Annotated in this window: 26 protein-coding genes and 15 pseudogenes; 24 read left to right on the top strand and 17 right to left on the bottom strand. The window is 69.7% G+C overall.

Annotated elements, in window-relative coordinates:
- Window positions 1–4,591: 4,591 nt before the first annotated feature.
- Window positions 4,592–4,759 carry a hypothetical protein gene (locus RBJ77_RS05990; protein ID WP_372344019.1) on the top strand — a complete coding sequence of 56 codons (168 nt, stop codon included), beginning with the start codon at window positions 4,592–4,594 and terminating at the stop codon, window positions 4,757–4,759.
- A 585-nt stretch (window positions 4,760–5,344) separates the two neighbouring features.
- Here the strand turns inward: RBJ77_RS05990 and RBJ77_RS05995 are convergent.
- A complete protein-coding gene (locus tag RBJ77_RS05995; RefSeq protein WP_372344020.1) occupies window positions 5,345–6,454 on the bottom strand; it encodes an MFS transporter in 1,110 nt (369 codons plus the stop codon).
- A gap of 188 nt (window positions 6,455–6,642) precedes the next feature.
- Here RBJ77_RS05995 and RBJ77_RS06000 point away from each other — a divergent pair.
- The 3 genes and pseudogenes from RBJ77_RS06000 to RBJ77_RS06010 all read left to right on the top strand — a co-directional run bounded on the left by RBJ77_RS06000 (window position 6,643) and on the right by RBJ77_RS06010 (window position 8,708).
- A pseudogene (locus tag RBJ77_RS06000) lies at window positions 6,643–7,136 on the top strand (CGNR zinc finger domain-containing protein).
- 339 nt (window positions 7,137–7,475) lie between these two features.
- A pseudogene (locus RBJ77_RS06005) lies at window positions 7,476–8,190 on the top strand (GAF and ANTAR domain-containing protein).
- Window positions 8,191–8,501: 311 nt separating this feature from the next.
- The gene (locus tag RBJ77_RS06010; RefSeq protein WP_372344021.1) at window positions 8,502–8,708 is read left to right on the top strand and encodes a hypothetical protein; all 207 of its coding nucleotides are present in this window, start codon (window positions 8,502–8,504) and stop codon (window positions 8,706–8,708) included.
- Here the strand turns inward: RBJ77_RS06010 and RBJ77_RS06015 are convergent.
- Both RBJ77_RS06015 and RBJ77_RS06020 read right to left on the bottom strand, forming a co-directional pair.
- Entirely contained in the window at window positions 8,659–9,003 is a 345-nt protein-coding gene (locus tag RBJ77_RS06015; RefSeq protein ID WP_372344039.1) for a hypothetical protein, read from the bottom strand. The genes RBJ77_RS06010 and RBJ77_RS06015 overlap by 50 nt on opposite strands.
- 41 nt (window positions 9,004–9,044) lie before the next feature.
- Window positions 9,045–9,170, bottom strand: coding sequence for a hypothetical protein (locus tag RBJ77_RS06020; RefSeq protein ID WP_372344022.1), 126 nt, complete (start codon window positions 9,168–9,170; stop codon window positions 9,045–9,047).
- A 1,246-nt stretch (window positions 9,171–10,416) separates the two neighbouring features.
- Here RBJ77_RS06020 and RBJ77_RS06025 point away from each other — a divergent pair.
- On the top strand, window positions 10,417–10,746 hold the full coding sequence (locus tag RBJ77_RS06025) for a response regulator (RefSeq protein WP_372344023.1): 330 nt from the start codon (window positions 10,417–10,419) through the stop codon (window positions 10,744–10,746).
- Between the two features lie 3,974 nt (window positions 10,747–14,720).
- Window positions 14,721–15,176 (top strand): dihydrofolate reductase family protein, encoded by a 456-nt coding sequence (locus RBJ77_RS06030; protein ID WP_372344024.1) that lies wholly within the window; start codon window positions 14,721–14,723, stop codon window positions 15,174–15,176.
- Between the two features lie 895 nt (window positions 15,177–16,071).
- On the opposite strand, the gene RBJ77_RS06035 is transcribed toward RBJ77_RS06030, so the two are convergent.
- Window positions 16,072–16,389: a TetR/AcrR family transcriptional regulator gene (locus RBJ77_RS06035; RefSeq protein WP_372344040.1), complete on the bottom strand. Its 318-nt coding sequence runs from the start codon at window positions 16,387–16,389 to the stop codon at window positions 16,072–16,074.
- 354 nt (window positions 16,390–16,743) lie between these two features.
- Between RBJ77_RS06035 and RBJ77_RS06040 the strand changes: the two are divergent.
- A pseudogene (locus tag RBJ77_RS06040) lies at window positions 16,744–18,243 on the top strand (MFS transporter).
- Between the two features lie 121 nt (window positions 18,244–18,364).
- A pseudogene (locus RBJ77_RS06045) lies at window positions 18,365–19,029 on the top strand (SDR family oxidoreductase).
- A 45-nt stretch (window positions 19,030–19,074) separates the two neighbouring features.
- On the opposite strand, the gene RBJ77_RS06050 reads toward RBJ77_RS06045, so the two are convergent.
- From RBJ77_RS06050 to RBJ77_RS06080, 7 genes and pseudogenes are all read right to left on the bottom strand, one after another.
- The gene (locus RBJ77_RS06050; protein ID WP_372344025.1) at window positions 19,075–19,293 is read right to left on the bottom strand and encodes a hypothetical protein; all 219 of its coding nucleotides are present in this window, start codon (window positions 19,291–19,293) and stop codon (window positions 19,075–19,077) included.
- Between the two features lie 5 nt (window positions 19,294–19,298).
- Window positions 19,299–20,382, bottom strand: a pseudogene (locus RBJ77_RS06055) (cation:proton antiporter).
- Window positions 20,383–20,774: 392 nt separating this feature from the next.
- Entirely contained in the window at window positions 20,775–21,440 is a 666-nt protein-coding gene (locus tag RBJ77_RS06060; RefSeq protein ID WP_372344026.1) for a nuclear transport factor 2 family protein, read from the bottom strand.
- A pseudogene (locus RBJ77_RS06065) lies at window positions 21,401–21,649 on the bottom strand (NAD(P)H-binding protein); the annotation flags it as partial. The gene RBJ77_RS06060 and the pseudogene RBJ77_RS06065, both read right to left, overlap by 40 nt.
- Window positions 21,650–22,273: 624 nt before the next feature.
- Window positions 22,274–23,159 (bottom strand): annotated as a pseudogene (locus tag RBJ77_RS06070) (aldo/keto reductase).
- 171 nt (window positions 23,160–23,330) lie between these two features.
- A complete protein-coding gene (locus RBJ77_RS06075) occupies window positions 23,331–24,035 on the bottom strand; it encodes a hypothetical protein (RefSeq protein WP_372344027.1) in 705 nt (234 codons plus the stop codon).
- A 114-nt stretch (window positions 24,036–24,149) separates the two neighbouring features.
- A complete protein-coding gene (locus tag RBJ77_RS06080) occupies window positions 24,150–24,434 on the bottom strand; it encodes an MFS transporter (protein WP_372344028.1) in 285 nt (94 codons plus the stop codon).
- 758 nt (window positions 24,435–25,192) lie between these two features.
- On the opposite strand from RBJ77_RS06080, the gene RBJ77_RS06085 reads away from it, so the two are divergent.
- The 3 genes and pseudogenes from RBJ77_RS06085 (at window position 25,193) to RBJ77_RS06095 (ending at window position 26,756) form a co-directional block, all read left to right on the top strand.
- Entirely contained in the window at window positions 25,193–25,447 is a 255-nt protein-coding gene (locus tag RBJ77_RS06085) for a hypothetical protein (protein WP_372344041.1), read from the top strand.
- Window positions 25,402–25,821, top strand: a pseudogene (locus tag RBJ77_RS06090) (hypothetical protein); the annotation flags it as partial. The gene RBJ77_RS06085 and the pseudogene RBJ77_RS06090, both read left to right, overlap by 46 nt.
- Window positions 25,758–26,756 (top strand): annotated as a pseudogene (locus tag RBJ77_RS06095) (aldo/keto reductase). The pseudogenes RBJ77_RS06090 and RBJ77_RS06095, both read left to right, overlap by 64 nt.
- Window positions 26,757–26,854: 98 nt before the next feature.
- On the opposite strand, the gene RBJ77_RS06100 reads toward RBJ77_RS06095, so the two are convergent.
- The 5 genes and pseudogenes from RBJ77_RS06100 to RBJ77_RS06120 form a co-directional block, all read right to left on the bottom strand.
- Entirely contained in the window at window positions 26,855–27,310 is a 456-nt protein-coding gene (locus RBJ77_RS06100; RefSeq protein ID WP_372344042.1) for an FAD-binding protein, read from the bottom strand.
- Entirely contained in the window at window positions 27,307–27,636 is a 330-nt protein-coding gene (locus RBJ77_RS06105) for an FAD-binding protein (RefSeq protein WP_372344029.1), read from the bottom strand. Before RBJ77_RS06105 ends, RBJ77_RS06100 begins: the two co-directional genes overlap by 4 nt.
- A 55-nt stretch (window positions 27,637–27,691) precedes the next feature.
- Window positions 27,692–28,156: pseudogene (locus tag RBJ77_RS06110) on the bottom strand (FAD-binding protein); the annotation flags it as partial.
- Window positions 28,157–28,189: 33 nt separating this feature from the next.
- A pseudogene (locus tag RBJ77_RS06115) lies at window positions 28,190–28,638 on the bottom strand (FAD-dependent oxidoreductase).
- A 65-nt stretch (window positions 28,639–28,703) separates the two neighbouring features.
- Window positions 28,704–29,276: pseudogene (locus tag RBJ77_RS06120) on the bottom strand (Gfo/Idh/MocA family oxidoreductase); the annotation flags it as partial.
- Between the two features lie 1,016 nt (window positions 29,277–30,292).
- Between RBJ77_RS06120 and RBJ77_RS06125 the strand changes: the two are divergent.
- The 13 genes and pseudogenes from RBJ77_RS06125 to RBJ77_RS06185 all read left to right on the top strand — a co-directional run bounded on the left by RBJ77_RS06125 (window position 30,293) and on the right by RBJ77_RS06185 (window position 38,770).
- Window positions 30,293–30,892, top strand: a complete 600-nt coding sequence (locus RBJ77_RS06125; protein WP_372344043.1) for a TIM barrel protein — start codon at window positions 30,293–30,295, stop codon at window positions 30,890–30,892.
- Window positions 30,893–30,994: 102 nt separating this feature from the next.
- Entirely contained in the window at window positions 30,995–31,261 is a 267-nt protein-coding gene (locus RBJ77_RS06130) for a hypothetical protein (protein WP_372344044.1), read from the top strand.
- A 284-nt stretch (window positions 31,262–31,545) separates the two neighbouring features.
- Window positions 31,546–31,911: pseudogene (locus tag RBJ77_RS06135) on the top strand (substrate-binding domain-containing protein); the annotation flags it as partial.
- A gap of 527 nt (window positions 31,912–32,438) precedes the next feature.
- Window positions 32,439–32,777, top strand: a complete 339-nt coding sequence (locus RBJ77_RS06140) for a LysR substrate-binding domain-containing protein (RefSeq protein WP_372344030.1) — start codon at window positions 32,439–32,441, stop codon at window positions 32,775–32,777.
- 452 nt (window positions 32,778–33,229) lie between these two features.
- Window positions 33,230–33,472, top strand: coding sequence for a YciI family protein (locus RBJ77_RS06145; RefSeq protein ID WP_372344031.1), 243 nt, complete (start codon window positions 33,230–33,232; stop codon window positions 33,470–33,472).
- A 24-nt stretch (window positions 33,473–33,496) separates the two neighbouring features.
- The gene (locus RBJ77_RS06150; protein ID WP_372344032.1) at window positions 33,497–33,805 is read left to right on the top strand and encodes an alcohol dehydrogenase catalytic domain-containing protein; all 309 of its coding nucleotides are present in this window, start codon (window positions 33,497–33,499) and stop codon (window positions 33,803–33,805) included.
- 81 nt (window positions 33,806–33,886) lie between these two features.
- Window positions 33,887–34,312, top strand: a complete 426-nt coding sequence (locus RBJ77_RS06155; RefSeq protein WP_372344033.1) for a hypothetical protein — start codon at window positions 33,887–33,889, stop codon at window positions 34,310–34,312.
- An 8-nt stretch (window positions 34,313–34,320) separates the two neighbouring features.
- Complete coding sequence (locus RBJ77_RS06160) at window positions 34,321–34,545, top strand: hypothetical protein (RefSeq protein ID WP_372344034.1); 225 nt, start codon at window positions 34,321–34,323, stop codon at window positions 34,543–34,545.
- A complete protein-coding gene (locus RBJ77_RS06165; RefSeq protein WP_372344035.1) occupies window positions 34,542–35,039 on the top strand; it encodes an FAD-binding protein in 498 nt (165 codons plus the stop codon). The genes RBJ77_RS06160 and RBJ77_RS06165 overlap by 4 nt, the downstream gene beginning before the upstream one ends.
- Window positions 35,040–35,103: 64 nt before the next feature.
- Window positions 35,104–36,145, top strand: a pseudogene (locus tag RBJ77_RS06170) (FAD-binding protein).
- Window positions 36,146–36,549: 404 nt separating this feature from the next.
- Window positions 36,550–37,161, top strand: coding sequence for an MFS transporter (locus RBJ77_RS06175; RefSeq protein WP_372344036.1), 612 nt, complete (start codon window positions 36,550–36,552; stop codon window positions 37,159–37,161).
- Window positions 37,158–37,400 carry an MFS transporter gene (locus RBJ77_RS06180; RefSeq protein WP_372344037.1) on the top strand — a complete coding sequence of 81 codons (243 nt, stop codon included), beginning with the start codon at window positions 37,158–37,160 and terminating at the stop codon, window positions 37,398–37,400. Before RBJ77_RS06175 ends, RBJ77_RS06180 begins: the two co-directional genes overlap by 4 nt.
- A gap of 218 nt (window positions 37,401–37,618) precedes the next feature.
- Entirely contained in the window at window positions 37,619–38,770 is a 1,152-nt protein-coding gene (locus RBJ77_RS06185; protein ID WP_372344038.1) for an FAD-binding protein, read from the top strand.
- 3,627 nt (window positions 38,771–42,397) lie between these two features.
- On the opposite strand, the pseudogene pqqA reads toward RBJ77_RS06185, so the two are convergent.
- Window positions 42,398–42,478, bottom strand: a pseudogene (pqqA, locus tag RBJ77_RS06190) (pyrroloquinoline quinone precursor peptide PqqA); the annotation flags it as partial.
- Between the last annotated feature and the right edge of the window lie 171 nt (window positions 42,479–42,649).

Raw genomic sequence — 42,649 nt, forward strand, 5'->3', positions numbered from 1 at the left:
TTCGGCGCGGGCCAATTCGGCGTCGTACTGACTCGCATCGAAGTGGAACTCTGGCAGGATAGGGAGCGGGTGTGTGCCGCCTGCAGGATCTCCCAGTGCGACCAGTGCACGATCTCTCGGACCGCTGCACGACCACGCTCAGGAAGCTGCAGCACCCGCCGGTGCAGTCGGGTTCTCAGCTTCAGGCGGCGGGCTACCTTGGTCGCCCGGAGAGGGCTGGGGCCGCCCCGCCGGCAGGACGCCGGCGGCATACGGCCCGCGCGGCCGCCCGCGTCGACCACGCTGCTTCGATGATGTCGCGTCGCCGTTGACCCAGAGCCGCACCTGAGCAGCGAATCGGCCCGGCGGCAGAACTCTGATCTCCAAGCGATCGAGCATCAGACCACACTACGGGTGATGTTGATCGGCACGCGGCCGGTTGAGCGGTTGTTTTCTTCGCGCCGTCACAGAACCGAAATCGCGCACGGTTTCCTCGGTCCGCGATGCACGAGTTGGGCAATGACAGGCACTCGCTCCCGCCGGCGAGGCCAGCAGCATCATTGCGCGCCGGTAGCCGGACGGGGTTGCGCTTCGCCGCACGGTCTGCCGCGTAGCCGCTGCCCCTCGCGATCGGTCAGCCTTCGCGCACGCGTACCGGCTCGGCCATCGCGTCTCCCGGGACAAGTTGCACCATCCGCGTCCGGTGCTGGACTGGCGGCTGACCTAGCATCTCGTGCCATGAACGACGCCGAGGACGTCCTGGACTGGCTGCAGTGGTACTCCGCACAGTGCAATGAGGACTGGGAGCAAGGAATGGGGCATCAAGATCGACACGCTTGACAGCTGCTGGTTGGTCGGTCCGCATCGACCCGGAGGACACCGATCTCGAAAGGAGCACGACTTCCTGCTGCAAGGGAAGTCAAAACGCAGCAAGGACGGTGGGCCGCGTGGCGTGGACTCCTCGGCCACGGCCTTTCACGCCGCATGCGGACCCTGCAACCTCAGCGAGGCACTCATGCTCTTCCGCGAGTGGGCGGTGGAGAACACGTCGCAGCCGGACGGCCTTGGCTCGATCCTCCAGCCGAAGATGCCGCCCCACCCGGTGAACCTATGCGGTCAGAGCGCTAGTTGGCGGCTGAGCGCGATAGGTGGCATGTAAGGGAGCGGCCGGGGCCCCAGGGGCAGGCTTTTTCCCTGTGTGCCAAAGTCCTGGCCCTGCTTCGTGCTGATTGGCTCTGCGGCAGACGCTGGGCCGATGCGCGTGGGTGGCATGACTGCGACAGGCTGGTCGTGGTCTGCCGGCACTGGGTCTTGCAGCCGGCGATGCCCGCAGGGCTCGCAGGCATCGTTCGTTCAGTTCTACGGGCGGAGGTGAGGACGCGAAGGGCGGTGGCGATCTGCCAGTTACGCGGGCAGCGTTCGCACGCGACAGCGACGTGTGGTCGTGCGCGGGCGGTCGAGCCGCAGGAGCGCGTCAGCCGGGCAGTCGATGCGGACCTGGGGGGCGAGGGTGCAAGAAGCATCAGGAGCAGGCCTCGTGGGCGATCCGGGCGCCTGAGCGCAGATCGACTCGCGGCCAGCGAGGGCTCGATGCGCCCCCACTCCCGAGGCGAAGGCGTCGTTGCCTGGTAGTCCTCCTAGAACGTTGAGTACGCCTGTCGAGCACGGGCAAGCTGGCGGTGGACGCCCTCCAGCCGTCTCGCCGCCCGGGATCGCCGTTCCGGTACCTCGTCGAGGGCGGCGGCGCGGGTGGCGCGGGGTCGTCGACGAGGTCCGATCCTGCAGTGGCGGTGTGGTGTCGACGAGCGTTCGGGCGAGTTCGGCGGCTAGCAGGAGCGGGCGGCGGCAGTGCCCGTACGGCCGCGAGCTGGTCCGCGAAGTCGGCGTTGTGATCACCGGCACTTTGGCTTTCGAAAGAGGGCGGGGATGTAGTCGGCCACGACGTAGTCGTGCTCGCGCATCCGCCTGCGCAGGGCGGACGGAGGAGGCGGCGGCACCGTCGGACAGGGCACGATGCAGGGCAGTGGTGGCCGCCGGTGAGACGTACCAGGAGTGGATGGCTTTCGAGCAGAGACGGAGGAAGGCGATGTCCTCCTCGGCCGTGTCGGCGAAGCGCAGGAGTGATCACGGTGCAGGATTTCACAATCAGTTGATCGGATCTCGCCGTGTCGAGCGAGGCTCGGGAGCAGACCGCGCGCCTACACCGGCCGCAGGTCGACTCCTTGTTCTTTCTGCTGAGCCGAAGGCCGCAGGTGGTTTTCTCATGAGTACGCCCGAGAAGCGCCATGGCGAGCCGTGCTGGACGTGCGGACGGCTGCCGGTACACCGTCCACAGCGAGCGCGCCGCCGCGCACAAAGGCGTCGCCGAGGCGCCAGGCCCCGCCCTTTCCTGGTCGCAGGCGGTCAAGACGCTCGCCTTCACAAACGGACGTGCCGTTGCTGCTCGTGGCGCTGCGGGCGGAGGACCGGGTGGGACTTCGCTCGCCTGGCTTGGCCGTGCTCGGTATCAGCCGCCCCCGGCTGCGCACGGCGGGACGCCGGCCTGCTCGCCGCGGAGTGGCCTGGTGCCCGTGTCCCGCCGGTCAGCCACACCGGCCCGGGCTCCGTGCCCTGGTCGACTACGGCGGTCGCGGAGCCGGATCTTCGGCCCGTCTACTGCGTATGCGCCGTGGAGAGCGGCCCATCGCACCCTTCAGATCGACTCCGCCGTCCTGGGCCCGGCGCAGGCCCTGGCTGGCTCTCCCGGTAACCGCCCCCGCCCGCATGCGCCGGGCCCCGCCCCTCGGTACCGCTCTCTGCACCGCGCGGCCCTACTCCGGCGGCGCAGCACAGATCAGGAAGTCCCGGCCCATGGTGAGTACCGAAAGCCTCCTCGCGTTCGCCGCGATGTCCCTCGTCGCGACCGCGATCCCCGACCGGAAGCGTCCTGTTGTCGTCGGCCGCGCCCCGCCCACGGACGCCGCACCGCACTCGCCACCGTGCTGGGCAACCTCCTGGGCTGCTGCATGCACTCGTCCTGGCCGTCGCCCTCGGCGTCGGGGCCCTGGTGCAGAGTTCGGCGACCGTGTTCACCGTCGTGAAGCCGGCCCGGCGGCCCCTCAATTCTGCCCACCTCGGCGTCCAGGGCGTACCGCCACCGCGGCCGGCATGAGCGCCGACCTGACGACCGGGGAAAGCGAACGGCGCGGTGATCTGCCGCACACCGTCCTGGACGGCCTGCTGAGGTGGGCGCCACCAACCCCAAGGAGCCTGGTCTTCTTCGCCGCGGTCCTGCCGCAGTTCGTGAGCGACGGCGCGAACGTCCCGCTGCAGATGATGGTCCTCAGGCCTTGTCCCGGCTGCGATCGGCCTGGTCTGCGACACGATGCGCCTGGGCGCCTCGGCCGCCCGAACCTGGTTCGCCGGCTCCGACCGGCGGCTGCCGATGATCGGCGGCGCGGGGCGGCATCGCGCTGATCGGCCTTTCGGCTCGCCGTCGCCGCCGCCGCCACTGGAAGTCGCTTTCGGAACCAGCGGCCGTCGGCCATGCAGGGGCTGGGCCGAGGCAGCGGGGGAACATGCCGCACCGCCGTGCCCGATGGCCTGCGCGCGCGCGGCGAAGAATGACACCCGACCTGACGCGCCTGCCGGGCATCAGGTCGGCCTGCCCGCCCAGGACATGGCGAGACCTGAAGTTGACGAACATCAGGATGCCGACCGGATCCGCCCGCCCGGTCCCAGGATCGCCGGCCTGCTGTGCGAGGCGTAGCGCGCTCGGTCTTGTCGAAGCACGGTGGCCCGGATAGGGAATCAGTCGGTGCGCGGTTCCTCCGCGCACGCCGTGGGCCATGCGAAGCGGCGAGACTCCGCCAAGCCCATGGCGGCCAGGGTACGACTGCCATCGCCTGCGCCGATGCAGCTGCGCTGCAGGACATCACTCGCGCATCGCGCGCAAGGGCTTCGGAGTCCTCCCAGATGCTGACATCATCGCTGGACGGTGGAGCGGACGGTTGCGCCCGCCTCGCTGGATGCCGACTCCCTGCACGGTGGGTACGAGCGCAGGCACGGGACCTCGCTCTTACCGCCGGCATGGCCGCCGCTCGAGTCTGTTATCGCAGCTTCCCAAGGTCATCGACTCGACGTGGTCCGTAAAGTACGGAGCTTTCTGATAGCGCGGTTCAACTTCCGTGGACCGCGCCGCGTACGCACCGTCGAGGAAACTCATGACTGACTACCTGGCTGCCGATGGTAGGTGCTCGGCCCCGGCCCAGAATCGCTATGCGAGGATCCGGGCCGCCTGGGACCGTCTCCATCTGCCGGGTCCCGGCATACAGCTTCCGCCCGACTACCGGGTCCCTTGTGGACGCGCACACGCCCCCATTCAGATCAATGGGCACCTTTACCTCTCCCACCCCGCGACCGAGGGGTGGAACCTGAGCGGTACATCCGCAGCACGATCAGGCGTGGTCCGAGGTGTCGTGGGACGATCTCGACGCGGACGAGGACCCCCTGCCTACTCTTCGACCTTGACGAGCTGAGTTTCGGCACCCGCAACGGGCTGTGGCCGATCGCGAGCACCGACCGCGGAGAGTTCATCTTCCTGATCGCCGCCCCTGATGCTCCGAGGTTCTTGGTGAGCTTTGACGAAACCTGGGCAGAGCACCGCATGAGCTTCGCGGAATGGCTCTACCGCTACCTCATCGGTGAAGACATGACCGGGCCCAACAGCGCAGCCTTTACCCCTGGCGTGCGGTTGCAGCACCTTCCAATGTCCGCCGGCGAACGCCCGGGAACGCCCTGATACGGCCCAGACCGCGGCATGTGAGAAGCCGCTCGTCCTCACGGCAGCAACCTGATGAGATCACCTCTTGGGAGGCCGTCCAGGGTCTCTGAGAGCTGCGGCGTTAGCCGGATCGAACCAGGTGGTGCGGGCCTCCGGGGAGAGAGGAAGATGCCGGCCGATGCATCGTCCCGATGGGCAGGCGCTCAGATGATGGACCCGTCGATCTCGCCCACTGCGATGATGCCCGATGCTCTGCACTGTGTTCTCCTCCATGGCGTGTGGTGGTCGTTGCCGGTGTTGGTGCGGGTCTGCGCGGTCGCGATGGCTGCCTCGGCCCCTCGTGTGCGGAGTCGGACAGGAGGCCGGGTCACGGCAGCGTGACAGTTTTCCACAGCAGTGCGAGCACGGCGAGGCCTGCCGGGCAGGGCGCCCCTCCCGGCTCAGCCCATCGCCAGCGGTAGGTCGGTATCGCCTGAGGTGTCCTGGGTAAGCGGCCTGGTCCGTCCGGTACTGGCGCCGATTACGAACATCACGGGCGCGGTGGGGAGTTGAGGTCGTCCGCGCCTTCCGGGCTATGCCTGAGGGGCAATGGCCCGAGGCGCGTCAGCGGGTGTGGAGTTCCGCCTTGACTGTGACCGCCAGGGCAACGACGGTCAACAAGGAAAGCAGCGCCCAGGCCGGGGTGAAGCTGCTGGTGAGGTCGACCAGCAGGCCGAGCGCGGGCGGCACGGTGACGATGGCGATCTGGTTGACGGACATGGCCAGGCCCAGGGCGAAGCCGGTCTTGCCTGGTGGAGCGCTTCGGTGACGTAGGCGACCCACGGGCCGTACCAGCCGAATCCGAAGAAGCCGAGCCAGACGAAGACTGCGGAAGCTACGACCGGTGCCCGCCCGGCCGGTGTCATCAGCACGACCAGTCCGGCGATCGCAGCGACCATGCAGACCAGCACGATGGCATAGCGCCCGGAGCCGCTCCGGTCGCTCAAGGCGGCCAGACATATCCGGCCCGCAACGCCCCGCACCCTGGGAGGCAACCAGGACCAGGGCGGCCTGTCCGGCGCCGACCGATGACGTCTGGTGGAGGTGGAGCACGGCTAGGACGGCCACGCCGTACTGCACCGAGATCAGACTGGTCCCCGACAACATGATCTTCACCGTGGACGGTTCACGGAGCATGCGCAGCCGGGCGCCCAGTTGCGCCGCGAGCGGGTCCGACGGCCCTTGTCCTGTCGAGCGGACGCGGCGGGCGGGCGGCGGTAGCAGCCCAGCGAAGAGGGCGGCTCCGAGGAGTGCGACGAAGCCGCCGGTCAACAAGGTCGCTCGCCAGCCGAACCCTTTCGGCGACGAGGGGCAGTACGGCCGATGCGAGCGCTGCTCCCAGGGGCAGACCTGCCTGCCGGATGCCCATCGCCAAGCCGCGCTGTGACCCGTCGAACCAGGAGGCCACCGACTTGCTTCCGCCTGGCTGGACGGTGCTGTATCCCGCACCGACCAGCAGGAGTCGCGACCAGCGGGACGCGTATCCCGGAGCCAGGCTCCCGCGCCCAGGGCCAGTGCGACGATGCTGGCACCGACCCCGACCACCCAGCGCTCGCTGTAGCGGTCGAGGAGCTCGCCGGCGACCAGCAGCCCGGCCAGCGGGACCAGTTGGGCCGCCGAAATGAGCAGTCCCAACTGTGCGGTGGTCAGGTCCAGGGCGCTCTGCAGGTGCACGCCGAGTGCCCGAGGCCGCCCACGAAGAAGCCGGACGCGGCCTGGGTGAAGGTGGCGATGCCCAGCACGATCCAGCGATAGCGCCACGGGTCGTGAGCCCTGATCCGGTGAGTCGGGCGGCTTGTTGTGTCATACGGACCACGCTGATGTAATAGTCTCATGCAACTCAACTTACGGCGAGGGGTGCGGTGAACCTGGCCGCGGACCTGGCCAACCACCGGCCAGAGAGCGCAGTTGAGCTGGCAGACCGCTGTCGCGCCGCCGGGCTCACGCTGGAACGCCGGGTGACAGCGGACGACCTCAGCCGTGGCCAGGCCGCGCTGAACGCCTGGGAGCAGATCGTCGACGCCACCGGAGAGCAGGAGCGCGCCGATCTGCTGAACCGGATGCTGGCCGAGCCGCCGCCTACCCGAGACTGACCTCCCACCCCGGGACCGGCTGGCACCTGCACTACCGGGACGCGGACCAGCCGCTCGGCTCCGTGCTGTTCACGCTGTTCGCGGTCGGCACCGCAATGCATCTCGCGGGCCGCGGCATGCACCGGCTACGGCGCTGCGAAGTAATCGAATGCGACAGGGCCTTCGCCGACACCTCACGAACCGGACGGCAGCGCTACTGCTCACATCGCTGCGCCAATCGCGACGCCGTGCGCAGGCACCGGGCACGAGTCGCGGTCGCCTGATCAGTCGCCGAGGTCGTTTCATGGGCGTCCGCCGCGCCCCCGCCCGCGACCGGGCTGGCCAGCGACCCGCGCTCATGCTGGTGCTCTGTTCAGCGCATGGGCGATGCCCATCCGGTGGAGCGTGCTCTCGCAGTGCCTTACAGGTCCACGGAAGGACCTGGTGGGGCAGCGCGTGAAGGGGGACGCCCTGTCTCACAAGTGGCCTTGCCGCAGGGGGGAGTTGGTTTGCGGCAAGGCCCCTTTGAGAACGGCACGGTCGTCATGCGCGTAGCGGTCTCGACGGATTCAGCACTGCACGGCATCTCCATAATCGGGAGATCGGGGGGTAGGGGGAGCTTCATGGACTGGCGTGAGTTTGCTGTGCACTTGGCGTCGATGGCGCGTGGGTTCCTGGCCCGGGATAGTGTGGATACGACCCTGGACAAGATCACGGATGCGGCCGTCGGCCTGGTCGACGACTGTGATGCGGCCGGCATCCTCACCCTGCGCCGGGGGCAGGTGACCACCCTGGCGTCGACCGATCCCCTGGTGGATGAGAGCGACCGGTTGCAGGAACAGCTGGGCGAGGGGCCCCTGTTTCGACGCCGCCCGCATCGAGCACCCCGTCTTCCGTCTGCGTGACCTGTCCACCGAGTCCGTGCGCTGGCGCGCCTACGCGCCCAAGGCCCACGCCCTCGGGATCGGCAGCGTGATGGGCTTCCTCCTGTACACCGAGGACAAGGACAACCTCGGCGCGCTCAACCTCTACTCGCACCGGCCCGGCGCGTTCACCGACGACAGCGAGACCGCCGGCTGGCTGCTGCCTCCCACGCCGCGGTCGCGATATCCGGGGCCCGTGAGCATGCCGGGCTGCAGCAGGGCGATCGACACCCGCCACACCATCGGCCAGGCCATGGGCATCCTGATGGCCCAGCACCACATCGACGAGGACGAAGCCTTCAGCGTGCTGCGCCGCTACTCGCAGGAGAACAACATCAAACTGCGTGAGGTGGCACGCCAGTTGTGCGAGCAGGGCATCGCTGTAGCCAGGGCGGCTCTCCCGGCTCCAGCCTGAACCGGAGAGCCTCGGCGCGGCAGACCCACGGGGATTCACTGCCGCGCACGCCGTCAGACCGAAGTAGCCCGCCGCGCGAGAACCACACCCTGCCGCTCGCCGACCGAGGAACGATCTCTCCTTGCCCGAACCCGCCACTCGGACTCAACGCCGTAACAGGACTGCTTGCCAACCGCGTCCGAGCGGCCTCTCCTGCCCGCCACGTGCACCGGCAAACGGCTGCCCGTCGTCGTCGAGCCGTCCGGGTAGCGGGCTGCACCTGCCTTTGACACGGCCGTAGCATTCGTCCGGCGTTCTGCGTTGAACCATTCATGCACCCTGACGAGACCACCATTGCCCCGCATGCCCAGCTCCTGGACGCTTACTGGCTCGACTCGCCCGCCCCGCATCCGGACACCTGCCTGTGCAGTCGCGACAGCAGCACGGCGCTCACTCAACTGCAGGCGCGGACGCGTCTGGTGCACGGGATCACGCTCGCCATGTTTGTTCTCGCAGGACTGACCTGCCTGGCCTGGTGACCCGGCGGCGCGCACACGGAACGCCTTCGCTTCGGCCGCTCCGTGGTGCGTACCGGGCGTCCGATGTCGCGACGGACGGGGCCACGACGGTCTCCGTACGTACCCCGCTGGGCGGGCGGATGGCCCTCGGCTGCGCCGGGCGGCGAGGGATCCCACTGGATCGGGCTTGGCCCTTCCGTATGCGGACCAGGCCCAGCGTCTGCAGCTGGCGCATCCGGTGGTGGACTGCGGACTGTGACCGCAGTCCGACTGCTCCGATCCGGGCGAGCGTCGGCGCCGCACGGTGCTCCCGTATCTACGACCGGATGAATGGGCGCCGCAGCTCCATACGGACGCCTAGCGGGAGTGTCCGGCCTGTCCAGCAGAGATGCGCAGCCAGCCGGACGGGGAGCAGCACCAGGAGCCGCCGCGGGACGGCGTGCGGACCGTCCCCTCGTGGGCGAGCGATTCGTACGCGTCCACTCCATCAGGGTGTGTACGAGATCATCCGGAATCGGTAGGTTGCGCATGCGCGTAGTGGGTCACGCGTTCGATTGCCCCGACGATGCGCGGGCCGTAGCAGCCGTGGCCTATTCCGGCTCGTTGGTCGGCGAAGGCCGTGGTGGATGATTTGGTGGGCGATGTCGCTCGTGGTCGTGCCCTCCGTGTAGGAGCGGGCTTTGATGAGGACCAGGGCGTCCGCGACGCTGCAGCCTTCTTTCCGCGGTGATGCCGGCGGCCTGGTGGACCTCGCTGTGGAGGTCGGTTTCCCCCGTACAGCCAAGGGTCCCCGCCCGGGCCGAGGAGGATGTCCTCGGTCAGGGCCGCACCGATGCGCTGGAGGTCTGCCGGCCGGGGCAGGCTTTCGTGGTCGTACACCGCCAGCACCCAACCGTCTCTCCCCGGCTGTAAGCGGCACGGCGGCAGCGAGCCCGCAGCCCGAGATCATGCATGCCACACCCGTAGACCGGCCAGCGCGCCATCAGACCGGAGCCCCTGGCAGCCACCACACCACCGCTACGCGCCGCCTCCCTGACCGGGCCTTCCCCCAGCACCCACTCCCAGATCCTGCGCCCGTTCGGCACGCTGATCGGACGTGGCGACCGCGAGGCGTCCTGATGCTCGGGCCGAGCAGTACCAGCGCCCCGCCCCCGACCCCGCACGCCGCAACCACGCTGCCCATGAACAGGGGACGGATTCCTGCTTCCTGAGCGACCAGGCGGCCATCCGGCGGGCGTACGCCTCCTGCATCTCGGCGGCCGCCGGATGGCTGGCAGCCATCGAACGATGCAGCGCCGCCAGCCCTCGGAGCACCTCAGGCCGCCCTTGCTCCTGCGCCAGGAGATCGTGCTGCTCGGCCGCCGCGACCGATACTGGCGGCACGGGCACGCGCTGCGGCGGCACGCTGCCGCGCCATCTCGACATCATCACCCCAGTGCCGGTTCTCGCCCACAGTCTGAAAGTTACTCGCTCACGGTCGTCCGTCCTCCCGCAATGCGGCGGAACCCTCGTGTGAACCATTCACACGGAGTAGGGACACAACTCTGGCTCTGTTGCTGCGCAAAGCCGCTGCAGGAAGGTGATCTGAGGGCTCAGACTCCTGGCAGGAGGACGCATCGGCGTCGAGGAGGGCGGCCATGGCGGGACAGGTTGCGGATCTTGCTGGTCGACGACCGCGAGGACACCTTGCTTTGCCCTGGAGGCCGCTCTGATACCGCTCGGCTATCCGGTGGAACGCGCTACCGGGGGCGCACAGGCGCTGAAAGCGGCTTTGAAGGGCGGCGTCGGGCTGATCGTCATGGATGTGCGCATGCCCCGGGTCAGCGGTCTGGAGGTGGCCCGCTATCTGGTTCGGCTGGATCAGACCTGCCGCATTCCCATCATCCTGGTCACAGGGGATGTGGCTGGACGATGCGCTGACCGGCGAGGCATTGGAGGCGGGTGTTGCCGACATCATCCACAAACCGATCGACGTCAATGCTCCCAGGTCAAGGCCGGCTATCTGATGCGCCAGAGCGAGGGAGTTCGCTGGCGCGCCGCGTCGGATCGTCGCCGGTAGGGCCGAGTGGCCGCAGGATGTCGGCCACGTGTCTCCTGCCTGCTCCGTGGACGGAGCAGCGGGAGAAGTGCCCGCTGCACGGTCCGCGAGGAAGGTCGGAGCCGCGCATTCGGTGAGCCGGTCCGGCGCTCTGCGCCTGACGACTGGCAGACGGTTTGCGTGCTACGGGCAAAGCGGCCGCTGGCAAGTGACAGAGGTGAAACACAAAGCTCAGCGTGTCAAGTACCCCCTTGAGATAGCGCGAGTTGGCGTTCTACTCTCTGGTGGAGGCGTTGGGACCAGCGCCACTGGCAATACCGGCTGCTGCCCGCGCCCTGCCTGCCTCCCCCTGCTGCAGAGGCGGCTCAATGTGGCGTGGCCTGCATGCCCGCTGGGACCGCAATCGCCGACTGAAGCGATCCCAGCTCCCGTCCCCTGCCACCGGTAGAGCATCTCCCGCCTCCCGGCCCCAGGGGACACCACGTGCGGGACAAGCAGGGGAGCACGAGTCCCGCACGCCAGGACGGCCGCTGCCGCACCACCGGCAGCGGCCGTCCCCTAACCACCTTGACATGCGCTCCCCCGCCCACGCCGGATGCGCTCCCGTTGCTTCGAACGGTACGCCGGGAGGCAGCTTCGCGGGCCACCTCGGTCGACTTGCGCGCTGTCCCCTGGCCCGCCGGCTCTTCGCGCACGCGGAGACGCAGAGCGAAGGTCGCACCGCGGGGACTGCTACGCGCGTGCACCGGATAGGAAGTCACATAGCGGCGCGGCCTCATGACCTTGGGTCGGGCCCGCTGCTGGGGCAGCGCGCATCCCCGGGTGCTTCCTCACCGGTCTGCTCGCGGGGTCTTGGAATGCGGGAACCTGCCCGAGGCTGGCGCTGCGAGCAGAAGGTCGGGAGCCGCACGGTCGGCGATGCGGCTCCGACCCCGCCGCCGGACCGGCACCGTGCGTCCAGGAGAAGGCCCGCATGCGGTACTACGGTCCTGCCTGCACGCTGAGAACACGGCGCAGCACGCCCGTAGTGATCTACCCTCCGCCGGACGAAAGCCGCGGCCGATGCGTGCGTATCGAGGGCACGATCCTCTAGCTGTGTAACTCTGCGTGATGTCGTTTCGACGTGTGTTCGGGGGCGCTGTTCGGTGGCCTACGTGATCACTGTCTGAATGGACTGGAGGCGGGCCGTGCTGCCCTGGACGTTGCGGGTTGATTCACGGAGGTGGACGTGGCGCCGGCGCGGCCGTGCTGCCGTCGACAAGATGGCCGCGCACGTGGACGGATTGTCGCCGCTGGGTAACGGACGTGCGGCGGCGGGTGAATGCGTGTGGGCGGGTTGGGACCCTCGTATCCATGGTGATGGGTGGGGAGCGACGGGAGCGCCGCATCTGGGCGGTGCTGTGTGTGGCTGGGGTGGTGGCGGCGCTGGCTGCCGCAGGCTGGGGCGTTCGGGAGCTGCGTCGGGGCGAGCGTCAGCGAACGTGGTCACGTTCGCCTTCGTGGTTCCTAGCTTTGTGGTGGCGATGGCCGGCCTGTTGCTGGCCAGGGCCGGGCTGGGAGCAGCGGGCGGATGCCGCCGCACTGGGGAGTCTGCCGCCCGAACCCTCGCCGACGCCGTCGCCCGGGCCGAGGGCAAGGAGCTCTTGGACCCTGCAGGGTGCCAACCTCGCCGACGGAGACCGCCACCTGATCAATCGTCCGTTTCACCCGGGAGACACCGGCCAGCGCGTCTGGGCCACTGGCTCGCGGGCAGCTGCGCGACGGCACCCCCAACATTCCGGCCATCGCCGCCTACTACAGCAGCACCGAAGCACGGCGGCTGGTCATCACCGGCGAACCCGGCGCCGGCAAGACGGTCCTGGCGCTGGAGCTCCTCACCGAGTTGATCAAACCCGGGGCGCCACCGACCCGGTGCCGGTGCGCCTGTCGCTGGCCCAGTGGGATCCTGCGCTACCGCTGGAGGACTTCCTCACCGCTCACCTCACCACGCGTCCTACGACCAGCCCCCTGCTGCGTGCCCACCAACTGGTGCACGGCTCACTGGATCCTGCCGGTCCTGGACGGGCTGGATGAGATGGATCCCGGCCTGACCGATGCGGACGGCGCTCCGGTCTGCGACCCCCAGGGGCGTCAGCTCCCCGACCCCGATGCCCCCGCGCCCGGGCGGCGCTGAAGGCACTCAATGCCTCACAGCCACGGGAAGGATCCCGCCCCACTGATCCCTGCTCTGCCGCACCGCCCACTACCAAGCGCTCGCGGCCACGGCACCGTCGCGGCCGCCGGGCCCGGCTCACCCCGGCCACTCGAATTGCCATCCAGCCTGTGACCCCGGCCCGGGCCCGCGCCTACCTCGCCGCCCGAACCCAGGGCAACTCCCGCTGGGCCAGCCTCCTGCAGGAGCTGCGCACGGGCTCGCTCCGGCCTGCTGGCCGGGCATCTCAGTACACCGTGGCGCCTGTCCCTGGCTGCCACCGTCTACCGCACTACCGACCCGGCACCGCTGCGCGCCCTGTCCACCCGCAGGAACTGGACGAGCACCTGCTCGCCTTGCTGATCCCGCCACCCTGCAACCTGTATCCGCCGCCCCGCGGCTACCAGGCCGACCAGATCCGGAGCTGGCTCACCTGCATCGCCAGACATCTCAACTCCGCACCGCTGGCCACGGGTCAGTCACCGGCGTCGGCGCGCGCACGGACATCCATCTGTACGAGCTGTGGCCGATCGCCGGCCACGCTCGCGTACGCGCCTGGGATGCCACACTTACGACACTGGCGATCTTGCTCGCCTGCCTGCCCGCGATCCTGCTGCTATGGCCCATCAGCACGTTCCTTACCGTGACGTTCGCCGTGTACCCCTGTGTCACCGCGTGATAGCGGGGAGTCAGACCACCAGCCTCCCGCGCAGATGGAGCGTGGCGGCCATCCGCACGAATTCGAGGAGCTCCCTGGCCGCGCTGACCGTCGGGCTTGCTGTTGGGACTGACGTTCGGGCTGATGGGTCGTCTGACGGTCGGGCTGACAGCCAAATTGCCGGCCGGGCTGGCGATCGGGCTCAGCGCTGGGCGTGCGTACGGCTGGCGAGTCGGCCTGGCGTACGGGCTGGCGGTGGTCGGCCTGGCGATTGGGGCAGGCTGACCCGAGACGCATCGCCGCCCCTGAGAGGTCGCCGGGAGACGCGAAGTTCGGCCTGGCGGTCGGTCTGGCGTTGGGGCTGGCGGGTGGCTTATGTCTGGCCCTGCCGTTGGGGCTTGCGTTCGGGCTGATGCCTGGGCTGATAGTCGGGCTTCGGTCGGCACGCCGCTACGTGGTCTTCTTTGTGGTGCGCCCGGAAGGTTCTGCCGTTCCACTTGACCACGACTCTTGCCTACGCCTACCGCGCCGGCCTGCTGCGACGTTCAGGAAACGCTTACCAGTTCCGCCACCGAGAACTACAGCAATGGCTTGCCGCCCAGCCCCAGCGGGCCAGATCCCGCAAGTACCCGCCAGACTGATCGAAGCTTGGGCTGCGCGCCGACATTCCGTCACCCCACGAGCGCATTTCGTCGGCGCCCCTCATGACGAGAAGATCGACAGTCACGCTGTGCGCGCGACCACTGAAGTGGACCAGAGCCCCCGACGCCTTCGTTCAGGTCTGCCGGTTTGACAGCCACATTCGCATCACGCCGACACCCCAGGGTGGATGAAACTATACGAAGGGCCTTCACCACGTCCCGCAGAACAGCGTAGGGAACCTTGAGCGCGTGCCATCAGCGTCACTGGTCGCGGGCAGTCGCACGGCGCCGGGGGAGGAGGCAGGGCCGGGCGATGAGTTTGCGGGGCCCGAAATGGTCTACCCCTGCAGACGGCTCACCGCGAAGGTAACGATAAGTCGCTACCAGGAGGACGGCACAGTGACCGAACATGTGGGCAAGGTGACCTGCGACCTCTCGATCTCCGTCGACGGGTACTCGGCCGACTCAACCAGACCGAGCAGCGCGTTCGGCGACGACGCCGGCGATGGCTGGGGAGCGACAGACTGCACGCCTGGATGTTCGAAACCCGGAGCGGCGGCAGGCTGAGCTCGACCGGCTGACGATGGTCGGCGCCTTCATCATGGGGCGCACATGTTCGGGCCCCGTACGCGGCGCATGGGATCGACAGTGGAAGGGATGGTGGGGCGACAATCCGCCGTATCACGCACCGGTCTTCGTGCTCACCCACCATCCGCGCGACCCACAACCGATGGACGGCGGCACCACGTTCCACTTCGTCACCGGCGGCATCAAATCCGCGCTGCTGCAGGCTCGCGAGGCGGCAGGGGGACCGCAACGTGTCGATCCACGGGGGCGCGACTCACCATCAACTCAGTACCTCGCCGCAGGCTTGGTCGACGAGCTGCGGCTGCACATCGTGCCGTGCTCACGCTCGGTGCCGGCACTGGCTGTTCGACGGCGTGCCGTCACTGAATCTTGAACAACTGGAGTCGCGAGCAACGGACTCGGTCACACACGTGACCTACCGCGTGCTGTCCTGAGCGAAGGGCGGTGCTACGAGCTCACGCCGCCGACCTCACCCTCGCGGCCTGACAGACCGCATGAGGAATCGGATGACACCGGACAATCCGCCCATCCAATCCAAGAAGGGAGCGAACTGAGCGAGCGAGAGCTGGCCCCTGCGGCGGCAGGGGGCCGGCCTCAAGCGACGTCCGGGGGCATCCCGTCGGACGGCCGCTGTCGGTGCCGGGTCGTGCCCGCATCGACCTCCGTGGCCAGTGGCACACACCCCGTAGGTGCTGTGCAAGGAGATCGTGCTGCTCGGCCGCCGTGGTCGCCGCCGCACGCGCTGTGGCGGCATCGCTGCCACGCTGTCTCTGGCAACATCACCGGTGGGTCCGTCCTCGCCCACACACCGAAAGCGATTCCCCACGGTCGTCCGTCCTTCGCGGAGCGACTCGGGAACTCCCCGTGTGAACCGCTCACACGCAGAGGTGGCAACTCCGGCCCTGTTTCTGGCTGTTGCTCAGAGCTGCTGCCGCCGGCACCAGGCTTGGCAGCCGGGCGCCCTCGACCGTCTGGAGGGCCTGCGGCGCCTCAGGGTGCCGAGCCGCTCACTGGCGCGTTCCAGAGTCCTGTGAGCGCGTCGATGAGCAGGTCGGCGGGTGTCCGCCCAGGCGGGAGGGCGCATGCCTGGCCGCCGGTGAGCGTGCGCTCGTTCCACGCACATCTGGACGATGAGGTGTCGGGCCATGGCCCCGCGGGCGGCCTGCACCGTGGGCGACAGCGCGGGCAGGCAGGTGTTGAGACCGTCGAGCAGCGCGCGGAGTGAGGTGCGGTGGCGGGTTCGGCCGCGATGGCTTCTGTAGAGTGGATCAGCGGTCACCTGGGCTGAAGCGCGCATACCAGGTGGGCTGCCCAGGGCGTCGAGGTGCTCGGTGACGGGGCGGACCATGCACGCTACCCAGTCCCGCAGCGCTGTGGAGCCCTGGGTTTCTGCGTGACGATGCGGTCGCGGATGAGTTCGATCTGTTCGTGTGGCGGCGGGAGATGGCCCGGACCAGGTCGGTTTTGTTGCCGAAGTGATAGTTGACTGCCGTGGTGTTGCCCTGGCCGGCGGCTTCGCTGATCTGGCGGTTGGAGACGTTGTAGACGCCGCGTTCGGCAAAGAGGCGTTCCGCGGCCGTGAGGATGGCCTCCCCGTCGCCTCGACCTTTTCCCCTCGCGCACGCTTCTACCGGCCACCGCCCTCACCACTCTGAGACATCGCGCTGGCGCTGATCGGCCAGTCCCGTTCGCCACCCACGGCCCCCGCATTCGTCGGTGGCGGGCGACGCTGCTGTCAGCCTAGCGAGCACCGGGGCTCAGGTCCTCGCCCGCCCGCAGCGTGGTCCGCGGCCTCGCGGGCGGGATGCGCCGCAACGGGGGTATTGCTTCCTCCTTGCCCGCTTGACCCGACTGAAGGCGAGGTCTAGTTTTAAATCAACGGCTTGAATTAAAAGTTTGTCGCTTCGCATCCCACTTTGTCCAGACGGAGGCCCCTTCCCATGTCCGACGCGCCCATCCAGCCCGCCCAAGAGGGGAAGGTCGCGGCCCCACGTGCCAGCGCCGTCGTGGCGGTGCTCGCCTTCGCGGGGATCGTGGTCTCGCTCATGCAGACCCTGGTCATCCCACTGGTGCCGCAGCTGCCCGACCTCCTCAACGCCTCGCCCTCCGACACCGCTCGGGCGGTCACCGCCACCCTGCTCGCCCCTGCGGTCGCCACCCGGTCATCGGCCGTCTGGGCGACATGTACGGCAAGCGCCGCATGCTGCTGATCAGCCTGGTGCTGCTGACCGCCGGATCGGTGGTGTGCGCCCCTGGCGGATTCCTCGTACCGATGATCATCGGACGTGCGCTGCAGGGCTGTCCGCGGGCGCGATCCCTGCTCGGCATCAGCATCATGCGAGACGAACTGCCGACCGAGAAACTGGCCTCCGCGACCGCGGTGATGAGCGCCTCGCTGGGTGTCGGCGGTGCCCTGGGCCCTGCCCGCCGCCGCGCTGATCGCCGACCACTTCGACTGGCACGTACTCTTCTGGGTCTCCACCGTCGCCGGCCTCCTGGCCACCGTGTGCTGGTCGTCTCCCCTGGTGCCGGAATCGCGGGTGCGCAGCGGAGGCCGCTTCGATCTCATGGGTGCACTCGGGCTCTCCGCCGCGCTCGTGTGCCTGCTGCTCTGCCATCTCCAAGGGCGCGGCCTGGGGCTGGACCAGCGGTACGACCCTGGGCCTGTTCGCGGCCGGCATCGTGATCCTGCTCATCTGGGGCGCCTATCAACTGCGCACCTCGTACGCCCTGGTGGACCTGCGGGTCGCCGCCCGCAAGCAGGTGCTGTTCACCAACCTGGCTTCGATGTCCTTCGGCTTCTCGATGTTCGCGATGTCCCTGGTGCTGCCCCAGTTGCTCCAGCTTCCTGAAGCCACCGGATATGGCCTCGGCCAGTCGCTGCTCGTCTCCGGTCTTGTGCTGACACCCGCAGGGGCTGGTCATGATGGCGATGGCTCCCTTCTCGGCCTCGTATCTCCCGAGCTCAGGGGCCGAAGACGACCCTGATGCTGGGCGCCGTCACGGTCGCGGCCGGCTACGTCCTGAACATCTTCCTGATGGCGCAGATCTGGCAGTTGGTGCTGGTTTCCTGCGTCATCGGCGCCGGTGTCGGCCTTGCTTATGGGGGCGATGCCTGCCTTGGTGATGGGTGCCGTCCCGGTTTCTGAGACCGCCGCCGCCAACAGTCTCAACACCCTCATGCGAGCCATCGGCACCTCCGTCTCCAGCGCCCTGGCCGGAGTGGTGCTGTCTCAGATGACCATCAGCTTCGGCCCGGCCGAAGTGGCCTCGCAGAACGGGTTTCGCACGGTGATGGGGATCGGGGCCGGAGCCGCATTGCTGGCCCTTGCGGTGGCCTCTCCTTCATCCCGCGTCAGCGGCCGACGGCAGCAGGTCACGGTGTAACCCACGCTGCCCACGAGCCCGTGTCCGCTGGCAGCGGCGACCAGCACGCGTGATCCCCGCGGCCGGGCGCATCACCGTCGGCGCCCGGCCTCCCCGCTGATTGAGCGCCCCCAGAAGGCCTGCAGAGGCAGCCGCACCGCAACTGCGCGGAGCCTGAGAGCAGACGGCCTGACCTTGCCCGCCCCCCATCGGGCCCCCAGTACCCACCCCGAGCCCAGACCTCAACGGGAGGTGGAGGCCGCCGGCGGCAGCGGAGCCATGGTCATCGGCGACCTCAGCGACCAGCGGGTGGTCGAGCGGCTCGTGGAGCGTGCCGTGGAACGATCCGGCACCGTGAACGTCCTGGTGAACAACGCGGGCATCATGGACCGCATGTCCGCGCTCGGCGAGACCGAATGGGATCGTGTGATGCGCGTCAACGTCACCGCCCCGTTCCGCCTGACTCGTGCCGTACTGCCTAGCATGATCAGCGCGGGAGGCGGTGCCATCGCCTTCACCGCCTCCGAGGCAGGACTGCGGGGCAGCGCCGCCAGGTGCCGCCTACACCGCTTCCAAGCACGCGGTAATCGGCCTGGTCAAGAACCTCGCCGTCATGTACCAGGGCGAGGGGATCAGGACTAATGCGGTGGCTCCCGGCCCCACGGAGACCAAGATTCACGTCGAACCCCGCCCCGACGCACACGGTCCCGCGGTCCTCGGCCCCCTCATCCGCGGCAACATCGGCCGTCGCGGTAGCGCTCGACGAGCAGGCGGACGCGATCGTCTACCTCGCCTCCGAGCACGCCACGTTCATCAACGGCGCCGTGGTCCCGGTAGACGACGGCTGGGCCGCGGTCTGACCGGTCGGCCAGGGCCCACGGACAGGGGTGCCTGCAGGCCATCGGTCACCGGTCCTTCTTCAGCTGCGTCAGGCGGACTTCCTCCGCATCCAGCTGTTCCTGGACCCGCAACAGCACGGAGTCGTCGATGCGGTGACTGTCGCGCAGGGCGATCACGGCGGAGCGCTTGTGCTCCAGCAGAGCCAGACGCAGGGCGGTCTCCTGCTGCTCGGCGCCGCAGCAGCGCTCCCGACCCGGGTCGCTCGCAGTGCCGGCGGCGTGCACCGCGCTCAGGTGCGTCTCGTATTCGGCCTGCAGCCGCTCGGTGACATCAGCGTCGATGCCCAGATCGGCTGCGACCTCGCGCAGAGCATCGAGTGCGGCCTGCGAACCGGCGCTCGCGGCGAGGGCGAGTTCTTCCTCCCAGCCCGTGTCCCGGGGCAGACGCGCCCAGCGGGCGACCGCAGGAGGACGAGCCCCTGGACCACCAGAGCGGAGACGACGACACCAGAGGTGACGAAGACGATCGTGTCGCGGTCGGGAAACGCCGCGCCGGAATCGACCGTGTAAGGCACAGACAGGGCCAGAGCCAGGGAAACCGCTCCGCGGAAGCCGGCCAACGCGCTCACCACGCGTGCCCGATGGCCCATCCGGCGCCGAAGCTGCTGCGGGCGCCGGTCCAGCACCCTGATGGCGTACACCGTGGTGAACAGGAACAGGAAGCGGACGACGACCAGCGCACGCCACAGCCGCCACCATCACCAGTGCCTTGGTCAGGGCAGCGCCGGACAGGGCGCGGACCGCTGCTTGCGCTTCGATTCCGACCAGGATGAACAGGGCCCGTTGAGCAGATACATCGCCAGCGACCAGAAGGCTTCCGTTTGCCGCCGTGCCGATGCCCGACCCAGACTCGGCCCGGCCTGGCTCATGATGAGACCGCACGCCACCACCGCCAGCACTCCTGACGCCTCAAGCTGTTCGGCTACCAGGTAGGCGCTGAACGGGATCAGGATGATCGTAAGGTTGTCCAGCAGGGTGTCGCCCAGGCGTCGAACCCGGCGTCGCAGCTGGATGCCGAGCCACGCCACCACCGCGCCGGCTGCGAGGCCGCCTCCGTAGGACAGCGCCACCCAGCCAGCTCACGTGAGCCGCACTGAGGTGTTCGGAGCCTGCGGTGACTCCTACCGCGAGGCTGTAGACGACCAGTGCGGTGCCGTCGTTGATCAGCGACTCGGCGCGCAGCAGTGTGACGTTGCGCTGGGGCAGCAGCCGGGACACGACGCCGACTGCGGTGGCGTCCGTCGGTGCCACGGCGGCGCCCAGGACCCAGGCCGGGCCCCACGGCAGGCCGAGGGCGTGGGCGAGCGCGGCCACGGCCCAGGCGGTGACGACGACCAGAAGGGTGCCGGTCAGGGATGATGCCGCGCAGATCCCGCCGGATCGCTCGCAGCGAGGTGGTCACGCTCTCCCAGTACAGGAGCACCGGCAGGAAGACGAGCAGCAGCACATCCGGTGGCAGCTCGGTTGCGCGCAGCGCGGGTACGAAGCCGAGCAGGACACCGGCGGCCAGTTGCATGACGGGCGTGGGCTACCTTGAGCCGGTGGGCGAGGCGCCGCTGACCAGCAGGGCGCATCCGAGTACGACGACGAACTCAAGGGCCGCCACGATGCGCCTCCTCACAACCGGTCGGACGGATTGACCCTTTGCTGTATCAGGGACATCCGGTGGTCTTCGGCTGCTGCTCACCATGTGGTGGCGGCCGTTCTCAGGGAATCCACGTGTCGTCGCGATGGGCGTAGTCGGTGATCAACTGCAGCTGCCAGGTGGAGCGGCTGCCGTGCACCGTCGCGTCGGTCATGGTCCGCAGGGTCAGCCGTGCTGTGCTGTCGTCGAGGTCGAGGATCGTGTCCGTCTCGTCGATGGAGTGGTAGACGAACTGCCCGGCTCGTATCCCGGCGAGCCATTCGGTTTTGGGCTGCGCGTATCCCGTCATGTGGGTGAGGGTGAAGCCGCCGTCGAGCAGGCCGTCGAGCGTTGGGGTGTCTGCCTTGACCATGGCGTCGAGGTAGCTGTGGTGAGTCTGAGGATGGCCTCCCGGTCTGCCTCGGCGGGGGCTGTGGGCACGGTGACTCCTTGGTGTGAGCAGGGCGGGCACTGCGCGGGAAACGGCGGTGGTGTCAGGTGGCGGCGCGTGCCTGGACGACTCTCGAGGTCGCCGCGTACCCGCTGCGGTTCCTTTCGAGGGGCATGTTGGCCCTCTGTCGTGCACCGCGTCCAGGGATTGGGGCGGGTCCTGATCCAGTGCCGCGAACAGCGGGCCCAAGTCGCTGGGGGCAGCCCCCGTTCGGCGATCAGCTCGAAGGTACGGTCGGCTGCCTCGGGCGAGGTGAGGGAGGCCACCAGGACGCGTGCGATGTCGGCGCGCGCGCATGGTCTCCAGCCGGCGGGCCCGCCGGAGCGGCGGCGGTCGCCCTGGAGGAACACCGGCTGGTGTTCGTCGGGGCTGTTCATGTCGAACCAGCCCGGGCGCACGATGGTGGGGGTGAGGCCGCTGGCCCGCAGGAGGCGTTCCGAGCGGCGTTTCCACCCAGCAGGTGTCCGTAGCTGCTGCTGCGGGTGGTGGCCCCTGATGGACGTCATCAGCACTCACCCGGGGGCCTGGGCCATCTGCGGAGGTCAGGGCGGTCAGGACGTTGCGTACACCGGCGTAGTCGACCGTTTGCGGGGAGGAGGAGGTGCCGAAGGAGCCGAGGGGTGAGGATGATCGCGTCGGCACTGGACACCGCGTCCGGCAGGGTCTCGGGTCGGGTCACATCGCCGGTGACGAGTTCGTGTCGGCGGGCAGCAGTCGGACGCCCTTCGCGTGGTCACGGTACCAGGGCGCGGACCGGTGTGCCCGCGGGCGATCGCCTCATCGACGACGAGCCGTCCGATGCTGCCGGTGGCGCCGACGACCAGCACGGTCAGCGGGCGGTTTGCCATGTTCAATTCCTTGCAGTTGAGGTACGCGGCGGGCTCCCGTGTCGACAGTTTCACTCGGGTGTGACGATCACGCGTTCTGTGCAGCGGATCGTCCGCGGTGCCGTCGACGCAGGTCACCCCTCAGCCGGGGGCGGGGCGGGTGAGCGCGGTCCTCCGGCTATGCCTGGGACGGCTTGGCGAAGGTCGCGGCGTCGATGACGAACCGGTAGCGGACGTCGGAGGAGTTGATGCGCTCGTAGGCGGTGTTGATGTCTTTGGCTTGATGCCGGCGCACAGGAGTGGTCAGGCTTCGGGGATGGTCTTGCCGTAGGCGGCGAGGGTGACGTTCGCGGGCTCGGGGCGCCGCGGCGGCCGGTCTCGAGCATCGAGCGCCTTCAACTCGTCCTGGGTGAGGTCGAAGTCGAAGACGTCGATGTTCTCCCGCGATGCGGTGGCGCTTGGTGGACTTGGGGATCACCGAGCGGCCTGCTGGATGCCCCAGCGCAGCAGGACCTGGGCGGGGCTCTTGCCGTGCGCCTCCGGCGATCCCGGTGACGGCCGGGTCCTGGAGGACACTCCTGCGGTCCCTCGCCGTAGCCGGGGTAGAAGGTGATGCCGCCGATGGGCGACCACGCCTGGTTGAGGATGCCGTGGCTGTCGCTCGAAGTCGAGGACGTCGCGCTGTTGGAAGTAGGGGTGGATCTCCAGCTGGTTGACGGCCGGGACGACGGACGTGGCGTCGAGCAGTGCGCGCAGGTGGTCGATCAGGAAGTTGCTGACGCCGATGGCACGGACACGGCCGTCAGCCAGGAGCTTTTTCCAGGGCGCGGTAGGCGTGCGAGGGTCTTGTCGAAGCCGGAGGGCAGGGCCTGGTGCAGGATCAGCAGGTCGATCTGATCGATGCCGAGCTTGGCGGCGCTCTTGTCGAAGCCGCGCAGGGTCTCGCCGTAGCCGTAGTCGCTGATCCAGATCTTGGTTTCGATGAAGACGTCTCGCGCGGTACACCGGAGTCGTGGAGGGCCCGGCCGACCTCGCGTTCGTTGCCATAGGCGGCGGCGGTGTCGATATGCCGGTAACCGAGGTCGAGGGCGGCCCGACGGCAGGCGACGGTCCCATCCGGCGGAGTCTGGAAGACGCCGAGCCCGAGGGTGGGCAGCTGGACGCCGTTGTTGAGGGTGAGGTTCTGCATCACAGGGACCTTTCGGCACTGGGGTGCGTGCACGATCAGGGTGTGAGGACGGTCAGGACCGCGAGGGTGAGCAGGACGGCGGGAGCCGGTCAGGGCCGCGCTCGAGCGGGAAGCGATGTCGAGGGCCGTGGAGCCGGTCGCCGCACTCGCGGCGACGGCGGTCAGGGATGCTCACAGGCTCAGCGCGCTGCCGATCTGATGCACCGTGATGACCAGGCCCGACGCGGCGCCGGCATCGCCGGAGGCGACGCCGTCGACGCCGCTGGAGGTCGCATGGGGGCGCGCCAGGCCCTGTCCGGCACCGATCAGGATCAGGGCAGCGCCACGCCTGTGACGTAGGGCGTGCAGGGCCAGACGGCTGAGCCACACCATGCCGGCCGCGGTCAGTACGACGCCGCGAGAGCACCAGCGGCCTGCGGGGCCCGCTCGAGCAGACGGGGCACCTGGACGGCGACGACGAAGTTGACTCAAGGTCATCGGCAGGAACGCCAGACCGGCCTGCAGCGGCGTCCAGCCGTACACTGCACGTATTGCGCGGTGGAAGAAGAAGAACCCCATCATCGCGCCCAGTGAGCATCCGCGCGAGGTAGGCGCCGCTGCGCTCCCCGGCCGGCGAACAGCCGCAGAGGGACGATCGGCTGCGTGGTCCGCCGCTCCACCACGACGAACACGGCGAGCAGCAGCGCCGGCTTGCCGCGGGCCGACTGCGGCGCGGGCGCCCCTGAAGCTGAAGTCGGTGGCATCGACGATGCCCAGGACCAGCGCGCGTCGATCCGAGGGTGGCCAGGAGCGCGCCGGTGACATCGAAGCCGCCGCGCCGCCGGGCGTCTCCAGGTATCGCACGGCAAGCAGGATCATCACCAGACCGACGGGCACGTTGAGGGAAGAACCCGGCCCGCTACGAGATCAGGTCGGCGAACAGGCCCCCGACGACCAGGCCGAGCGAGGCACCCCAGACCGGCGACGGCACTGTAGGCGGCCATCGCCCGGTTACGGGTGCGGCCCTCGGCGAAACTGCGCGTCAGCAACGACAGCGCGGGAAGGCGCCAGCACAGCTGCCCCGACCCTCTGGAAGGCGCGGGCGCCGATCAGCCACCGCTGGGACTGCGCCGCGCCGACCAGGAGGGAGGCCAGCGCGAAGACGACCAGCGAGCACACGAACATCCTGCGGTGTCCGAACAGGTCACCGGCCCGGGCGCCCAGGAGCAGCAGTCCGCCGAAGACCAGCACATAGGCGTTGGTGATCCACGACAGCCCGGTCCCGGAGAACCCCATGGCGGACTGGATCTGCGGCAGCCCGTGAAGACGATCGAGTTGTCGAGGATGACCATGAAGCAGCTGACGCAGATGATGGTGAGGATCAGCGTCGCGGACTCGGGGCGCCGACGGGCGCAGAAACGCTCGGGTCGGCCGTGTGGTCGGCGCGGCTGCGGGTGGGGATGCGGTGCGCAATGTTCCTTCGGATCGGTGCACAGTCGGGTGCGGGAATCGATGTCCCTGGCATCCCGGCCTCGGTCTCCTTCTTCAGGAAAACGCACACGTGCCGGCAGGTGGGAGTCATTGCTCTTCCAGGTACTCGGCAGTACCTCGCGGAGCTGGCGGACCGGCCTACCGTGGAGAAACCGGCACAAGATCCACGCCGATACCGAAGGAGTCCCCGTGTCCCAGGCCCCGACAAGAAGAAGTTGGCTGCCGAGGTCAAGGAGTTCCTCAGCACCCGGCGGGCCCTGGATCACCCTCGAGCAGGCCGGTCTGCCCCGTGTACGGCGGCAACCGCCGCGTCGCGGGGCTGCGCCGTGGAGGAGGTCGCCCTCCTTGCGGGCATGAGCGTGGACCACTGCGTCCGCCTCGAGCGCGGAAACCTCAGCGGCGCGTCCGACGCCGTCCTCGAAGCCCTCGCGCACGCTCTGCAGCTCAACGAGGCAGAACGCACCCACTCTACGACCCGGCACGCGCGTCCACCCCGGCAGGACGGCGCCCCCGCGCTGACCGCTTCACGGGTCCGCCCCACGATCCTTCGCCTGCTCGACTCGATGACCGGGGTGCCGGCGTACGTGCGCAACGCCCGCTTCGACACCGTCGCCGCCAACACCCTTGGCCGCGCCCTGTACGCACCGGTCTTCGACTCACCCCCTGTTCGCCCAGCGCGGGCCGGTGAACACCGCCCGCCACATGTCCCTTTGACCCCGCGAGCCAGGACTTCTGGGTCGACTGGGACAAGGGCGCAAACGACGCCGTCGCCTTCCTGCGCACCGAGACGGGCTGCGCACCCCACGACAAGGCCCTGACCGATCTCATCGGTGAACTGACCACCAAGAGCAGTGAGTTCGCCAGCCGGTGGGCACTGCCACGACGTGAAGTTCCACCGCCCGGTGTGAAGAAGCTCCACCATCCGCTGGTAGGCGATCTCGCGCTGCCCTCACGAGGCGATGGAACTGCCCTCCGACCCCGGCCTGCGACTGAACTTACACCCCCGAGCCGGACTCACCTGAGCAGCAGGCCCTCGCCCTCCTCGCCAGCTGGACCACTGCCGGCGCAGACCTCCTGGCCACCAGCGACTGACCGGGCACACCCGAACGCACAAGGGAGAAGATCCACATGCAGTACCGACCGCTCGGCCGCACCGGCGTCCAGGTCAGCCCGCTCTGCCTGGGCGCGATGATGTTCGGCCCCTGGGGCAGCGAGGACGAGGCCGACTCGATCCGGATCATCCACCGCGCTCTGGACGCGGGCATCAACTCTCGTCGACACCGCCGACGTGTACTCCGCCGGTGTCTCGGAGGAGATCGTCGGCAAGCACTGAAGGACCGCCGCGAGGACGTGTTCCTGGCGACCAAGTTCTTCATGCCCACGAACGCCGACGACCCCCAACCAGCGTGGCGGCTCCCGTCGTTGGATCATCCGTGAGGTCGAGAACTCGCTGAAGCGGCTGGGTACCGACCACATCGACCTCTACCAGGTGCACCGCCCCAGCCCCGACACCGATGTCGAAGAAACCCTCGGCGCCCTCACCGATCTGGTCCGCCAGGGCAAGGGTTCCGCTCATCGGCTCTCTCGTCCTACTCCGGCTCTCAGATCGTCGAGGCTGCACGGGCTTTCCCGAGCGAAACTTGAGCGCTTTCGTCACCGAGCAGCCGCCGTACTCTCGATCCCCGTGCGCGGCATCGAGGAAGACGTCCCTGCCCACCGTGCGCCGGCACGGCATGGGCACCCTCACCTACAGTCCGCTCTCCGGCGGCTGGCTCTCAGGCCGCTACCGCAAGAACGCCACCGAAGGTCCGGCCTCCGCCGCCCGGCCCCCAGGCTCGGTTCGACATGAGCACCCCGGGCCAACCAGCGCAAGCTGGAGGCCGTCGAGCGCTCGCCGTCGTGGCGGAGAAAGCCGGCCACACGCTGATCGAGCTGGCCGTCGCCTTCGTCATCAACCACCCCGGCGTCACCTTCCGCCATCATCGGACCGCGCACCATGGACCAGCTGGAGGCGTTCCTGCCGGCTGCGGACATCACCCTGTCTCCGACGTGCTCGACGCCATCGACGACATCGTCGCCCCCGGCGTCACCGTCAACCCGGTCGACAACAGCTACGGCGACTTCTGAACTCCGCGCCGACCAGCGACGCCGCTGATTCTCGTGACCCGCCCGCACCGGTCGGCTCCGACCACACTCGTCGCGGAGCCGACCGGTCGCGTTCCAGCTCACCTCAAGACTTGCCTTTGGCGCGGCCGACCGCCGGCAGCGACTTGGGGTTTTGCGTGGGTGTCCACAACCCTCAGCAGACGTCCACTCGTACCCGTGACGCCCGCCGCGCGGCGCGCCGCCACATACCCGAACGTCATCGCGGGGCCGATGTTGATGCCACCCGACGGGTAGTGCCCGCCCAGGACGTTCGCCTGGTCGGTGCCGACCGCGTAGAGGCCCTCGATCGGGTCGCCCGCAGCGTCGAGGACGCGGGCGTGGGCATCCGCGCGCAGCCCGGCGAACGTACCGAACGAGCCGGGTAGACCTTGATGGCATAGAACGGGGCGTTCTCGATGGGGCCGAGTGACGGAGTTCGGGCCGCGGGCAGACGATCCCCGACCTGCGGTTGTACGCCGTCCTGCCGCGCCCGAACTCCGGGTCGATGCCCCGTATCGCGCCGGCATTGAACTCATCGACGGTGCGGCGCAGTTGGGTCGGGTCGATGCCGCAGGCGACGGACAGCTCCTCCAGAGTGCGGCCGTGCCGCAGGTAGCCGTTGCGCAGATACGGGAAGCGGGGGGAGCGGGAACGGGCGCGACATGCCGAACGGCATGCGGCGCTGGTAGCGGTGGTCGCAGATCAGCCAGGAAGCGACCTCCTCGCCCTCCGGAGTCGCACGGATCATCGCGTCGACGTACTGGTGGTAGCCGTCGGCCTCGTTGACGAAGCGGCGGCCGTCGCGCAACACCCCGATCACGCCCGGCTTTCCACGGTCGATGATGTGCGGGAAACGGCCCACCCGGCCGTTGGCGAGACGGCACCAGGGACACCGGGCACCAGGCGGCCGGCGAGGCTCCCGAGGTGTCGAGGACGGCACCCGCCTCCTCGGCCATCCGGATTCCGTCCCCGGTGGTCGCTGCGGGGGACAGCGTCTTGTGGTTCTCACCGGTGCCCTTCGGGAAGAGGGCGGCGGTGCGCTCGGCGTCGTTCGGGAAGCCGCCGGTGGCCAGGACCGTGCCGCGACGGGCCCGCACCTCCACTTCGCCCCGCGCCGTCGCCACGATCGCGCCGCGCACCGCCTTTCCCTCCAGCAGCAGCCGCTTCGCCGGAGCGCCGACGTACATGCGCACGCCCAGGTCGTCCGCGGACTTCGCCAACCGGGCGATGAGAGCGGGGCCGTTGACGAGCTGCATGCCGCGGCGGCGGACCGCCATGTCGACCGTGTGCAGGCCCACCCGCCACGCGGCGTGCGCGAAGTTCCGCGGGCCCGACATGACGTGCAGGAACTTCTGCAGGTCCGGGCCGGCCATGATGCCCATGCCGAGGGAACGACGTCTCGTACATCTGTCGTGTCAGCTTGCGCAGCACGCGACGGCTTCAGGCGCCAGCCGTTCACCGGTTTCTGGACCGACCTGTCGCCCGGCCTGTGAGGCGCCCGGCAGATCGCCGTGGATGTCGGCGATGCCACCACCGTCGACGAACCGCGTCGCTGTCCGCTCGTGGAAGAACCCCACCATGTGCGGCGCGGCGTGAAGGAAGGCGTCGACGCGGTCGGCGTCGTAGCGCTGGCCGAGCACGTTCTTCAGGTACGTACGGGGCTGGTCGATGTCCTCGCGGGGGCCTTCGTGCAGGGGGTGGCGCGGGTCCACATCCAGCCGCCGGACCAGGCGGTCGCGCCTCCCATCGCGGTGTCCTTCTCGACGAGGACGACGTCGAGCCCGTGGTGGGCGGCCGTCACCGCGGCGGACAGGCCACCCGCTCCGGAGCCGATGACCAGCAGGTCGCAGGACAGGGTGCGCATGAGGACTCTCACTCTTTCGGTGCGGTGATCAGGGTCTGGGGCGCGGGTGTGCGGGCCCGGTGATGTCAGGGGTACGGGGTTCGGTGTGGCCGGAGGCCGCGCGCGCGGCCCGGCCGCCTCGACCACGGCGAGCGTGCGGGCGGCGTCGGCGACCGAGACGAAGCGGCGCGCACGCGCCGCGCGGCGCAGGGACGAAGTGGCGCAGTTGGTTCGTGTGCGCAGTCGCCGGCCCCCTTCGGTTCTGTAGCGCAGCGACAGCGGAGCGCATCCAGTCGCCGGACGCCCCGCCGTCGTGGAAGTAGTGCGCCAACTGCGGGAAGGAGGCGAACCCGTCGTGCCCCGCGATCGAGTAGCAGGACGTGTCGGGCCGGTACGGGCACGTCGGATCGTCCTCGGTCGCCTGGATCCCAGCCCCACGGCGCCACCGCCGCGTCCGACACCAGAAACGAGCCGAGCGCGCCGTCGGTGAAGGTCAGCACGACGCTGGCGGTGTCCTCCACTGCGTGACCGCGTACGGCGTTGCTGGTCGCGGCCTGCACGGCGACGATCTCGCCGCACAGATGACGCATCAGGTCGAGGTCGTGGACGAGGTTGATCAGCATGACGCCCGCGCCCTTCTCACGGCGCCACGCGGCGTCCGAAGTACGTGTCGTCCTTCCTGGTCGTCCAGATGCCGCTGACCCCGACGGGGCGGCCTATCGCCCCCGCGCTGATCAGTTCCCTGGCTGCCGTGACGGCCGGGTGGTGGCGCCGGTGGTGGCCGACGAGTGCCGGGATGTCCCGACGCCGCCTCCGCCGCGATCAGTCGCGCTGCCTCGGCGTGCTCCACGGCCACCGGCTTCTCCAGGAGCGTGGGCACGCCAGCCGCGATGCAGTCCAGGGCTGTGGCGACATGCGCCCCGTTCGGATTGGCGCGACGATCACCGCGTCGAGACCGGCGCCGCCGTTGGGATCCAGCAGGGGCGTGGTGGTCGGCGAAGTGCGGCACGCCCTCGGCCTCCGCGAGCGCCGAACTGGAGGGATCCCGCGACACCGACGAGGACCGTTTCCTCCTCACGCGCGATGAACCCGGCGTGCGCCGTGCCCATGCGGCCGGCGCCGATGAGGCCGATGCGGAGAGCGGAGGGGGGCATGGGTGGGGGCTCCTCGGGTGTGGGTGGGCGTGCATCGTGCAGGTATTGGGTGCGCAGTCGCGATTAGCGTGAGTGGATTGCGCTTACCGCTTCGGAACGAGCAGCGGTCTCCCGCTCACTAAGTGGCGGGTTGAGGACTTCGCCAGCGAATGACTGCGCAGTCACTAACGTTGCGTAGAAATTACGGACCTGGCTCGCCAGACGTCAAAAGCGCCGCACTTCCCCGGAACCCCAGGAGTCCCGCATGACGCGCACCGGCACCCCATGGGCATCGCACCTCACGCTCTCGGCTGCCCGCCGCCCGAACTGGTGGACGTGGCCGCGGGAGGCCGGGTTCGACTTCGTAGGGCTGCGGGTGGTGCCCGCCACGGCGAGGGGAGGAGCAGTACCCGATGAGCGGGCCGGGCTCGCTGCTCGACGAGACGCTGCTGCGGTTGAAGGGACACCGGGCTGTACGTGCGGGACATCGAGTTCCCTCACCCTCGATGAGCGGGTGAGCCGGGGAGCGGTGGCTGCCGATCCTGGAGACGGTCGCCCGGCTCGGGGCCACCCACCTCAGTGTCGTCGGCGCCGACCCCGACCGGGCGCGCCTCGCCGACTCGCTGGCCGCGCTCACCCGCGACGCGGCGCCCTACGGCCTGGTGCCGACCCTCGAACCCATCACGTACCAGCCGGTGCACTCGATCCCCCGAGCCGCCGACCTCGCCCGTGCCGCGGGCTGCGCCGTCCTGCTCGACTCCCTGCACGTCCACCGGTTCGGCGGCACCGTCGACGAACTGCGGGCGCTGGAGCGGGCGTTGGTGCCCCACGTCCAGCTGTGCGACGCCCCGCTCGCCGAGCCGCACGACCTGCCCCGCCCCCGCGCCTCCCGCTCGGTCAGTCCACCGACGGCAGTGACCTCAAGCTGGAGTCACGAGCGTTGCGCGCGTTGCCGGGGAGGGCGAACTGCCGCTCGCCGACTTCCTGGCCGCGGTGCCGGCGGGTACGCCGGTGGTGTCGAGGCGCCGTCGGTGTTCCTCGCCGAACGGCTGGGAGCGCGGGAGTTCGCGCAGGCGGGCGCGCGCCGGGGCGGACGCGGTGCTGGCCGCGGCCGGAGTGCTGAGGCGGGCTCGGTAGGCTGAGGCGGTTCCGGAGGCGGTGGCACGAGGTCCGCAGGCCGTGACTCCAGATCCGAATCGAAGACAGTGACACGAGGGTAGGCGCGGGTGGCGAACGGCTGTGACGTGGCGAAGGCCGCGGGAGTGTCCCAGTCGACGGTCTCCCGGGTCTTCCGCGGCGATCCGCGTCGCGCCCCGTACCCGCGACGCGGTCCTCGGTGCGGCCCGCCGCCTCGGCTACGCGCCCAATGCGGCGGCCCGCGCTCTGACCACGAGCCGCGCCCACGCCGTGGCCGTGGTCACTCCCGACGTCGTCAACCGCCCTCTACCCGCAGGAGATCACCACCCTGCATGAGGAGTTCCGCTCGGCCGGGTACCGCACGGTCCTGCTGACCCGCGGCGCCGAGACCGACGGCGCGGGGCCCAGTGATCTGGAGGCGCTGCGCGGCGGCACCGTCGACGGCGTCGTCTTTGCGGCGGCGACCGTGCAGTCCACGGCGGTCCGATGACTTCCTCGAGTCCGGGATGCCGCTCGTGCTGCTCCACCGCGATGTGGACGGCCGCGAGGTCGACCGGGTCCTCGTGGACGACGCCGCGGGCCGCCGTATCGTCGCCGAGTACCTGGCCGGTCACGGCCACCGCCGCATCGCCCTGCTCGCCGGCCATCAGACACCTCCTCCGGGCGCGAGCGCACCCGCTTCTTCGCCGCCGCGCTCCGACGCCCTCGGCCGCTCGACCCCCGCGCTTTCACCCGCTGGGGCAGCCACACCCACGCCACCGGTCTTGCGCACGGCCTCGAACTCCTCGACGCGGCCGAGCCGCCCACCGCCGTCCTGTGCGGCAGTGACATCGTGGCGTACGGCGTCCTGGAGGCGGCGCATCGCGGGGACTCAGGGTGCCCGAGGACCTGTCCGTCATCGGCTTCGACGACATCGCCATGTCGAGGCTGGTCCATGGTCGGCCTCACCACCGTCCACCAGCCGCTGGAAGCCATGGGCAAGACCGCGGCGCAGACGCTGCTGCGATCGCATCGAGCACCCCCGACGGCCATGTGCCGCGCCGCCAGGTCTTCGACGTACGTCTGGTGGAGCGCGCCACCGCGGGGCGCGCGCCCCAGAGCCACTGACCAGTCGCTGGCCGGTGTGCCAACAAGCGGTCCCACGAGAGAAGGTGCGTATGGAGATCCGCTGGATCGAGGCGTTCCCTCGCCGTCGCCGAGGAGCTGCACTTCCGGGCGGGGCCGCCGAAGCGGCTGCGCGTGGCACAGTCGCCGCTGGGCCAGACCATCCGCAAACTCGAACGGCAGCTGGCACGCCCGCTGTTCGAGCTGCAGCACCCGCTCGGTGTCGCTGACGTCCGCGGGCGGGCGCTCTCGCCGCACGCGCGCGCGCCGCATCGTCAGCAGAAGTCGACCTGCGCGCCGCGCGGTGCGCAAAGCGGCCGGAGCGAGGTGCGTACGGGCAGGTCACCATCGGGTTCTCCGGCACTCTCAACCACCGCGCACACTGCCGCCGCTGACGCGCCGCGTGCGCGAGGCTGCACTGGCGTCGGGCTCACTCTCGTCGGCGGAGTGGTCACCGAACAGGCCGTGCTCCAACTGGAACAGCGGCTCGACCTCAGCTTCGTCGGGCTGCCCGTGCGGCACGCCGGCATCACCGCGCGGGCCATCGCCGTCGAACCCTTCGGCGCGGTCCTGCCGCTGGGGCACCCGCTCGCCGAGGCGGACCAGGTGGTTCTGCGGACCTCGCCGACGAGCCGTTCGTCGCCGTGCCCCGGCACCCAGGGTCGGCCTACCGGGAGGTCCTGCTCAGGGGCCTGTCTCGCCGCCGGGTTCCGGCCCGCCGTGACCCAGGAGGTCGTCGACCCCCTATCTCATCCTGTCGCTGGTGGCCGCCGGTACGGGGCGTGAGTCTGGCCCGGAGTGCCTGCGGCCCGTCATGCCCGAGGGTGCGGTCTACGTCCCGCTCGCCCCGCCTGTCCCCGAACTGCGCAGCGGCATCGCCTGGCGCCAGGACCAGCGACGGTGAGGCACTGCGTGCGGTGCTCGCGGTCGCCGCCGAGGTCCTGCCCGAGCCCGCGGGCTGGAGCCGCCCGAGAACCCGCTCGGCCCGCCCGACCGAACCCAGGACCGTTCGATCCCGGCCCGTCGAAGCCGCCGCGCGCATTGAGTGCCATCGGCACACAGACCCAGTCCGATTCTGTATTGGACACGGCCAGTCAGCCGGAGGGACGCTCCTGCCACGTGACGATCGTCACCGAGCCGCAGGGCCGACGCCCGGACGCGGGCGCCCGCACCATCGCAAGGGACTCTCCCCATGGCTGTCTTCGCAGTGACCTACCGCTACGCCGATGACTCGGCGGATGCCTGCGACCGCCACCGCCCCGCCCACAAGAACTTCCTGGAGGCGCAGTACGAGGCGGGCCTGTTGCGCGCCTCCGGACCCTTTCGGGCCCGACGACGTCCCCGGCGCGCTCCTCGTCCTCGAGGCCGACAGCGCCGAGGACGTGACGGCGCTCCTCGACCAGGACCCCTTTCACCGCGAGGGCCTCGTCGCGGAACGCACGGTGCGCGCCTGGAACATCTTCTTCGGCGGTCTCAAGTAGAGCACACCGACGAGTAATCGAACGATGCGTGTTGCCGAGACCGTCGCCAAGGAGACCCTGGACCACCAGGAACGCCCGATCCCCGTGCCCGGCCCCGGCGAAGCCCTGCTGCGGGTGCACACCGTCACCCTGTGCGGCACCGATCTGCACATCTGGGAGGACGACTACGCAACCCCGCTGCCCATGGTGCAGGGCCACGAGTTCTGCGGCGTGATCGAGGCACCGCCCGAACCGCACACCACGCTTGCCGTCGGCGACCGCGTCGCCGTCTCACCGATCCTCAACTGCGGTGCCTGCTACGCCTCGTTCCATCGGTCGCACCAACGCCTGTGACCGCATGTCGGTCTACGGCTGCTACGACGTGCCGGGTGCGCTCGCCGAGTATGTGACCGTCCCTGTGCACAAGCTCTTCCCGTGCCGGACACCCTCCCCATGGAGCTGGCCTCGCTGTGCGAGCCGACGAGCATCGCCATGCAGGCCGTGAACCGGTCCCGGCCGCAGGCCGGTGAGCACGCCCTCGTGCTCGGCTGCGGACCCATCGGCCTGTTGGCCACCCTGTACCTGACCTCGCTCGGCGTGCACGTCGTGGCAGCCGACACCGTACCTGAGCGGGTCGCCTTCGCCCGCCGGTTCGGCGCAGCCGACACGTCTCCACGTCGACCTGGAACGGGAGTTTCCCGACGGCCGGGCAGCCACGCTGCTCGACCGGAACACCGGCGGCTTCGGTCCGGCGATCGTCGTCGAGGCGACCGGCCAACCCAGCTCGCTCGACAGCGCGATCCGCCTCCGTCGCCACCGCCGGACGCGTCGTCGCCGTCGGCATTTCCGACCGGCCGGTGACCCTGTCGATGCGCACCCTGCCGGTGAAGGACATCGAGCTCATCGGCTCGCGCAACAGTCAGGAACTCATCGGCGAGGCGGCCGAGTTGCTTTCTCGCCACCCCGAGCAGGCGCGCGCCCTGGTCACCCACCGCTTCCCCTTGGCCAAGGCCGCAGACGCCTTCGAGACGATGCGCTCGCGCACCGAGCTCGTCGGCAAGGTCGCCGTCGACCTGACGGAGGCCGCGTCGTGACCGTCACCGTTCCTCTCGACGAGATCGAGGCGTTCCACGACGTCGTGGTCGTCGGCTCTGGGCGGCCGGCCTGGTCGCCGCGGTACGCGCCGCGCACGCCGGCCACCGGGTCCCTGGTCCTGGAGAAGGCGGAGCGGCTCGGCGGCACCAGCGCCGCGGGCGGCGGCGTGATGTGGGCGCCGGACAACCACCTGATGCGCGCGGCCGGACACGTGGACTGCGCCGAGACCGCGGCCGCGTATCTCCGTGCCGGCACCGAGGGCCGCATGGACGAGACCGAGATCGACTGGTACCTGCGCACCCTCCCGCGCCGCCGTCCGCTACCTCGACGAGCACACCCGCGTCGCCTACCGGCCTCTCGCCCGCCCCGACTACCACCCCGAGTGGCCTGGTGCCGCCACTGGACGCGGCTCTGGACAACGCCGCCTTCGACACGGCCACCTGCCCCGGCCTGGCCGAGGCACTGCGCCCGCCGACGTACTTCCCGCTCCTGACGATGGCCGAGCGCGACGCGCTGCAGGGTGCCCCCTGCCGACCCTCATCTCCTCGCCGAACGCGCTGAGTCGGGGGTGCGGACCATGGGGGAGCCCTTGTCGGCGCGTTGGTCGCCACCGCTCTGGAGCGCGGTGTGCGGATCGTGGCCGGTGCGCCGGTGACATCCTCGACCACGCCGAGGACGAGTGGACGGTGGGCGTCGCCGACCGCGCCGTGCGGGCCCGGCAGGTGGTCCTCGCCTCGGGCGGATTCGAGTGGAACGAGCGACTGCGCGCGGCTTACCTGCCGTTCCCCGTCCGCCCCATCAGCGCACCCTCCAACGAGGGCGACGGGCTGCGGCTCGGCCTCCGTGCCGGGGCGTCGGTCGCCGACATGACCGCCGTCTGGGGCGTCCCGGTGATCTGCGCGCCCGCCCAGGTCTACGACGGGGCCCGCTTCCGGCCGCATGGGCAACGTCGAGCTGACGCTGCCCGGCTCCCTCGCGGTCAACGCGGCGGGCGAACGCTTCGTGAACGAGGCCGCCAACTACCACGACTCAACCGGGTGTTCGGCACCACCGATCCACGAACCGGGCGTCACGCCAACGCCCCCGCCTGGCTCGTCTTCGACCAGGCCTACCGAGACCGCTACGCCGTCGCAGGATCGCCGCCCGGCACCGTCGAACCCTGGATGACGCACGCCGACACCCTCGCCGAACTGGCCGCGTCCTGCGGCATCGACGCCGAGCAACTAGCTGTGACCGTCGCCGAGTTCACGAGGGCGCGCGCCGCGGCACCGATCACTGCTTCGGCCGCGGCTCCAGTGTCACCGACCGCCACCTCGGCGACCCCGCGATCACCCCCCAACCCTCGCCTGGCGCCCCTGGACAAGGGTCCGTACTACGCCGTGCCGATCCACGCCGGAGTCCTCGGCACCGCGGGGTGGGCTGCGCACCGACGGCCACGGACGCGTTCTCGACCACCAGGACGCACCCCTGCCCGGCCTGTACGCCGCAGGAACTGCTCGGCGACCGTCTTCCACGACGTACCCGGGCGGCGGCGCCACCCTCGGCTCCGCGATCACCAGGGGTTTCGCCGTCGGCGAGCACCTGGCCTCGGTCGCCTGACGACGTGGTCCAGGGGCCGCCACGGGACGGCGGCCCCATCGTCCCTTCTTCTCGCGCCTGTCGGCGCATGTGCGCACCACTGTCGTTGCCACACCTCGCGCCCGGGCCCTGCACCGGCCGGGCGCTCAAGGAGCCTCCCATGACGACGTACCACCACGCGCCGTCGAGCCGCGGCCGCCGCGTTCCTCGGCGGCACCCTGGTACTACGACTTCTTCATCTACGCGTCGGCCGCAGCCCTGGTCTTCCCGCACGTGATCTTCGCCGACACGGGCACGAGCGGCACGCTGCTGTCCTTCGCCACCTTCGGCGTCGCCTACGTCGCCCGCCCGGTCGGCGCCCTCGTCCTCGGTCACTTCGGGACCGCGTCGGCCGCAAACGGGTGCTGGTCGCCTGCCTGGTCACCATGGGCCCTGTCGACCGTACCCATCGGCTGCATCCCCTCGTACGACACCGCAGGCGCCCTGGCACCCGCCCTCCTCCGTCGTCCTGCGGCTCGCCCAAGGCGTCTCCCGCGGGCGGTGAGACCGCCGGGGCCAGCGCCCTCACCGTCGAGCTGGCGCCCGACAACCGCCGTGCGACCTACGGCAGTTGGACGATGAACGGCATCGCCGCAGGATTCGTCCTCGCCGGCCTGGTCTTCCTCCCGATCAGCTGCCCGACGAGGCACTGTACTCGTGGGGGCTGGCGCGTACCGTTCTGGTCCAGCGTCCTGGTGCTGCTGCTCGCCTACTTCGTGCGGCGCACGCTCGCCGAGCCGGAGGTGTTTCAGGAGGCCCGACACAGGAAGGCACGAGCGGGCTGCCGCTCGTCACGCTGGTCAAGGACCACTGGCGGGATGTGTCTTCGGCTGGCCGCGTGCGCCCCTGTTCACCACGACCAACACCATCGTCTCGGTGTTCGTCCTCGCCTACGCCACCGACAGCGTCGGCCTGGAACGGTCCACCATGCTGTGGGCCACCATCGTCGCGAACGTGGTGGCGATGTTCACCCAGACCGGCGCGGGGATGCTCGTTGACTCGGTTCGGCCGGCGGCCGGTGTTCATCGTGGGCTGCCTCGGCTGCGCCGCCATGATCTACGCGTACTTCGCTGCCGTCACCACCGGGCACGTCGTCCTGATCTTCGTGGCAGGCATCGCCCTCACGAGCCTGTGCTACTCCCTGCCGAACGGCATCTATCCCGCCTTCTTCACCGAGATGTTCGACGTCCGGGTCCGCTACACGGTATGGCCGTCGGACTCCAATCGCTGCTCGTAGCGGGGTTCGCGCCCACTGTCGGTACCGCTCTGATGGGCGACGACTCCGGCAACGCTGGCTGCCGGTAGCCACGCTGACCGCCGTGCTGTGCCTGGTGTCCGCGGCCGCCGCGTGGGCGCAGGGAGACCTGCGTGTTCCGCTTCAGGACCTCGGTACCGGCCGCGACGCGGCCGCCTCGCCACCTCGACCGCCCCGCATCAGGAAAGGCAGACCGCATCATGACCGACGACACCGACCACACCGATCACTGGGACCACGGTCGACCTCCTCGTCCTCGGCTCTGGAGCAGGTGGACTCAGCGCGGCGGCCGTCGCCGCCAGGAGGGCCTCGACGTGCTCGTCCTGGAGAAGACCGAGTGGCTCGGCAGCGCCACCGCCTACTCGGCCGGTACCGCCTGGATCCCAGGCCACCGCCACCAGCCGGATCCCGCGGCCGACACCGAGCAGCCCGCAGCTACCTCGGCACTGATCGGTGATCGTGCGCCGCGCGCCCTGCGCGAGAGCTACCTCGCCCGGCCCCGGATGCTCGACTACCTGGAGAACAAGCTCGGCGTGGGCTTCTGGCCTCCGCGACGGTCGTCGACTACCACCCCGAACTCCCTGGCTACGGCATCGGCCGCGCCCTCGAACCCCGCACCTTCGACGGCGCGAACTGGGATAACTCGCTTCGGCCGCATCCGCCGCCCGGTCCCGAGTTCGCCCTGTTCCAGAGGCACGCTGATGGTGCGCCGCGCCGAGGTCAACCAACTCCTCACCCTCTTCCACGGCTCGCCGCGCGGCCTGGCGTCGCCCTGCGCCTCGGTGTCCGCTGGGCCCGTGACCGGGTCCTGGGCTGGCCACGCGGCACCCGCCGGCCATGGGCAGCGCCCTGGTCGCCCACCTCACCGCCAACTCCTGCGCCGCCGCAGCGCCGTCTGGTTCACCGCAGACACCACCGAACTCGTCACCGACGACGCGGGACGTGTCACCGGCGCCGTCGTCTCCGCACCGGGGCCGCACCGTCCAGGTCGCCGCGCGCAGGGTCGGTGCTGGCGGCGAGGCGGCTTCTCGGCCAGCCCCGAACTGCGCGCCACCCATCTCCCCAGGCCGGCCCGGCAGTTCACCCGCGCGGCCGGGGCGCCACCGGCGACTCGATCACCCTCGCCCGCGCGGTCGGCAGCACCCTCGGCGACGCCGGCGACGACAACGCCCTGTGGTTTCCCCAGCTCCGTGGGGCGCCGCAGAGACGGAACGACCGCGGTGTTCCCGCATCTGGGACCAGGCCAAACCCGGCATCGTCGCGGTCGACGCGGCGGGGCGCCGGTTCGTCGGCAGATCCGTCTGCATCACCGCTTCGTGCGCGCGATGTACGACGCGCACAAGTCGGCATAACGATCCCGGCCTGGCTGATCACCGATGCCCGCACCCTCACGAAGTACGGACTCCGGCATGATCCACCCGCACACACCGCGCGCTTCCGCCTCAAGCGCCACCTCGCCTCCGGCTACTGCACACAGGCCGTACGCTGCGCGACCTGGCAGCGTCCATCGGCGTCGACGCGGACAGCGGCCTGGAGCGCACCGTCGTCGACAGCAACCGGGCGGCACGCACCGGCGTCGATGAGGAGTTCGGCAAAGGGAACCCACCTTCGGCCACCAGTACGGCGACCCGGCCCACCGCCGAACGTCAACCTCGGCCCGGTCGAAGGGCCCTTCTACGCCCTGCCGTCGTCCCCACCTTTGGCCACTGCACTCGGCCTGCGCACCGACGCGGGGCCCGGGTCGCTTGACGAACAGGGCTCGCCAGTGCCCGGGCTCTACGCCTGCGGCGGCGACGCGCGGGCTCCATGGCGCGCTTCCAGTACCCGGGAGCGAGCTGCCAGGTCGGTTCCGGGCCTGACGTTCGGCTATCTGGCCGCGCGGCATGCGGCCCGTTCCCGGCGTAGAGGGCACAGGAGTGACTGTGGCCCGTAGGCGCCCTCGATTACGGTGACGCGGGGCTTCTCCGGACGTGCGCGGCCTCTCAGCCTCCGACGGTCGAGGTCGACCGGCGTGGGCGGCGCCGGACGACTTCGGCGGAGGAGAATCTGCGGAGGCCAGCGGGCGATCACGTCGTGATCGGGGGCGAACATGCGGGATCCGTGCGTGAGCGTCGCCGGCGAGGCGAACGCCTGGCAGCGGCAGCCGCCGAAGTCCCTCGTTCCCTGTGCGCACAGTCTCGGCAGGGGAGGGCATCCAGTCGGTGCCTCGGTAGCGGTTGAGAAGGCCGGGGACTCGTTCAGATCCACGGCAGCGGGTGCTCCAGCACGTTGGGGCGTCGGGCCGGGGATGGATGCGGCGGCCGGACAGGGCAGGACCGTGCCGTCAGGTGTGACGGTGAGGGAGGCACCACCAACCTCCATAGGGCAAGACCTCCGGTGCGAAGTGATGGGCTCGACAGGTGATGTCGAGCTCGACGTCGGAAGTGCGCTAATCGGCCAGCGAGCGACCGTTGCGGCGGCATCTGCCAGTTGCTTCGCGGGACGGCATGAGGGCGGCGCGGTGAGGAGACCCCATCCGTAGAACTGGGTGTTCGCCAGTTCGATCAGTCGCTTGCCAGGCCACGGCGAGGTGCAGGAGATCGTCGAGGGCGTCGAGGTTGTGCCGGTGCAGTTGACGATTAGATTCAGTGAAAAGCCGACGCTGCTTGACGAATGGGCGGCGGCCTCACTTGTTCCGGAAGGAGGTGCGCGGCGGCGATGGTGTCGGACCGGGAGCGGATCGGCGTGCTGCACGGACAGTTGAAGAGCACTGTGCAGGCCCGCGTCGACGAGGTTGTCCAGGCCGGCTGGTCGAAGGCCGACACCGCTGGTGACCAGCTGGATTGTACAGGCCTGCGTCGACCGCGGCTCGGAGTGAGGGCGTCAGGTCACCTCGCGCGGTAGCGGTTCGCCGCCGGAGAGGTGGGTGTGCAGCACGCCCATGGCGGCCGCCTGGCGAAGACCTCCGGCTATCGTTGGGTGAGACAGTTCGGTCGAACGACGCGTCAGTTCAAGGGGGTTGGAGCAGTAGCCGCAGTGCAGGGGGCGAGAGCATGGGTGAGTTCACCGGCAGAGCAGGGCCCAAGGGGCGAGGCGGGCGTGGTCGTACGGGGCATCCTGCGTGAGGCAGGGTGGGGAAGTGTGCGATGTCCTCGGCACGAGCGCCCCGGGCCCACTGCTAGTGCGGCTGTGTCGTGATGTCGTCGACGGTGTGTTGTCGTCGCACGAAGCTCAGTACGCGCCGGGCCAGCCGTGCAGGACCACGACGCGCTCGGGCAGGAGCAGTACCACTGCTGCCCACGGAGCCCGCGTCCGTGCGCAGCAGGCCCGCCGGGAGGCAGGGCGGGGCGGGCGGTGGCCATCGCGGCTGCTTCCGAAGTGGCTGCTGGATGCTGTCGAGGAGGGTCCACAGCACGTCGCATTTGAACGACAGCGCTGCCAGAGCCTGGTTCTGAAGGGTGCGTGTCCTGGCCCGCTCTTTGATCCAGGCGGGGCTTCGCTGCCGTCGCACGTCGTCCTTGCAGGACGCGGCTCTCGAAGTAGCCAGTCCTTCAGCGGTGACCCAGGGGTAGTGCTGAGGGAAGGTGTCAGTCGGGTCAGCATGATGGAGGGCGCACAGTTCGGTGACGAGGAGGCCACAGCCTCAAGGGCGCTGTGGTTGCGGCGAAGTTGACGTAGCCGTCGACCGCCAGCCGGATTCCGGGCAGCAGGTGCCGGTGATCAGTGAGTTCGCTGCGGTGGACCGACGGCCTCGCCAAACCGCAGCCACGTTCGATGCCCCGTCCGCGTCGGTGATTCCGTCAGGTCCTGGATCCGTCGGATCACGGAACGCCAGTGAGCGGTGCTCCTGCAACTTGCTGAGGATCAGAGCATTGATCGGGATGTTGCACTGGTAGTAAAAGCGGTTACCACCCACATCCGCAGTTCTCCGCGGGACAGGGGCACCCTCGTGCGCCACGCTGATTGAAGGGTGGCGGTCGTGGTACCGGCTGCGGCCAGGCCGCGCAGCCGCTGCTCCGGAATTCCTCGGGATGCCAGGGCGCCGGATCGGCGTGACCGATGACGCGGTACTGGCCGCGTTGCGAAGATCGGTTGTCGTCACTTGGCTCTACCACCATCCTGTCGTGCGCGATGGCCAGGCCGGCATCCGGCCAGCTGCTTATTGTCGCGGCGTCCGGGTCCACCAGCGGGTTGGTGTTGTTCACGTGCGTGTAGTAGATGCGCGTGGTGGACCCGGCCCAACCGCTGCGAGTGCCAGCGGGCCCCAGGATGGGCGAATGTCCCCATGCCCGTGGCCGTGCGCGGAGATTCCGGTGCGCCGCGGCTCGTGAGGTCGTCGAGAAAGGTGCCATCGAGCAGGGCGCAGTCCGATGCCGCCAGCTCTGCCCCAGGCGGTCGCTCAGGCGGCCACCGCCGGCGCGTACAGGAGACGGCCGCCGCTGTCGGGATCATGCACCCGCAGGGGCCACGCTCCAGGCGGGGTGCGGGGGTTCTGCGCGGCATGCGGGGGCGTTTGGCGGACAACTCGACGGCGTCGACGTCGGAGATCCGGCGATGCGTGTGGGTGTGCGCCGGCGGAGGGCAGATCGTGCCAGATCAGCTCGGTGTGGGGAGGAGAACGTCGGAGAGGTGAGAGGCGTCCGTCCAGCGCGGCGCGCACCGGCTGGGTGCACCACACACTTCGATGCGGGCCGCCTCGCGCAGCGCAGCAGGCCCAAGGGTGTGGTCGAGCTCGGCGTCAGTGAAGTACGACGTGGATCGCAGGTGCGGTCGTGTCCGGCCGCGGGCCGCAGGCTGGTGTGTGATTCGAGTTGTTCGGCGATGTCGGGTGGCGTTGACCAGGAACCCTCGTCAGGGCGGGCGCCATGGATGGCGAGCCGTCGTGCAGGCGTCGGCAGGAGGGGAAGCGGCGTGCCCCGCTGCAGCAGGGCACACAGTTCCACTGAGGCGAACCGCCGCCTGCTGCTGTTCCGAGGATGCGCAGCAGCACGGCGTAATGCCTACTTCGTGCTCAGGGCGTAGGCGGTGATCTCCATCGCCGTGTCGACGATGGTGAAGTCGGGCGTCTGCCAGCCGGGAGTCTCGGCCAGCTGGCTCTGAGGCTTTGGGAGGTGTGGTCCTGCATGAGTGACCGCCTTTCGCGCCCGGATGAGGAGGATGCCGTCCCGGCCGGGGCGGCTTTGCCGGCGTTCGGGATATCCGCCGGAGACCTACTTGCAGAAGAGCGCCTTGCCCATGGCCCGACTCGATGC

The organism is Streptomyces sp. KL116D (assembly GCF_030766975.1).
GTDB lineage: Bacteria > Actinomycetota > Actinomycetes > Streptomycetales > Streptomycetaceae > Streptomyces > Streptomyces longispororuber_A.

Excerpts from the sequence above, each read along its gene's own strand:
- RBJ77_RS06010 (WP_372344021.1), top strand. The coding sequence starts at position 8,502 with ATGCACCCTGACGAGACCACCATTGCCCCGCATGCCCAGCTCCTGGAC.
- RBJ77_RS06030 (WP_372344024.1), top strand. The coding sequence starts at position 14,721 with ATGGCTGGGGAGCGACAGACTGCACGCCTGGATGTTCGAAACCCGGAG.
- RBJ77_RS06060 (WP_372344026.1), bottom strand. The coding sequence starts at position 21,440 with ATGCGCGCGCGCCGACATCGCACGCGTCCTGGTGGCCTCCCTCACCTC.
- RBJ77_RS06080 (WP_372344028.1), bottom strand. The coding sequence starts at position 24,434 with ATGGGGTTCTCCGGGACCGGGCTGTCGTGGATCACCAACGCCTATGTG.
- RBJ77_RS06085 (WP_372344041.1), top strand. The coding sequence starts at position 25,193 with ATGACCGGGGTGCCGGCGTACGTGCGCAACGCCCGCTTCGACACCGTC.
- RBJ77_RS06100 (WP_372344042.1), bottom strand. The coding sequence starts at position 27,310 with ATGAGTTCAATGCCGGCGCGATACGGGGCATCGACCCGGAGTTCGGGC.
- RBJ77_RS06145 (WP_372344031.1), top strand. The coding sequence starts at position 33,230 with ATGCCTGCGACCGCCACCGCCCCGCCCACAAGAACTTCCTGGAGGCGC.
- RBJ77_RS06150 (WP_372344032.1), top strand. The coding sequence starts at position 33,497 with ATGCGTGTTGCCGAGACCGTCGCCAAGGAGACCCTGGACCACCAGGAA.
- RBJ77_RS06160 (WP_372344034.1), top strand. The coding sequence starts at position 34,321 with ATGCGCACCCTGCCGGTGAAGGACATCGAGCTCATCGGCTCGCGCAAC.
- RBJ77_RS06175 (WP_372344036.1), top strand. The coding sequence starts at position 36,550 with ATGGGCCCTGTCGACCGTACCCATCGGCTGCATCCCCTCGTACGACAC.
- RBJ77_RS06185 (WP_372344038.1), top strand. The coding sequence starts at position 37,619 with ATGACCGACGACACCGACCACACCGATCACTGGGACCACGGTCGACCT.